Below are 49,218 nucleotides of genomic sequence, written 5' to 3'. Positions count from 1 at the left end.
GCGCGTCGGCGCGGCGTTGCCGGTATCGGCGGTCGCGCCGGCGCCGGCCGCCGATACGGACGCGCCGCGCCGCTTCGTGCTGTGGGGCGCGCTGATCGTCGCGGTCGGTGTGCTCGGCACGATTGCATGGCGCCTCGCGAAAGGCGGCGGCGATACGCACGGCCGCGACGAGTGACGCCGCGCGGCCATGCACACCGCCCGCTGCCCGTCTTTACGCGCCGTTTATCTCGCGTGCCGGTTTCTTTCGACGGTCGCAATGCATAACTGCGTACAGTCGTCGCATCGGAACCACGATGCGACGACATGCAGGAAACCTATCCATCGTATGACCGGCCGGCGCCACGCCTGCGCGTGCACCCGGCCCTACGGCTGAAGCGGCTGCTGCTGCCAATCACGATCGCGCTGCCGCTGTCGATCGCATTGCCCGCGCATGCCGACGACACGCCCGCCGCGCCGGTCGCCGCCGCCAGCACGCCCGAAGCCTCGCCGCCCCCCACCCTCGACACGATCGTCACCGCGCTGCGCAACCGCTTTCACATCGCGTATGCCGATGCGCGCACGATCGCGCGCGCGGTGCAGACCGAATCGGATCGCTACGGGCTTGCCCCGGCGCTGCTGCTCGCGATCATCGCGGTCGAGTCGGGCTTCGATCGCCATGCGGTCAGTGTCGCCGGTGCGCGCGGATTGATGCAGGTGCTGCCCACCGCCCATCGCGATCTCGTCGCGCATGTGAAGGACCTCTCTGATCCGGCCACCAACGTGCGGATCGGCGCGGCCATCTTCCGCGGCTATCTCGACGACGCGGACGGTGACGTCGAAACCGCGCTCGTGCGCTACAACGGCGGCACGAAGCGCTATGCGCAGCGGGTTGCGCTGCGCGTGCAGCAATTCGATGCGCAGCTGCGCCGTTCGAACGACGCGGCGAGCGACGCACTGCGCACGGCCGCGAACCCCTGAGCGCGTCGCTACTGCGCGCCGGCGAGCCGGTAGCCGACGCCCATCTCCGTCACGATGTATGCGGGCCGCCGCGGATCGCACTCCAGCTTGCGCCGCAGGTGGCCGACATACACGCGCAGGTAGTGCGCATCCTTGCCGTGCGCCGTGCCCCACACTTCGCTCAGAAGACGATCGTGCGTAAGCAGCCGCCCCGCGTGATGCGCGAGCACGGCCAGCAGCCGGAATTCGATCGGGCTCAGATGCACGCGTGTGCCGCCGCGCAACACCTGGCGATCGGCGAGATCGACGGTCACGTCGCCGAAGCGTACGCACACCGCATCGATGCGCCCGCCGCCGGCTTGCCGCCGCAGGTGCGCACGAATCCGCGCGATCAGCTCGGCGGCGCCGAACGGCTTGGTCAGGTAGTCGTCCGCGCCCGCGTCGAGCGCGGCCACCTTGTCGCTTTCCGCGCTCAGCGCCGACAGCACGATCAGCGGCGCGGCCGAGCACGCGCGCAGCGCGCGGATCAGTTCGGTGCCGCCGAGGTCTCGCAGGTTCGTGTCCGCGACGATCAGGTCGGGCCGTCGTGCACCGACGGCCGCCACGCCCGCCGCACCGGTCGCGGCCTCGACGACGTGCATGTGTTCGGCCTTCAGCGCGACACGGACGAAGTGCCGGATGAACCTGTCTTCGTCGACGATCACGATGACGACGGTCGGTTCGCTCATCCGGCTGCGCCTTCGTCCGGTGCGCGATGCGCGCGCATGTTCAAACCCATCCGCATGCCACCAGCACCATGTCGATCAGCTTGATGAACGGGAACGGCAGCAGCACGCCGCCGAGGCCGTACAGCAGCAGGTTGCGGCGCAGCAGCGGCGCCGCGCCGAGCGGACGATAGCGCACGCCCTTCAGCGCGAGCGGGATCAACGCGACGATGATCAGCGCATTGAAGATCACCGCCGACAGGATCGCCGACGCCGGCGACGCGAGATGCATCACGTCGAGCACGCGCAGTTGCGGATACGTCGTCGCGAATGCGGCCGGGATGATCGCGAAATACTTCGCGACGTCGTTCGCGATCGAGAACGTCGTCAGCGAGCCGCGCGTCATCAGCATCTGCTTGCCGATTTCGACGATCTCGATCAGCTTCGTCGGGTTCGAGTCGAGGTCGACCATGTTGCCGGCCTCCTTCGCCGCCTGCGTGCCGGTGTTCATCGCAACCGCCACGTCGGCCTGCGCGAGCGCCGGCGCGTCGTTGGTACCGTCGCCCGTCATCGCGACGAGGCGGCCGACCGCCTGGTGCTCGCGGATCGTCGCGAGCTTGGTTTCCGGCGTCGCTTCCGCGAGGAAATCGTCGACCCCCGCTTCCGCCGCGATCGCCGCGGCCGTCAGCCGGTTGTCGCCCGTCACCATCACGGTCTTGATGCCCATCTTGCGCAGTTCCGCGAAGCGCTCCTTGATGCCGCCCTTCACGATGTCCTTCAGCTCGATCACGCCGAGCACGCGAGCGACACCGTCGACCCGCTCCGCCACCGCGAGCGGCGTGCTGCCGCGGCGCGCGATGTCGGTCACGACCGCTTCGACTTCGCGCGTGACGCGGCCACCGTGGGACTCGACGTAATGCTTGATCGCATCCGCCGCGCCCTTGCGGATCTCGCGGCCGGGCAGATCGACGCCGCTCATCCGCGTCTGCGCGCTGAACGACAGGAACACCGGATGTAGCGCATGCATGTCGCGCTCGCGCAGGTTGAAACGCTGCTTCGCGAGCACGACGATGCTGCGGCCTTCCGGCGTTTCGTCGGCGAGCGACGACAGCTGCGCGGCATCGGCCAGCGCTTCCTCGGTCACGAACGGCGCGGGCACGAACGCCGACGCCTGGCGATTACCGAGCGTGATCGTGCCGGTCTTGTCGAGCAGCAGCACGTCGACGTCGCCGGCGGCTTCCACCGCGCGGCCCGATGTCGCGATCACGTTCGCCTGCATCATCCGGCTCATCCCGGCCACGCCGATCGCGGACAAGAGGCCGCCGATCGTCGTCGGGATCAGGCACACGAGCAGTGCAACCAGTGCGGTGATCGTCACGACATGGCCGGCCTTCATCGCTTCGACCGCGAACGTCGAGAACGGCAGCAGCGTTGCGGTGGCCAGCAGCATCACGATCGTCAGCGCGACGAGCAGGATCGTCAGCGCGATCTCGTTCGGCGTCTTCTTGCGCTTCGCCCCTTCGACCATTGCGATCATCCGGTCGAGGAACGCCTCGCCCGGATTGACGGCGACCCGCACGACGATCCAGTCGGACAGCACGCGCGTGCCGCCCGTCACCGACGAGAAGTCGCCACCCGCCTCGCGGATCACCGGCGCGGATTCGCCGGTGATCGCCGATTCGTCGACCGACGCGACACCTTCGATCACGTCGCCGTCGGCCGGGATCGTGTCACCGGTTTCGACGAGCACGACGTCGCCTTTGCGCAGGTCGGTCGACGCCATCACCTCGACGGGTGCCTTCGCACGCGGCGCCGCGAGCTTTTTCGCGACCACGTTGTGTTTCGCACTGCGCAGCGATGCGGCCTGCGCCTTCGAACGCCCTTCGGCGAGTGCCTCGGCGAAGTTCGCGAACAGCACGGTGAACCACAGCCACAGCGCGATCGCGACGATGAAGCCGGCGGGTGCTTCGGCCTGGCCGAACAGCGCGGCGATCCACAGGATCGTGGTCAGGATGCTGCCGACGTACACGCAGAACATCACCGGATTGCGGAACTGCGTACGCGGCGTGAGTTTCCTGAACGAATCGGCGATCGCCGGGCGCACGAGCGCGGGATCGAACATCGAGCGCACGGCCGTGCGCGGATGGCCGGGCTGCGCAGGGCGCGGGCCTGGCATGGGTGAGAGAGACATGGCGGTTTCCTTGTGCCGGCACGCCCGCGCAACGGCATCCGGCATCGGTCAGAGCCGGCTGCCTTCGCGCGTTTTCGCGTGCGGCTTCCGTTTCCACGAAACCATCTTATGAAGGTTCGCGTGAAGATCGCGGCAAAGGATCGCGTCAAGGTATAAAAAGCGCGTAAACGTCCGTTTCGCCGCGGCGCGGCGGGGGTGTCTCAAGGGCCGTACACGAGCGGGAGCGCCACACTCCGCTCATACGACGTTTACGCGGCAAAGCAGGAAAACGAACCGGCGCGCGGCGTTCAGCCGAACGTGTAGCGCCCGTGCTGACGCGGCCGCCACGGCGACGAGCGGCAGCTCGCGGCACCGGCCGCGCGTCGCGCTGCCCAGCCTGCGCCACGTCGCACATGCAGGTCGCGCCGGGCCACCGCGACCACGCGCGACGGCAACGCATAGGCAAGACGCCGCACGGCCGCCACGCGTACGGCCATGCGCGACGCCGGCGACACGCGACGTGCAACCTGCGCGACGGGCCGCTTGCAGAGGATCGCGCTGTCGTAACGCTTGCCGTCGAAGCGCATCACGTCGACGACGTCGAAACCCTGCGCGCCGTAGAACGCCAGCAAGTGCGAGGCGGGATGCGGCGTATCGAGTGCGAGCAGCGTATAGCCGCGCAACGCCGCCCACTGCTCGGCGAACGACAGCAGCAGCGCACCGATCCCGCGGCTCTGGCAATCGGGGTCCACCGCCACCTGCCGCACGCTCGCGACGCCTTCGCGCCGGTACAGCGAGCACGCCGACGACGGATCGGTCGCATACAGCGTGGCCGTGCCGATCACCCGCCCGCCACACACGGCGACGTAGCACTCGCCCGCTTCCGCGCGACGGCGCGTGACGTCCTCGCTCTGGTCGACGCACGTGCAGTTGAGCCCCATCGCGCCGAGCCGCGCGAACGCGCGATGCAGCATCGGCGTGAGTTGTGCATAACTGTCGAAGGCCGGATCGAAACGCCGCACGATCACCCGATCGGCGCACACCGAAGGCGGCGCGGCAGGCGTGTGTTCGGCGATCGCGTTCCAGGGTATCGACATTGCCTTGCTCCTTGGTTGGGATGCCCGAAGTCTATGAGCGCGCTGGTTGCCCTCGCAAGAAAAAATGTCGTAAAAGTTTGGGGAAATGCGTGTGGAGGGACGGTGACCTCGATGCGTGTCGCGGCTTCGTTTGCGGGGTGAAGGACCCGTGCAGCCGGACCGATCGTTGCGCGCGCAAGCAACGCCATTCACGCCGGCATCGAATGCCGACACGCGCGCCGTTGACACATGCGGCGGCGCCATCCAGACTCGCTGGTTCCTCCCCGCACCGAGCGCGCTCATGGTCACCTGCTACCTTCGCTACGTCATCGATCCGTACAAGCTCGACCAGTTCGAGACCTACGGCAAGATGTGGATTCCGCTCGTCGAAAAATTCGGCGGCACGCATCACGGCTACTTCCTGCCGTCCGAAGGGGCGAACAACATTGCGCTCGCGATGTTCTCGTTCCCGAGCCTCGCCGAATACGAGCGCTACCGCGAACGCTCGATGGACGATCCGGCCTGCCAGGCCGCGTTCCGCTACGCGGAGGACACGCGCTGCATCATCAGCTACGAGCGCAGCTTCTTCCGGCCGGTATTCGAGTAACGGGCAACGACCCCGCATATCGCGCCCCTTTTCCTGACCGGGACGAAAAAAAAGCCCCGCCTGCATCCGCGCGGCGGGGCCAACCCATGTCAGTAGAGACATCAAGGAGGAGACGGGCCCATCTTATCGACCACGGCCCGCCCTCCCAACCAAGCATTTCTGCTATCGATCTGGGCGGCCGCGCACACGATTGCCCCTGCCGCGCGGCATATCGATAGAACGAAAAGTCGTTTTCAGAGTGGCGGCGGGGTCGTTACCATCTGGGTTTTAAGCCTGTGCTTAGCCGGGCAAGCCATCCCCAAGGAGCGCCCCTTGACTGCATTCGATCAACACCGCCGCCCGTTCGTCGTCGGCATTGGCGGTACCACCCGGGCAGCGTCGTCGACCGAACGCGCGCTGTCGTTCGCGTTGCGCGGTGCGCAGGCGGCCGGCGCACGCACGCGCCTGTTCGACGGCCCGTTCCTGCATACGCTGCCGCACTACGCGCCCGAACACAAAACGCTGACCGACGCGCAGCGCGAACTGATCGACGCCGTGCGCCAGGCCGACGCGATCATCATCGCGACGCCCGGCTATCACGGCGGCGTCTCCGGCCTCGTGAAGAACGCGCTCGACACGCTCGAGGAACTGCGCGCGGACGATCGCCCCTATCTCGACGGGCGCGCGGTCGGCCTGATCGTCACCGCCTACGGCTGGCAGGCGGCCGGCACCGTGCTGACGTCGCTGCGTTCGATCGTGCATGCGCTGCGCGGCTGGCCGACGCCGTTCGGCGCGACCGTGAACACGCTCGAAACGCGCTTCGACAGCGCCGACAGTTGCTCCGATCCGAAGGTCGTCGCCCAGCTCGAGACGGTCGGCACGCAGGCGGCCGAGTTCGCGCTCGCGTTCGCATCGCATCGCGCGGCGTCGCATGCGGCATCGGTCGATGCGCTCGCGCCCGTGCTGAAGATCGCCAACCAGTAACTTCCCCGCCTTCCACCGCCCGCGCCCGGCCGACCCGATTCGCCGGCGCGGGCGGCGTGCATTCGGACGAGCGGCCACGCGCCGCGCACGTCGACGCGGCTCCGTGCTGCCCTTGCCCCGCGCCGATAACGATTCGGCCCACCGCGTGATTTGCATTGGCCGAAAGATTGGTTCACGCCACGGGCGGGTTTTCGTACGCTGAACCTCCGAACTCTCTCCGCGCACGCCATGAACCGTACGATCCGCTACAAGGGCTACGAAGTCGCTCCCGCTGCCGCCCGGTTGCCGAACGGGCTGTTCGCCGCCAACCTGACGATCGAGAAGGCGAGCGGCGGCCCGTCGCCGCGCGCCGTGTCGTTCGACGCGATCGATTTCTTCTTCGAGGAAGAGCACGCGCTGGCCTACGCGTCCCGCTGGGGCCGCCTCTGGGTCGACACGCACGCCTGACCGGCGCGCGCATGGCCGCTCGAAAATACGCGTTTACGGAAGCTATGCAAGAATCTTTCGACCCGTAATCGCATAGCAACAGCCATGAGTGACACGCTGCAGGAAGAGCATGCAGCAGCAGATCACGCAATGCGCAACTGGACCTTCGAGAGGCCGGGTCCGGTCCGGATCGGTTCCGATGCGCACATGCAGATGTTCTGCCGCATGCTGCTCGACACACACAACCCGTACAAGCCGGCGGTGATCGACTGGCCCGCGCTCAAGCCCGCCGAGCTCAAACGGCTCACGTCGCTGCCGATCTGGGACATCGCGGTGCAAACCGAAGGCCGCGCATCGATCCGCGTCGCGACCTATGCGGCGACGATCGACAATCCGCTGCTGCGCCGCGCGCTCGAGATGGACGGCGGCGAGGAAGCCCGCCACAAGGTCGTGCTGTCGAAGCTGGTCGAGGCCTACGGCATCCGGCTCGCTCCCGAGCCGTCCTATCCCGCGCCGAAAGATCCCGAGTGGTGGTGGATCGTCACGGGCTTCAGCGAATGCATCGACAGCTTCTTCGCGTTCGGGCTGTTCCGATCCGCGCAGCGCTCCGGCTACTTCCCGCCCGAACTCGTCGACACCTTCGAACCGGTGATCCAGGAAGAAGGCCGCCACATCCTGTTCTTCGTGAACTGGTACGCGTGGTACTGGCGCAGCCTGCCGTGGTGGCGCCGGCCGTGGTTCTTCGCGCGGGTCGCGGCCGTGTGGGTGCATTTGATTCGTGAACGCATCGGCATCGCGCGCGGCATCGATTCCGACGGCGTCGCGCGCGACGCGAACTTCCCGGCGACCGGCACCGCCGACATCGGCGACGCGCTCAACCCGCGCGAGCTGATCGAACTGTGTCTTGCGGAGAACGACCGGCGGATGGCCGGCTACGACACGCGCCTGCTGCGCCCGATGTTCGTGCCGCGCATGGCGCGGTTCGCGTTGCGGCTTCTCAAGAAGTAAGGCAACCGCTCGGGACAGGGCCCGGTTGCCCGGTCGAGCAACCGGGCAACGCCCGTCGACGATCGTCGCGCCGGGACGGCCCGAGTTGCGCCGGGATCCGGCGGCTCGCAGTCGCTTCGTCCGCATCCGGGCGCGCAGCAGACGATCCGCTGCGATCGATGCATCCGTTCTGTTCCGTGCCCTGCGTCCTGTTCGAACCTCGATGCGTGCTCGTCGCACTTGCACGGCGAACCGTATTCCTTGGGCTGCCCGGCCCGCCGACGGCTCGAAATTGCCCCATCGCACGCGTTGCATCCGGCTGCCGGATGTGCCGCGCCCGCCCCATTTGATCCATCCCTTTTTTCTGGAGCTTCGGCGCGCGTGCGCCGCGCCCGGACAAATTGTCACATCCAGGATCTGATGATTCGGCGGCGCCGCCACCCATGCCGGCCAGCGTCATTCACACCCTGTCGCCAGCCGGCCCAAAGCGGAAGCGGGTCACGCCTCCCGGACGGGTTTACCCCCTCTCCGAATCCCGCCCGAATATCAACATAACCGAAACAGTCAATAGGACAAATTCGAAAGACGAATGATGACGGCCCAGCCCACCGCCCTGTAGCACTTTTTTACAAATTCGACGCCCCACCCGGCCCGAAACGCCCGTCGCGCGGGCCACCGTCGCGCCCCAGATGCGCAAATCAGCACAGCCCAATAGTCGAAATTCCAGATTAAATTGATTTATAGATAACACACAAAATCAATAGAAAATCGACACTCAAATCCTGAATTAACAAATTAACAAGATAGTAACCATATTATCCATTCGCACACCCGACAACATTACATTCATGAAAGGATTACCTGATGCGCAAACGTTTGCTATTTCATTTGTCTTACGTTTGAGCTCTTCAGATGTGTACCCTGCCGTACAAAACACACGTAACACGTTGATTTTCATGCGAAAAATAGAATTCCAAGCGCACCAACCGAACGCTACAACGAGCATTCTTACACCCTTCAAATGCATTCCGCAGCAATGTATCAAAACGCGATGTATTGACCATCCTTTAACTTTCAAAACCCTCCATTTATCACTCTTTGTCAATTTAAAAAATCCCGATCCAATAAACTCCGCCCATCAATTTTGAGATTCGCGCGAGCGCACGGAGTAATCCTCTAACGAAAGAGACCGGTGTGTGGCGTGCACATTTGGAGGTAGCAGGACATGAACCGCACATACCGCTCGATCTGGAACGAAGCTCTTGGCGCCTGGGTCGCGGCATCGGAAATCGATTCGGCACGGGGCAAGCCGAACAAGTCGGCTGTTGTGGTCGCCGCAGTCGCGGCGCTGGCGATCAGCCTGCCTGGGCTCGCCGAGGCCAATACAATCAACACACAGCAGACCTGCTTCACGGGGAGCAACAGCGCGGTCGGTCGCGTGAACCCGGGTGGCACGCAAAACCAGGCCGGCGACGGCTCCGGTACGTATTCGGTCGTGGCCGGGTGTAACTCCAACGGCAACGGCTTTACCGGCGTCACCGTCTATGGCTCATTCGCACAGGCGAACGGCAACGGCGCCGTTGCCACCGGCATGCAGTCATCGGCCGGGCTGTGGGGCGTCGCAGCCGGCCTCGAAACCACCGCCAGCGGCGCCGGTGCAACCGCCCTCGGCTTCGGCTCGACGGCGAGCGCACTGAACTCGGTCGCAATCGGCGGCGCGGGCGGAAACGGCACGACGCCGCTGTCGCAGGCAAACTCGACCCTCGCATCGGGCGCGGGCTCGATCGCAATCGGTAGCAACGCCACGAAGGGCGCTCAGTCGGCCGCTTCGGACGGCATCGCGATCGGCGGGCAGTCGTCGGTCGCCTCGACCGCCACATCGGGTATCGCGGTCGGCCGCGGTGCAACCGTCAATGGCGCGTACGGCATCGCACAAGGTGACGGTGTCACCTCCGGCGCGACGGGCCAGAACGTCGCCATCGGCTCGTCGGGCACGACCGCCAACAGCGGTACCGCGAACGGCGGCGCCGTGGCGATCGGTCGCGCGCAGACGGCCAGCGGCGACGGCGCTGTCGCGCTCGGCACCAGCAACTCGGCCAGCGGCACGGGTGCGGTCACGCTCGGCAACGGCAACTCGGCGAACGGCACCGGCGCGGTTGCGTTGGGCAGTGCCAACAGCGTGACGGGTCAGGGTTCGGTCGGTATCGGCAGCAGCGCGACCGCGGCTTCCGCGGGTTCGACCGCGATCGGCGCGTCGTCGTATGCGGGTGGCCCTTCGGCAGCGGCTTCCGCTTACGGCAACGGCAGTTCCGCGACGGCGAACTATGCGACCGCGATCGGTGTCAATGCCAACGCTGCCGGCGGGGGCAGCGTGGCGCTTGGCGTCGCCACAGCAAGTGCGCTCCAGAGCGTTGCGATCGGCCAGACAACCACGGCGTCCCAAGCCGGCAATATTGCGATCGGGTCTTTCGCGACCGCAAGCGGCAACGGTAATGCAGTCGCGATGGGCTACCAGTCGACCGCTTCGGCCGGCAACGCGCTGGCGCTCGGCTACCTGTCGGTGGCCAACGTGGCCAACTCCGTTGCCCTTGGCAACAACTCGGCGACGACGGGTGGTGCAGCGACCCCGGTGACCGGCGGTACGGGTACGGTCAGCTCCGCGACGATCGGTGGCCAGACGTTCAGCAACTTTGCCGGCTCAAACGGCGCCAACGGCGTCGTCAGCGTCGGTACGGCAGGCAACGAGCGCCGCATCCAGAACGTTGCCGCTGGTGTCGTCACCTCGGCCAGCACCGACGCGATCAACGGCAGCCAGCTCTACTCGGTCGCGAGCACGACGACGTCGAGCATCGTGAGCCTGTCGACGTCGGCTTCGACCGGTTTGTCGTCGGCTAACAGCTCGATCGGTTCGCTCTCGACCTCCACGTCGACGGGTCTCTCGTCGGCCAACAGCTCGATCGGTTCGCTGTCCACCGGCATCACGTCGCTGTCGACTTCTGCGTCGACCGGTCTGTCGTCGGCGAATAGCTCGATTGGTTCGTTGTCGACCTCCACGTCGACGGGTCTGTCGTCGGCTAACAGCTCGATTGGCTCGCTGTCCACTGGCGTCACGTCGCTGTCGACTTCCGCATCGACGGGTCTCTCGTCGGCTAACAGCTCGATCGGTTCGCTCTCGACCTCTACGTCGACTGGCCTGTCGTCCGCCAACAGCTCGATCGGTTCGCTGTCCACCGGCGTCACGTCGCTGTCGACCTCCGCGTCGACCGGCCTCTCGTCGGCCAATAGCTCGATCGGTTCGCTGTCGACCTCGACCTCGACGGGCCTCTCGTCGGCCAACAGCTCGATCGGCTCGCTGTCCACCGGCGTCACGTCGCTGTCGACTTCCGCGTCGACTGGTCTCTCGTCGGCGAATAGCTCGATTGGTTCGTTGTCGACCTCCACGTCGACGGGTCTGTCGTCGGCCAACAGCTCGATTGGTTCGCTGTCCACCGGCGTCACGTCGCTGTCGACTTCCGCGTCGACCGGCCTCTCGTCGGCCAATAGCTCGATCGGCTCGCTGTCGACCTCTACGTCAACGGGTCTGTCGTCGGCCAACAGCTCGATCGGTTCGCTGTCCACCGGCGTTACGTCGCTGTCGACTTCCGCGTCGACTGGTCTCTCGTCGGCTAACAGCTCGATCGGTTCGCTCTCGACCTCGACGTCGACGGGTCTGTCGTCGGCCAACAGCTCGATCGGTTCGCTGTCCACCGGCGTCACGTCGCTGTCGACTTCCGCATCGACCGGCCTCTCGTCGGCCAACAGCTCGATTGGTTCGCTGTCCACCGGCGTTACGTCGCTGTCGACTTCCGCGTCGACTGGTCTCTCGTCGGCTAACAGCTCGATCGGCTCGCTGTCGACCTCTACGTCGACTGGCCTGTCGTCCGCCAACAGCTCGATCGGTTCGCTGTCCACCGGCGTTACGTCGCTGTCGACCTCCGCGTCGACCGGCCTCTCGTCGGCTAACAGCTCGATCGGTTCGCTGTCCACTGGCGTCACGTCGCTGTCGACTTCCGCGTCGACCGGTCTCTCGTCGGCCAACAGCTCGATCTCTTCGCTGTCCACCGGCGTCACGTCGCTCTCGACCTCCGCGTCGACCGGCCTGTCGTCGGCTAACAGCTCGATTGGTTCGCTGTCCACCGGCGTCACGTCGCTGTCGACCTCCGCGTCGACCGGCCTCTCGTCGGCCAACAGCTCGATCTCTTCGCTGTCCACCGGCGTCACGTCGCTGTCGACTTCCGCGTCGACCGGTCTCTCGTCGGCCACCAGCTCGATCGGTTCGCTGTCGACCGGCTTGAGCTCGGTCACGGTCAAGACGGACAACCTCGGCAACAGCACGGCATCGGCACTCGGCGGCGGGTCCAAGTACGATCCGACGACCGGAACGGTCTCCGCTCCGGCGTACACGACCTACAACGCGAACGGCACGACGACGACCGCCAACAGCGTCGGCTCGGCGATCAACAACATCAACAGCCAGGGCATCAAGTACTTCCACGCGAATTCGACCGGCGCCGACAGCACCGCGACCGGCACCGACGCCGTCGCCATCGGCACCGGCGCCGTCGCCGGCACCAACAATTCCGTTGCGCTCGGCGCCAACTCGCAGACCAACACGGCGTCTGCCACGAGCAGCGCGACCGTTGGTGGCGTCACGTTCGACGGCTTTGCAGGCACTTCGCCGGTCGGCACAGTCAGCGTCGGCAGCGCCAAAAACGAGCGGCAAATCACCAACGTCGCCGCCGGCCAGGTAACGTCGAGCAGCACCGACGCGGTCAACGGCAGCCAGCTCTATTCGGTCGCCGCACAGGTTGGTAGCGCGACCAGCGCCATTTCGTCGCTGTCCACTTCGACGTCGACGGGTCTGTCGTCGGCCAATAGCTCGATTGGTTCGCTGTCGACTTCGACGTCGACCGGCCTCTCGTCGGCCAACAGCTCGATCGGTTCGCTGTCGACCTCGACCTCCACGGGTCTGTCGTCGGCGAATAGCTCGATCGGTTCGCTGTCGACTTCCACGTCGACCGGCCTCTCGTCGGCGAACAGCTCGATTGGTTCGCTGTCGACTTCCACGTCGACCGGCCTCTCGTCGGCGAACAGCTCGATTGGTTCGCTGTCGACTTCCACCTCGACGGGTCTGTCGTCGGCCAATAGCTCGATTGGTTCGCTGTCGACGTCCACCTCGACCGGTCTGTCGTCGGCGAATAGCTCGATCGGCTCGCTGTCGACCTCCACGTCGACCGGCCTGTCGTCGGCCAACAGCTCGATTGGCTCGCTGTCGACCTCCACCTCGACCGGTCTCTCGTCGGCGAACAGCTCGATTGGTTCGCTGTCGACCTCCACGTCGACGGGCCTCTCGTCGGCCAATAGCTCGATCGGTTCGCTGTCGACTTCCACCTCGACGGGTCTGTCGTCGGCCAACAGCTCGATTGGTTCGTTGTCGACTTCCACGTCGACCGGCCTGTCGTCGGCCAACAGCTCGATTGGCTCGCTGTCGACCTCGACCTCGACGGGCCTCTCGTCGGCTAACAGCTCGATTGGTTCGCTCTCGACGTCCACGTCGACCGGCCTGTCGTCGGCGAATAGCTCGATCGGCTCGCTCTCGACCTCCACGTCGACCGGCCTGTCGTCGGCGAATAGCTCGATTGGTTCGCTGTCGACTTCCACCTCGACGGGTCTGTCGTCGGCCAACAGCTCGATCGGATCGTTGTCCACGTCGACCTCGACCGGCCTGTCGTCGGCCAATAGCTCGATCGATTCGCTGTCGACTTCGACGTCGACCGGTCTCTCGACGGCTAACAGCTCGATCGGTTCGTTGTCGACCTCCACGTCGACCGGTCTCTCCTCGGCCAACAGCTCGATTGGTTCGCTGTCGACCTCCACGTCGACCGGCCTGTCGTCGGCTAACAGCTCGATCGGCTCGCTCTCGACCTCCACGTCGACCGGCCTCTCGTCGGCCAACAGCTCGATTGGTTCGCTGTCGACCTCGACGTCGACGGGTCTGTCGTCGGCGAACAGCTCGATCGGCTCGCTGTCGACTTCCACGTCGACGGGTCTGTCGTCGGCCAACAGCTCGATTGGCTCGCTGTCGACCTCCACGTCGACCGGCCTGTCGTCGGCTAACAGCTCGATTGGCTCGTTGTCCACGTCGACCTCGACCGGTCTGTCGTCGGCCAATAGCTCGATTGGTTCGCTGTCGACCTCCACGTCGACGGGTCTGTCGTCGGCCAACAGCTCGATTGGTTCGCTGTCGACCTCCACGTCGACCGGCCTCTCCTCGGCCAATAGCTCGATCGGTTCGCTGTCGACCTCCACGTCGACGGGTCTGTCGTCGGCTAACAGCTCGATCGGTTCGCTGTCGACCTCCACGTCGACCGGCCTGTCGTCGGCGAATAGCTCGATCGGCTCGCTGTCGACTTCCACCTCGACGGGTCTGTCGTCGGCGAATAGCTCGATCGGATCGTTGTCCACGTCGACCTCGACCGGCCTGTCGTCGGCGAATAGCTCGATCGATTCGCTGTCGACTTCGACGTCGACCGGTCTCTCGACCGCGAACAGCTCGATCGGCTCGCTGTCGACCTCGACGTCGACCGGCCTGTCGTCGGCTAACAGCTCGATTGGCTCGCTGTCGACCTCGACGTCGACCGGCCTCTCCTCGGCCAACAGCTCGATTGGTTCGCTCTCGACCTCGACCTCGACGGGTCTCTCGTCGGCCAATAGCTCGATTGGTTCGCTCTCGACCTCGACGTCGACCGGCCTCTCCTCGGCCAACAGCTCGATTGGTTCGCTGTCGACCTCGACATCGACGGGTCTCTCGTCGGCCAATAGCTCGATTGGTTCGCTGTCGACCTCCACGTCGACCGGCCTGTCGTCGGCTAACAGCTCGATTGGCTCGTTGTCCACGTCGACCTCGACCGGTCTGTCGTCGGCCAATAGCTCGATTGGTTCGCTGTCGACCTCCACGTCGACGGGTCTGTCGTCGGCCAACAGCTCGATTGGTTCGCTGTCGACCTCCACGTCGACGGGTCTGTCGTCGGCTAACAGCTCGATCGGTTCGCTGTCGACCTCCACGTCGACCGGCCTGTCGTCGGCGAATAGCTCGATCGGCTCGCTGTCGACTTCCACCTCGACGGGTCTGTCGTCGGCGAATAGCTCGATCGGATCGTTGTCCACGTCGACCTCGACCGGCCTGTCGTCGGCGAATAGCTCGATCGATTCGCTGTCGACTTCGACGTCGACCGGTCTCTCGACCGCGAACAGCTCGATCGGCTCGCTGTCGACCTCGACGTCGACCGGCCTGTCGTCGGCTAACAGCTCGATTGGCTCGCTGTCGACCTCGACGTCGACCGGCCTCTCCTCGGCCAACAGCTCGATTGGTTCGCTCTCGACCTCGACCTCGACGGGTCTCTCGTCGGCCAATAGCTCGATTGGTTCGCTCTCGACCTCGACGTCGACCGGCCTCTCCTCGGCCAACAGCTCGATTGGTTCGCTGTCGACCTCGACATCGACGGGTCTCTCGTCGGCCAATAGCTCGATTGGTTCGCTGTCGACCTCGACCTCGACGGGTCTCTCGTCAGCGAATAGCTCGATTGGTTCGCTGTCGACGTCCACGTCGACCGGCCTCTCCTCGGCTAACAGCTCGATCGGCTCGCTCTCGACGTCCACGTCGACCGGCCTGTCGTCGGCCAACAGCTCGATTGGTTCGCTCTCGACCTCGACGTCGACCGGCCTGTCGTCGGCTAACAGCTCGATTGGCTCGCTGTCGACGTCCACCTCGACGGGTCTGTCGTCGGCCAATAGCTCGATCGGTTCGCTCTCGACCTCGACGTCGACCGGCCTGTCGTCGGCCAATAGCTCGATCGGTTCGCTGTCGACTTCGACGTCGACCGGCCTGTCGTCGGCCAATAGCTCGATCGGCTCGTTGTCGACCTCGACCTCGACCGGTCTCTCGACGGCTAACAGCTCGATTGGTTCGCTGTCGACGTCCACGTCGACGGGCCTGTCGTCGGCCAACAGCTCGATCGGCTCGTTGTCGACCTCGACCTCGACGGGTCTCTCGTCGGCTAACAGCTCGATCGGCTCGCTCTCGACCTCCACGTCGACCGGCCTGTCGTCGGCTAACAGCTCGATCGGCTCGCTGTCGACTTCCACGTCGACCGGTCTGTCGTCGGCCAATAGCTCGATCGGCTCGCTGTCGACCTCGACCTCGACCGGCCTCTCGTCGGCCAACAGCTCGATTGGTTCGCTGTCGACTTCCACGTCGACGGGTCTGTCGTCGGCCAATAGCTCGATCGGCTCGCTGTCGACTTCGACCTCGACGGGTCTGTCGTCGGCCAATAGCTCGATTGGTTCGCTGTCGACTTCCACGTCGACGGGTCTGTCGTCGGCCAACAGCTCGATCGGTTCGCTGTCGACCTCGACGTCGACGGGTCTGTCCTCGGCCAACAGCTCGATCGGTTCGCTGTCGACGTCCACGTCGACGGGTCTCTCGTCGGCCAACAGCTCGATCGGCTCGCTCTCGACCTCGACCTCGACGGGTCTGTCGTCGGCCAATAGCTCGATCGGCTCGCTGTCGACCTCGACCTCGACGGGTCTGTCGTCGGCCAACAGCTCGATTGGTTCGCTGTCGACCTCGACCTCGACGGGCCTGTCGTCGGCCAACAGCTCGATTGGTTCGCTGTCGACGTCGACCTCCACGGGTCTCTCGTCGGCGAATAGCTCGATTGGCTCGCTGTCGACCTCGACCTCGACCGGTCTGTCGTCGGCCAATAGCTCGATCGGCTCGCTGTCGACCTCGACCTCGACCGGCCTCTCGTCGGCCAACAGCTCGATCGGCTCGCTGTCGACCTCGACCTCGACCGGCCTCTCGTCGGCCAACAGCTCGATTGGTTCGCTGTCGACTTCCACGTCGACGGGTCTGTCGTCGGCCAATAGCTCGATCGGCTCGCTGTCGACTTCGACCTCGACGGGTCTGTCGTCGGCCAATAGCTCGATTGGTTCGCTGTCGACTTCCACGTCGACGGGTCTGTCGTCGGCCAACAGCTCGATCGGTTCGCTGTCGACCTCGACGTCGACGGGTCTGTCCTCGGCCAACAGCTCGATCGGTTCGCTGTCGACGTCGACCTCGACCGGCATCAACTCGCTGTCCACCGGCCTGAGCAGCACGAACAGCTCGGTGTCGTCGCTGTCGACTTCGACGTCGACGGGCCTGTCCTCGGCCAACAGCTCGATCGGTTCGCTGTCGACTTCGACCTCGACGGGCCTGTCATCGGCCAACAGCTCGATCGGCTCGCTGTCGACCTCGACCTCGACCGGCATCAACTCGTTGTCCACCGGCCTGAGCAGCACGAACAGCACGATCCTGTCGCTGTCCACGTCGACGTCGACCGGCATCGGCTCGCTGTCCACCGGCCTGAGCAGCACCAACAGCTCGGTGTCGTCGCTGTCGACCTCGACCTCGACCGCGATCAATGACGCGAAGACGCACTACTACAGCGTCAACGACAACGGCGTGCAGCAAGGCAACTACGACAACAAGGGCGCGACGGGCATCAACGCCATCGCAGCCGGCGTGAACGCCAGCGCAGCAGGCAACAGCAGCGTCGCGGTCGGCGACGGCTCGAACGCGCAGTCGGCAGGCGCGGTCGCGATCGGCCAGAACGCATCGGCAACGGGCGGCAAGGCCGTGTCGATCGGCTCCGGCAACACGGCAAGCGGCGACGGCGCGGTGGCAATCGGCGACCCGAGCATCGCAACGGGTACCGGCGCGGTGGCGATGGGCGCGAACGACACGGCGACCGGCGACGGCGCAGTGGCGCTCGGCAACGCGAACACGGCCAACGGCGCCAGCGCGCTCGCACTCGGCAGCTCGAACCAGGCCACCGCGGACAACACGATCGCGCTGGGCAACAATGCCACGGCAAGCGCCGCCGGCGCACAAGCCTACGGCTCGGCGGCCAAGGCCACGGCCGCTGATGCGCTCGCCTTCGGCACGAACGCACAGGCCAACGTCGCCAACTCGATCGCACTCGGCGCGAACTCGGTCACGAGTGCCCCGAACCCGACGTCGAGCGCCACGATCGGCGGTGTCACGTACTTCTTCGCGGGCACCTCGCCGGTTGGCGTGTTGAACATCGGTGGACAGGACCAGGAACGCCAGATCACCGGCGTCGCCGCCGGCCGGATCTCGGCCAGCAGCACGGACGCGATCAACGGCAGCCAGCTCAACGCGACGAACAACGCGGTGAATGCACTGTCGACCTCGACCGCGTCGAACGTCGCGTCGCTGTCGACCGGCATCAACTCGCTGTCCACCGGTCTGAGCGCGACGAACAGCAACGTGGCGTCGCTGTCCACGTCGACCTCGACCGCGATCAACTCGCTGTCGACGGGCCTGAGCGCGACGAACAGCAACGTCAACTCGCTGTCGACGTCGACTTCGACCGGCATCGGCTCGCTGTCCACCGGCCTGAGCACGACGAACAGCAACGTGGCGTCGCTGTCGACCGGCGTGAGTGACATCAACAACACGCTGAACCAGCTGTCGACGACAGTCAACAACAACACGATCCGTTCCAACAACAACAACGGTGTCGCCGCCGACATGAACGGCAAGGGCAACGACCTTCCGGTCGTCACCGCAGGTTCGAACTCGGTGGCGATCGGCGCCGGCTCCAACGACGGCGGCCGCTCGAACGTGGTGTCGGTCGGCAGCGACCAGCAGCAGCGCCAGATCACGAACGTCGCGCCGGGTACGCAAGGCACCGACGCTGTGAACGTGAACCAGCTGACGCAGGTGCAGACGACGCTGTCGACGGCACTGTCGGGCCAGCAGGCGCAGATCAACTCGCTGGGTTCGCAACTGCAGCAGACCGACCAGATGGCGAAGCAGGGTATCGCGGCCGTCGGCGCGATGGCGTCGATCCCGCAGCTCGATCGCGACGCCAACTTCGGGATGGGCGTGGGTACGTCGACCTTCCTCGGCCAGAAGGCGATGGCGGTCAACATGCAGGCCCGTATCACGGAGAACCTGAAGGCGTCGATCAACGGCGGCTTCAGCGGCGGTCAGAAGGTGATCGGCGCCGGCATGCTGTACCAGTGGAAGTAACGCGTCGCGCCGCCAGGCCGCCCGGCTCGCCAGCCGGACGGCCCGCGGCGGCCCCGACGGCCAGACGAGCCCGCCGCGCAAGCCGTGGCGGGCTTCAGTCAACCCAAGCATTGAGGATGTAACCGTGAACAAACTCGCTCTTGCGCTCGCGCTTTCCGCAACGGCCCTCGCCGCGTGCTCGACCGCATCCGGCCCGACCTTCAGCGCCTCCGAACTGCAGCCGCGCGACGGCATGCGCACCTTCCAGGTGGACTGCCACGGCCTGCTGTCGGGCCCGCAGACCTGCATGAAGGCCGCCCGCAAGATTTGCGGCGAAGAACCCGTGCGCGCCCTCGACTCGGCCCGCGCGCTGCGCGACAAATCCGATCCCGCGACGCTCGTGTTCCAGTGCGGCGCCGCGCCGGCCGAAGCGGCGTCGGCCGCCACGCCGGCGGCTGCCGTCGTCGAACAGGTGAACCTGTCGGGCGACGCGCTGTTCGCGACCGACCACGCGACGCTCGCCCCGACCGCGCGCGAATCGCTCGACCGTTTGCTGAGCGAGCGCGCAGACCACACGTACTCGCAGGTGAACGTCACCGGCTTTACGGATTCGGTAGGCAGCGACGACTACAACCTCGCGCTGTCGAAGCGCCGCGCCGAATCCGTCGCGGCCTACCTGAAGGCGCACGGCCTGAAGACCGACTCGCTGACGGTCTCGGGCCGCGGCAAGGCCGATCCGGTGGCGTCCAACGCGACGCCGGAAGGCCGCGCCAGCAACCGCCGCGTCGAAATCCGCCTGCAGCACTGAGCGTAGCGCCGCCGCGCGCGGCGCCCCGCTCCGGCAAGCCGCCAGCGCCGCGCCGGACCGGCACCCGACCGCCGCCGGACCACCCGGGCGCCGCTTCGCCGGCGCCCCGCTCCCGTGGGCCGGCGGCTATGTCAAAGTTCGTCATGTCCCTCCACAAACCGGCGGTTTCCATGCCACAATCGCCGCAGACAGTCGCCGGGGCAGCCTGCCCGAATCGCGCGCCGTGCCAGGCGTGCCCGACGACACGCCGGAATCCGGCTGCCGCCCCCGCGATCCACGTCACACGATTCGCCTGCTGCGGCGCACCGGCGCGAATCCAATCATGACAATCCACGGCGCGCCGCTTCCCGGCCCGGCGCTCGACGCCACGCCCGGACGCACGACGCCGCAGAGGAAACCAACCGGTGACGGACATCAATGAAGCCGCCTCGGGCGGCACTCGCAAGCAACGGCCGGCCGTCGGCATCTCGCTGTTTGCGCGCGACGGCCAGGCGATCTGGGAAAACGGCATACACCAGAACATCGCGTTCCTCGCGATGATGCTCAAGCGCTCGGATCGCGTCGGCCCCGTCTACTTCCTGAACGGCGGCGACGCCAACGCACTGCCCGCCGGCCTCGAACTCGACGGCCTCGACATCCCGCTCGTCAAGCCCACCGACGTCACGCACGAACTCGACGTCGTGATCGAAATGGGCGCGCAGCTGCCGGTCGAATGGCTCAGGCACATGAAGGCGCTCGGCAAGAAAATCGCCGCGTTCTTCTGCGGGCACGTGTACGCCGGCCTGTGCGAAACCCCGATCTTCGGCAAACCGTCGGGACACGTCTTCAACGGCGCGCCGTTCGACGAAGTGTGGCTGCTGCCGCAATACGACAAGACCGCCGCGCCAATGCTGCAGACCATCCTGCGTGCGCCGGTCCACCTGATGCCGCACATCTGGTCGCCGTACTTCCTCGAGCGCCGCGTCGCCGCGCTCGCCGCGGAAGGCGCGACGTTCGGCTATCGGCCGGGCCGCCGCCCGTGGCAACTGGCCATGCTCGAACCGAACATCTCGGTCGCGAAGTCCTGTCACTACCCGATGCTTGCGTGCGATGAGTTCTACCGCGCGCGTCCGGACGCGGTTCAACACATGTTCGTCGTGAACGCGTTGCACATGAAGGAGCATCCGACCTTCGTGCACTTCGCGAACAGCCTCGATCTCGTGCGCCAGCACAAGGCCACCTTCGAGCCGCGCCTCGACCTGCCGGGCTTCATGGCGCGCCATGCGGATGCGGTCGTGTCGCACCACTGGGAAAACGGGCAGAACTATCTGTATTACGACGTGCTGTACGGCGGCTATCCGCTGATCCACAACTCGACGCTGATCGGCGACGCCGGCTATTACTACCCGGACTTCGATGCCGCCGCAGGCGGCCGTGCGCTGCTCGATGCGTGGCTGCATCACGACGAACGCCTCGACGACTACCGTGCGAAGGCCGGCCGGCTGCTGCAGTCGGTCTCGATCGACAACCCCGCGAACCTCGACGCGTTCGTCTCGCGTCTGGTCGCCTGAACCGGAGAATACGCATGTCGGACTCCAATGCCCGTCAAGCGCCCGGCGAGGGCAAGCGTCTCGTCGTCGGCGTGTCGCTGTTCGTGCGCGGCGCCGGCCAGTCGCTGTGGGAAAACGGCATCTTCCAGAACTGCCTGCTGCTGATCCTGCTGCTGCGCCAGTCGCCGCTCGTCGCGGAAGCGGTGATGGTGAACGGCGGCGAACAGATCGCCGATCCGCAGATGATGCTCGGCGAATGGGACGTGCCGCTGCTGTCGATGGACGAAGCGCTGCAGCGCTGCGACGTGCTGATCGAAATGAGCGCGCAGTTCGGCGCGGACTACCTGCGCGCGTTCCGCGAGCGCGGCGGCAAGGTCGTCACGATGCGGGTCGGCAACGACTACGTGATCGACATCGAACGCGCGATGTTCGACAAGCCGTCGGGCTTCCTGTTCTCGGGCGCGCCATACGATGCGGTGTGGACGATTCCCGAGTTCGAGCGCTCGTGCCTGCACTATTACCAGACGGGCCTGCGCGCGCCCGTCACGATCGTCCCGCACATCTGGCACCCGATGCTGTTCGACAAGGCGCGCGCGACACTCGGCGCCGGGCTGTCGTTCGGCTATGAGCCCGGCAAGCCGCGCTGGCGCGTGACGATGTTCGAGCCGAACATCTGCATGGTGAAGACCAGCATCATCCCGATGCTCGTGACCGAGGAAGCGTATCGCGCCAAGCCTGATTTCCTCGAGTTCGTGCGCGTGTGCAACACGCTGCACCTGAAGGAACATGCGACGTTCGTTCACTTCGCGAAGAGCCTCGACATCGTGAACCACGGGATCACGACGTTCGAGAGCCGCTACGCGGTGTACGAATTCATGGCCGCGTACGGCGATGCGGTGGTGTCGCACACGTGGGAAAACGCGCAGAACTACCTGTACTACGAGCTGCTGTACGGCGACTACCCGCTGATCCACAACTCGCCGTTCCTCGGCAAGGCCGGGTATTTCTATCCGGACTTCGACTGCCAGGCCGGCGGCCGCGCGCTGCTGCAGGCGTTCGCCGAACACGACGCGAACCTCGAAGCGTACCGCGAGCAATCGAAGCACGTGCTCAGCTCGGTCAGTATCTACAACCCCGAGAACGTCGCCGCTTATACGGATGCGATCGCCACCCTCTATCGCGACGCCTGACGCGGCCGCCCTTGGCGGACGCCGACACAACCGCACGCCTGCCCCTCGCTCGCGCGACATGGCTGATCGGCTGCGCCGTCGCGCCGATCTCGATCGGCGCGCATGCGCAATCCATCGGCACGCCGTCATCCGCGCATCGTCCGCACCACGGAGCAACTGATGAAACTCAATGTCGCGATTACGATGAACGTGCAGCGCGATGCGACGCAGTCGATCTGGTACAACGGCGCGAACCAGCATTGCGTGTACCTGTACATGCTGCTGAAGCAGTCGCCGCTGATCGGCGAGGTCTGGCTCACGCACGACAACGGCATCACCGAGTATCCGCAAGCGCTGATGATGGACGCGTTCGGCGACGCGCTGCGGCCGCTGTCGGCCGTCGTCCACCAGACCGACCTGCTGATCGAGATGAATGCGTTCATCGATCCGACCCACACGGACGTCGTGCGCCAGCGCGGCGGCAAGTGCGTGTCGTACCGCTTCGGCAACGACTACGTGATCGCCGTCGAGACGATCAACTTCGAGAAGAACGACTGGCGGCCGAACCCGCACCGCGTGCAGTTCGACGAGATCTGGACCAACCCGCAGCACATGCATACGTGCGCGGCCTACTTCCAGGCCGTCTATCGCGCGCCGGTGATCGAGCTGCCGCATATCTGGTCGCCGTATTTCATCGAGCGCAGCCTCGACGCCGATCCTGAACTGAAAGCGCGCTTCGGCTATCGCAACCACGGCACCGCGAAACGCATCGCGTTCTTCGAGCCGAACCTGAACGTCGTGAAGAGTTCGATCGTGCCGATGCTCGCCGCGAACGCGTGCTACGTCGAGCACCCGGAGCTCGTCGAACACGTGTACATGACCAACACGTTCGACAAGAAGGAAAACGTCGCCTTCAAGCATCTCGCGCTCGGGCTCGAAATGGTGCGCGACGGCAAGGCGACCGCCGACGTGCGTGCGCCGTTCGTCGCGTGGGCCGCGCATCACACCGACATCGTCGTGTCCCACCACTGGGAAAACGGCCTCAACTACCTGCTGTACGACGCGCTGTACGGCAACTACCCGCTCGTGCACAACTCGCCGTTCCTGCGCGACGTCGGCTACTACTATCCGGATTTCGAGATCTTCGATGCGGCGCGTGCGATCGCGACCGCCGCGCAGACCCACGACGCGCGGCTCGACGACTACGCGGCGGCGGCCCGCCGCTGCCTGCACCAGGTCGACACGCTCGCCGAGCACAACGTCCGCGCGTATTCCGAGCAGATCCAGCGGCTGTTCGCCGGCCGCGCGCTCGGCTGACCGCTGTTGTCCGCGCAGCCGACCACGAATCAGGCCGTCCGCGATTTCGTCGCGATCGAGTCGATCCACAGTCGTTCGTCATCAACCGGCACCGTGGATGTCCGGCCGAGGCGCTGATCACGACCGGCCGCCGCCTCATCCAGCGCGAACTCGACGCGAGCCCGCGGGTGATCGACCGCGCGACGACGCAGCCGACCACGCAACGGCGTGCGTGCTCGGCAGATTCAGGAAGGATCCGATCGATTGGCCGGAAGTCCGGGCCGCCATGCGAGGAAGATGCCGATGCGGGCCGCGCCCATCGCGCCGTGCCAGCGCCCGTGACCGGCGTGAACAGGCGCTAGACCAGCACCCGATCGCCGCTCTGCGCGGCGAACACACGGCCGTGCCGCCGCCCCGTCCGCGCGAGCACGGCGAAGCAATGTGCCGCCGGCCGGCTGGCGCCGCCGGATTGCTTGACGAGGCTGTCGGCTACGCCACGCGCGATCGCCGACTCTTCACCGCACGCGCCTGCGATGACGCCCGCGTAATAGTGCCGCGCCGCCAGTTCGCGGCCACCGGCGTCGAGCGGCTTCATGCGCTGAATGCGACGCGCAATGGCCTTCAGGCCGTCGAGATACGGCGCGACGTCGATCGGCACATCGGTCGCTTCGGCGCCCAGTTGCCACAGCATGTCGGCCAGCTCGGCGATCGCGACGAGGTCGCGCGCACCGGCAGCCTGCGTGCCCGTTCCGCCTCCGGCCTTCGTCCCCGCCATGCCCACGCCCCTTTGCGATTCGTCCCGGCGACACGCCGGCCATCTCGACACCGGCATGCATCATGCACGCCACCCCGCCCGTTCCCGCGCCGTCACGCCGCGGCAGGCGACCGCCATGAAAACCGGATGCCCTGCGCCCAGGCGACGCCGGCATCCACGATGATCTGCCGGTCGATCTCGCTCTCCACGCCTTCGACGACGACGTGCCGCGCGCCTTCATGCGCGAACGCGATCAGCCTGCGGAACTGGTAACGCCCGATCGCGTTGCGCTTGATCATCGACAGGATCGACCGGTCGAGCTTCACGATGTCGGGATTGCCGACCACCAGGTTGTTCAATGCACTGAAACCGACGCCGAAATCGTCGATCGCGATACGGCACCCGGCCTGCCGGAAGCGGTTCACGAACGAACGACCCGCGACGGGATTCAGCGGCCCCGTCTCGGTGATCTCGACCACCAGCCGCGCCGCGACCGACGGCTCGCGCTCGAGCCGCCTGAAGATGGCCAGCCACGCGTCATCGACGACCGCGCTCGCCGCCGCCACATTGCAACCGTAGACGGCAGCCGGATCGGCGCGCAGCGCGTCGATCGTCCGGCCGACCACCAGCCGGTCGAACCACCGCATCAGCCCGAGCGCCTCGAGGCGCGGCAGGAACGCGATCGGCGGCAGCGCCTCGCGCTCGCCCCACCGCAATCGCGCCAGGCATTCCTGATACAGCACACCACCCGACAGGTCGGCCCGGCACACGGGCTCTCGCGCGAACCCGAGCCGGCTTTCCACAAAACTGCGTACCGACGCGAGGTCGGGATGATCGTCGGGAGCGCCGAAGACGAGATCGATTTCGTCACGATTCGCTTCCCGATTCGCCACCAGGCGAGCTTCGACCGCATTCATCCGGCGCTCCGGCAAATGGCGAGCCGCCGCGAGCGGCTCGACCTCAAGAAACATGCGAAGCAAGCCGATCATGACGCGCTCCGCCGCCTACCCGGCCCATCCTGTTATGTCGATCTTTTCCGGGAGCGTACTTTTCGCTTCGGCGCGCCGTCAAATTCGATATTTTCAACGATATTCAGTTACTGGAAATACACCATGCCCGCGGGATCCCGACTGTGCGACAGATCACACTAACGCGAATTACCGAACCCCGATCCCGATGTCGTTTATTTGCCCGATCCAAACAACCTTGCCCGAATCGATTCTCCCGCGATTTGCATGCCTTGCAAATCAGGAAATTTCCAATTAATCCGATAAATACCGACCCGGGATGCACCGCTCTCGCGCGCTGCCAAGCCCAACGTGACGGCCAGCCGCACGGCCTGCCCAGCGCCAAAAATCGGCCGCCGCACGTCATTCGATCATCGCAGCATTCAATTTTCTCGTTTCAAACGGATTATTAAATTTCTAAACTGAATCGATCCGCCATGAATCAATAATATCAATTTAAATCATATGATGATTATCGATCGAAACATTTTTAACAATCTTAAAGACTTGTTAACCTCTAAAATGATTTCTGACGGACTTCCCTCGGAGCCGTCAAATTCGTGCCTTCAAAAACCGTCGAACCGATCGGGTTCGGCGGTTTCTTTTTTAACGGCATTATTTCGTCAGACATTAGGGCGGGACAATCCCGATAGCGGGCCGCGGCGCAACAGTGTGCGCCGCGCGAAAAATCGGGCCTTATGCGGCCGATGCGCCGATCAGGTTCGCGAGCAGCGCGTCGTATTCGGCGACGAGTGCCGGATTCGCCGACGTATAGCGGCCGAGGATCTCGCGTTGGCGCCGCGTGTACGCTTCCCAGTCGTCATCGTGCGTATGCAGCGCGCGCAGCAGCGCATCGGCGCCCTGCTGCACGTCGTTGTCCGGATAGTAGTAGCCGAGATCGGGCGCGAGGCTCGCGTTGTGCACGAGCGGATAACCCTGCCAGCACACGTCGAAATAGAAATAGTTGAGCGGGTTCGACCACTGATGCGACACGACGATATCGGTCAGGTCGGCCAGGAACAGCGGCGTATCGAAGCGCCCGACGAAGCTCGCCTTGCCCGCGCGCACGATGTCCAGGTAGTTCATCAGCATCACGAACTCGGGGCTGTCGTGCGCGAGGCGGTCGGCGTTCGTGACGTGCGTGAAGCAGATCGCGTCGGGATCGCGGCGATACGCTTCGTCGATGATCAGCATCGGATACACGCAGAACTTCACGACGTTGTGGTTCGGCTCCATCACCGTCAGCCGCTTGCCCGGCTCGCTGCGCCGCGGCCGGTATTCGCCGCGCTCGGGCAGCGACTGCGCGCGCGCGCTCAGGAACATCGGATCCCACACGAACGGCACGACGCGCCCCGGGCAGCGGCGCAGCGACTGCAGGAACGGCAGCGACGACGGTGCGATCTGCGGAATCGCCCACACCTCGTCATAACCGCGGTTGATGAACAGCGAATCCCACAGCCGGCGGCCGAACAGCATCGATTCCATCGCGTTGATGTACTCGACGCCGCAGCAGTAGCTGACGAGCTTCGCACCGCGCGACTTCAGGTAGGCCGTCTGCTCGCCGTCGATCTGCCCGCCGAGCTCGATCACCACGTCGAGCGCATCCTTCATGTCGGCGAACGCGCGCGTGTCGTACACGCTGCGATCCCATGGCAGCGCATCGGTGAGCGGCACGTCGGTGGTGTTGACCAACGTCACGCGGTAACCGTGCGGCGATGCCATCAGCAGCTTCGCGAGAAACAGCGCGTTCTGCTTGATGCCGTTGATCCACAGGCTTTCGTCAGGGGCACGCAGTCCGATCGTGATACCGATGCGCAGGCCGTTCAGGACAGGGGACGTCATCGTCGGCGGGATGGAAAGGTTGGATGGGGATGGAATGGACGCAGTGTAGCGCGCGAAACGCCGCCCGCGTCAAGCGGTGCACGCCGGCGGCAACCCGGCATTCTAGCGGAGCGCCGGCCGCATACTGTCAGGGATGGTCAGCGCGCGGCCGGCGCACGCAAATCCGCGAGACGGTTGTGCGATACTCCGGCGACCGGCCGCGCTACCGGGTTGCCGGGCGGTATCGGCATCCCGGGCGGGCAGAAAACGACCTTGCAGCAACGCTGCTGAAACAATGGCTGACAGAATGGAACGCGACGCCGCGCAAGTCTTCCGGGCAATCCATCATGAACAGGGGCGGCACGCGCAGGCATGCGTGCCGGGCCGCGATGCCGCGCGGAACCTCACCGCGCCCGGCGCCTGCCGTCATCCGCTGCGCGGCCTTCGGAGCGCGCGATGATCGTCCTCAGCCATTTGAGTCACGACGCACCCGCCAGCCTCGAGAATCACCGGCAGTACGCGCACGCGCACGGCTATCGCCACGCGTTCGTCGATGCGTCCGCGATGCCGCAGGCGCTGCCGTTGCGCCCGCTCTATCGTTACGAATCGCTGCTCCATGTGCTGCGCGGCGCGCAGCCCGACGAACTCGTGCTGCTGCTCAGCGAAGACGCGGCCATCATCGAGCCCGTCGCGCTCGATCGCCTGATGAGCGGCCGCGACATGCTGTTCGTCGACGCGTTCGCGTCCCCGCTGCCGCAGGTCGACGTGCAGATCTGGCGCAATACGGCGGCCGTTCGGGCGATCGTGATGCGGCTCGTACAGCGCTGCAGGCTCGGCGGCGAACCGCGGCTGACCTCGGAAGCGGCATTGTTCGCGGAGCTCGACACGCATCGCTACATGACGCCGATCGACGGGCTGTATCCGGTCATGCCGACCAACCCCGACCTCGATCCGATGTGGAGCCGCGAACCGACGTTCGCGATCAGCATCGACGACACGCCGCACGATCCCGAACGGAAAGGCACGACGGCCCGGTTCCGCGACACGCTCGTGGCGTACGTCAATCGATGCCGCGCCGCCGGCCGGCCGCTGTTCTCGTTCGATCACGACGCCGCCGACACGCCCGACGAAGCCGCCGAGCGCAGCACCTTCAATCCGGGCCGCCCGATCGCGTTGATGATGCTCTACACGCCGAACATCGGCAGCTATGCACGCATCGCCGAACGGAATGTCCGGCGCTACTGCGACGCACACGGCTACACGCTCTACGTGCATCGCGACATTCCCGCCGAGATCGGCCTGAACGCGACCGGCAACTGGTTCAAGCCGTGGCTGCTCCATGCGTACCTGCAGCACCACGAATGGGTCGTGTGGCTCGACGCCGACGTGCTGATCGCGGACCAGCAGCAAGCGCTGGAGCCGCTGCTCGAAGGACGCGACTGGCTGCTCGCGCACGACATCGGCCAGTGGGCGTTCAACTCGGGGGTGATGGCGTTCCGGCGCACCGCGCGCAACGATGCGATGCTGCGCGACATGATGACGACGATCGCCGCGCTGCACGACCGGTCGAGCGTCTATGCGAGCGACGGCGACCAGGTGCAATTCATTCGCGCGATGGAGCGCGACGGGCAATTGGAAGGCGAAGGCGTGGCCGATCTCGTCCGCGTCAACACGCCCTGGCTGTTTCGCCGCCCGGACAGCTATATCGTGCATTACTACGGGATGTGGTCCGCGATGCGGGCGCTGATGATGGCGCATGACGACGGGCTGCTGCGCTAGCGCCCTCGACCGGCGCGGCGAACGCCGACTGGACGTGGGTTCCGTCCGGCTGTGCGATCCGTTACACGACTGCGATTCATTTCTCAAACCAGCCTCAACGGGAGATCAGCTTGGAACAGATCGGATATTCATGGCCGACCTTCGATCAGCTCACTCAGCATCTGGTCAAGTCAATCAACCCGAACAAGATTCTGGACATCGGGGCTGGTGGCGGGAAATACGGGCGCTTGCTCAAAAAGGTCGTGCCGGATTGTCACTTCACAGCGCTGGAATGCGATGAGGAGACCCATCCGTTCCTGATCGAGAACGGCTACGACGACATCATCTCCGGCGTCAGCGACACGCTTTATGAACGATCCGGCGACTCGTACGATACGGTCATCCTGGGCGATGTCATCGAACACATGCGTCACTCGCACGGTCGCGATTTACTGGAGTTTCTGAACTATCGATCGCGATACATCCTCATCTCGACCCCCGAGTGCATGCCGATGAGCGGGGCCTCGTATTTCGAGAGCCACAACTCCGTGTGGCGGCCCGATTCGTTCATGTGGCACGATTTCTGGGCGCATCAGCAATGCGGGATCATGCACTTCTACTTGCTCAGAGGGCACCTCGACTGGAACGCGAAGGGTCTCGATTCCCTGGTGAACGCCGCAAACGCGTCGAACCTGTTCAATACGCGCGCCAACAACGAACAGGAGGCCGCCAATGAAAAATTCCTCCAGCCAGTCAACCTGACGCTCCATGACTACCGGTACATGGAAAAACTCGATGGCGACCAATATGCAATATTTCGCCCGATTTGATTGCGCGACGGTGATTCAGTCCGGGATCACTGCGTCTTGCTTGCCCGATGAATGAAAAAGGCGCCTCACGGCGCCTTTTTCACGATTGACGAAACGCTCGCGGCGTCGGAAGCCGGGCGCCTTCATGCCCGCCTCGCGTGCCGGCAAGCGGCCGGCCCGCGCGAAGGGGCGGTCAGATCGCCGCGATCGTCGGCGCGACCGCGGCCGGGTCGGTAACGCTGGCCTTGCCGGTTTCGACGTGCCCCGCGATACGACGCGTCCAGCCCGCGTTCCCCGCCACCACGAACTGCAGGTCGTACCAGTGGCTGCTGCACGACAGGTCCCAGTGCGCTTCGACGCGCTGCCCGGCCGGCACCGTCAGCGTGCGCGCTGCCCCGCCGTACGCGACATCGGTCGCCGTGACCGTGAGCGTGCCGGTGCCCGCGTTGGCGATCGTCACGTACACGTCGCCGTTGGCGGTGTCGTAGCACGGCGTGATTTCAGGCTTCGCGCCGGCATCCGCGGCGGCCGATCCCGCGAAGCGCCGGAAATAGCCGTTCGGCCCCCACACGCTCACCAGGTAGTTGCCGTTCGCGTCGAGCGCCCACGTATCGGTCAGCTGCTTGCCCGCTTCGACCGTATAGCGGCGCGGCATCGCGGTCGGGTCGCCCGTGTAGACCCAGAAGTGCGCGCCCTGCGTGCCGGTGTTCGCGAACGTCAGCGCGTAGCCCTGCGACTGGAGCTGGCCCGTCACATGCAGTTCGTACGGCAGCGCGCGCGCCGGCCGCGTACCGGGCTCCTGCGCCGTCACGACCTGCTGCGCGGTGCTGGCCGGCGCGGTCTGCGACGACGCGCGCGAGCACTGCAGGTCCGCCTGCGCGACATACGCCTGCGTGTTCGGCAGGGTCGGCAGCGTGGCATCCGATTTCGAGAAGTCGAGCGCCGACGTCAGGTCGCCGCAGATCGCGCGACGCCACGGCGAGATGTTCGTTTCCATCACGCCGAAACGCTTCTCGATGAATTGCAGCACCGACGTGTGATCGAAAACCTGCGAGCAGACGAAGCCGCCCTTCGACCACGGCGACACCACGAACATCGGCACGCGCGGGCCGAGGCCGTACGGCAGGTTGTCGGCCGTGTACGTGCCCGTCTGCGTCGAGGTCACGACGTTGTGCCGCTCGAGCGACACATCCACGGTGCTCATGCCGGAGCCCGGCAGCGTCGGTGCCGACGGCGGCACGACGTGATCGAAGAAGCCGTCGTTCTCGTCGTACATGACGAGCAGGACGGTCTTGCTCCATACGTCCGGATTCGACGTCAGCGCATCGAGAATCGTCGACAGGTAGTACGCGCCGTAGAGCGGCGTGAACTTCGGATGCTCCGAATACGCGGCGGGCGGCAGCAGCCACGATACCTGCGGCAGCGCGTTCGCCTGCACGTCGGCCTTCAACTGCGTGATCGGGCGCGTGCTCATCCCGCGCGTCTGCAGCGACGAGCCGGCCGGCGCATTCACGAAATTGTTGAAGCACGCGAGCATGTTCGTGCCGTAGTTGCCGGTGAAGTTGTCGAACCCGGTGCCCTGCTGGTAGATCTGCCACGAGATGCCCGCTTTCTCGAGGCGCTCCGGATACGTCGTCCAGCTGAAGGGTGGCAACTGGATCTTGTCGAACTGGTTGTCGATGTAGTCGGTGTTGTCGAGCAGCGGGCCGCCGCCCGTGCCGAGCGGGTCGACCATGCCCGTCATCAGGTACATGCGGTTCGGGTGCGTGTTGCCCGGGATCGAGCAGAAGTAGTTGTCGCACACCGTGAACGCATCCGCGAGCGCGTAGTGGAACGGGATGTCGTCGCGGACGTGGTAGCCCATCGTCATGTTCGACTTCTGCACCGCCCATTGATCCGCGCGGCCGTTGTCGATCGCACCGTGCGTCGTCGCCCACGTATGCGGCAGGCCGCCGATGCACTGCGCGTTGACGCCCGGGTTGGTCGTGTCGTAGCGGAACGGCGCGATCACGCTCGTCTTGTCTTCCTGACGCGGCTGGAACCACACCGGCTTGCCGTTCGGCAGCGTGACCGGGAAGCGGTCGTTGTAGCCGCGCACGCCGCTCAGGTGACCGAGGTAGTGGTCGAACGAGCGGTTTTCCTGCATGAACACGACGATGTGCTGGACATCCTGGATCGTGCCCGTCACCGTGTTCGGCTCGATCGCCAGCGCCTTGCGGATCGATTCGGGCAGCAGTGCGGTGGCGGCGGTCGCACCGGCGAGGCCGGCGGAGAACTTCAGAAAATCGCGTCGCGAATGGGTGGCCATGCTGGTTGCTCTTGATTGGATTTCTGGTGGAAACGGCCGGGATCAGGAAGCGGGCGAGGAAGCAGGTGTGGTGAATCCGGGCGGGCAGTGCATCTGCGCGGTGGCGACCACGCCGCCGCCGCAGGCGGCCTTCTGCTGCGCGACGGGGGCGGCGGGTGCCGTCACGTCGTCGTTGCAGGCACCGAGGAGTGCTGTCAGCGCGATCAGACCAACGACCGCGAAAGGCCGCAGGGCCGAGTTTCGCATAACGTCTCTCCGTAGATGTGATGACGTGACACAGGCGCGGCTGCGCACCGGTCATATCGACGGCGAGATGCTAATTACCACGTGTTACACAATGGTGTCGTGCGGCGGCGAAGAGCGGTGTGCACGCGGGAGACACGCGTGGTGCGATGGAATGGGTGGCGCCCCGGACCATCAGCGCCAGCGAATGCGTAATTCAATCGAAAGCTTCGCACTGCTGCGGCTTGTCGAGGGGGTCGATGCGGTGCTGTCGCAACCGCATCGTGCCTGCGATGAATAGCGAGGCGGTTTGAACGGGCCGGCAGCCGCAGCAGCCGGCCCGCATACAGCGAAACAGGCGGCGCTCAGCCTTCCGCCATCATCAGCAACTGCGCGCCATCCGACACCTGGTCGCCGACGCCGTACAGCACTTCCGCGACCACGCCCGCGCTCGGTGCGCCGATCGTGTGCTCCATCTTCATCGCTTCCATCACGATCAGCGGCGTGCCCGCTTCGACCTTCTGGCCAGGCTCGACCAGCACCGCGATCACCTTGCCGGGCATCGGCGCAGTCAGGCGGCCACCGCCCTGCTCCGCGTCACCCGCATGCGCGATCAGGTTGCGCCATTCGAACGTCTCGGCCGTGCCCTGCGTGAACACGTGGAAGCTGTCGCCGTCCGCATACACGCGGCCGCTGCTGCGCACGCCGCCGAGCGTCACGTCGAAATCGAGCGGCGTGGCGCCGTGCGCCCACGCGAACGGTTGCGCGGCTGCGTCGCCGGTCGCGAGGCGCGCAACCGCGCCGTCGTCCTCGTACGTGACCGTCACGTCCGCTTCGCGCTCGGCCGCATGCCATTCCAGCGTGCGGCGATAGCCGCCGTTCAGTCGCCAGTCCGGCAGCGCGCCCCACGGCGACGCACCCTGCGCGGCCGCGCCGCGTTCGCGTGCGAAGAGCGCCGCGCATGCGAGCGCCAGCATCGCACGCGGCGGCTGTTGCGGCGCGAACAGTGCGGCGTGGTTGCGCTCGATCAGGCCCGTGTCGAGATCGGCCGTCGCGAACGGTTCGCACGCAACGATCCGCTGCAGGAACGCGGCGTTCGTGTGCAGGCCGACCACTTCACATGCACGCAGTGCGCGCAGCATCAGGCTCAGCGCTTCCGCACGATCCGCGCCGTGGACGATCAGCTTTGCGATCATCGGATCGTAGAACGGCGTGATCGAATCGCCTTCGCGCACGCCACTGTCGACGCGCACCGACGCGCCGATCGCGAACTCGACGCCTGCCGGCAGCCGCAGGTGCTTCAGCGTGCCCGTCGACGGCAGGAAGCCGCGCGCCGGGTTCTCCGCATACAGGCGCGCCTCGAGCGCATGGCCCTGCATGCGCAGTTCGTCCTGCTTCAGCGGCAGCGGCTCGCCGGAGGCGACGCGCAGCTGCCATTCGACCAGATCGAGCCCCGTGACCATCTCGGTGACCGGATGCTCGACCTGCAGGCGCGTGTTCATTTCCATGAAGTAGAACGCGTCGCCCGTCATGATGAATTCGACGGTGCCCGCGCCGACATAGCCGACCGCGCGCGCGGCCGCGACGGCCGCTTCGCCCATCGCGCGTCGCACGTCGTCCGGCAGCCCCGGCGCCGGCGCTTCTTCCAGCACCTTCTGGTGACGGCGCTGCACCGAGCAGTCGCGGTCGAACAGGTACACGGTATTGCCGTGCGTGTCGCCGAACACCTGCACCTCGACGTGACGCGGGCGCGTCAGGTATTTCTCGATCAGCACGCGGTCGTTGCCGAAGCTGCTCGCGGCTTCGCGCTGGCACGACGCGAGCGCCGCCGGGAAATCGCCGGAGCGCTCGACCACGCGCATCCCCTTGCCGCCGCCGCCCGCGCTGGCCTTCAGCAGCACCGGATAGCCGATCGCATCGGCTTCGCGATGCAGGTTGGCCGCGTCCTGGTCGTCGCCGTGATAGCCCGGCACGAGCGGCACGGCGGCCGCATGCATCAGCGCCTTCGCGGCGGCCTTCGAACCCATCGCCGCGATCGCGTCGACCGGCGGCCCGATGAAGACGATGCCGGCCGCTTCGCACGCATGCGCGAAATCTTCGTTCTCCGACAGAAAGCCGTAGCCGGGGTGGATCGCCTGCGCGCCGGTGGCGCGCGCGGCTTCGATGATGCGCTCGATGCGCAGGTAGCTGTCTGCGGCGGCCGAGCCGCCGATATGCACGGCCTCGTCGCACGCGGCCACGTGCTTCGCGTTCGCGTCCGCGTCGGAATAGACGGCGACGCTCGCGATCCCGAGACGTTTGCACGTCGCGGCGACGCGGCACGCGATTTCGCCACGGTTGGCGATCAGAATCTTGTCGAACATGGCTTCGATGTCGTCCGGAAAGAGTGGGTCACGCGCGCTGCGCGATCATTCACGCCACGACGGCGTGCGCTTTTCGAGGAAGGACGCAATCCCTTCGCGCGCTTCCGCGCCGGCGCGGGTGCGCGCGATCCAGTCGGCGGTCTGCTCGATCAGCGTCGCGTCGAGCGGCCGGCCGGCCACGTCGGCGACGAGCCGCTTGCACGCCTTCACCGCGTCGGGGCCGTTCGCGACGAGCGTCGCGGCCAGCTTCGCGACGGTTTCGTCGAGCGCATCGGCCGGCACCGCGTCGTGAATGAAGCCGAGCGACGCCGCGCGCGCGCTGTCGAACACCTCGGCCGTCGTGAAGTAGCGGCGCGCCGCGCGCTCGCCCATCGCACGCACCACGTACGGTGCGATCGTTGCGGGGATCAGCCCGAGCCGCGCTTCCGACAGGCAGAACTTCACGCCGTCGACGGCGATCGCGATGTCGGCCGCCGCCACCAGGCCCACGCCGCCCGCATACGCGTCGCCATGCACGCGGGCGATCACCGGCTTGCCGCAGCGATGGATCGCCTCGAGCATCCGCGCGAGCTTGCGCGCATCGGCACGGTTCTCGTCGTCCGAGTAACCGGCCATCTTCTTCATCCAGTTCAGATCCGCGCCCGCGCAGAACGCCGCGCCTTCCGCGGCGAGCACGATCGCGCGCACGCCTTCATGCGCATCGAGCCATTCGAACGCGGTGGTCAGCTCCGCGATCGTCGTCTCGTTGAACGCGTTGCGCACGTCGGGACGCGCGAGCGTGACGGTCGCCACGCGACCGGCTTCGCTTACCTTGATCGTTTCGTATCGCATCGTTCAGCCCTCCCGGCCGTTACATGCGGAACACGCCGAAGCGTGTGTCTTCGATCGGCGCGTTCATCGACGCGGCGAGCCCGAGCCCGAGCACGTCGCGCGTCTGCGCGGGGTCGATCACGCCGTCGTCCCACAGCCGCGCGCTCGCGTAATACGGATGGCCCTGGCGCTCGTACTGGTCGCGGATCGGCTGCTTGAACGCATCCTCTTCCTCGGCGGACCACGAGCCGCCCTTCGCCTCGATGCCGTCGCGACGCACCGTCGCGAGCACCGATGCGGCCTGCTCGCCGCCCATCACCGAGATGCGCGCGTTGGGCCACATCCACAGGAAGCGCGGGCCGAACGCGCGGCCGCACATCCCGTAGTTGCCGGCGCCGAACGAGCCGCCGATGATCACCGTGAACTTCGGCACCTTCGCGTTCGACACGGCCGTTACCATCTTCGCGCCGTGCCGCGCGATGCCTTCGTTCTCGTACTTGCGCCCGACCATGAAGCCCGTGATGTTCTGCAGGAACACGAGCGGAATCTTGCGCTGGCAGCACAGCTCGATGAAATGCGCGCCCTTCACCGCCGATTCGGAGAACAGGATGCCGTTGTTCGCGACGATCCCGACCGGATGGCCCCAGATATGCGCGAAGCCCGTGACGAGCGTCGTGCCGTAGCGCGCCTTGAATTCGTCGAACTCGGAATCGTCGACGATGCGCGCGATCACCTCACGCACGTCGAACGGCTTGCGCGTATCGACCGGAATCACGCCGTACAGGCTCTTTGCGTCGTAGCGCGGCGGCTTCGGCTCGCGCAGCGCCACCGGCGACGCGATCTTCGGCGCGAGGTGATCGACGATGTTGCGCGCGATCGACAGCGCATGCGCGTCGTTCTGCGCGAGATGATCGGCCACGCCCGACAGGCGCGTATGCACGTCGCCACCGCCGAGATCCTCGGCGCTCACTTCCTCGCCGGTCGCGGCCTTCACGAGCGGCGGGCCGCCCAGGAAAATCGTGCCCTGCTCCTTCACGATGATCGACTCGTCGCTCATCGCCGGCACGTACGCGCCGCCCGCCGTGCACGAGCCCATCACCACGGCGATCTGCGCGATCCCCGCGGCCGACATCGTCGCCTGGTTGAAGAAGATGCGGCCGAAGTGGTCGCGATCGGGAAACACGTCGTCCTGGTTCGGCAGGTTCGCGCCGCCCGAATCGACGAGGTACACGCACGGCAGGCGGTTTTCCGCGGCGATTTCCTGCGCGCGCACGTGCTTCTTCACGGTGACCGGGTAGTAGGTGCCGCCCTTGACCGTCGCGTCGTTGCACACGATCACGCACTCGCGGCCGGCGATGCGGCCAATCCCGGTGATGACGCCCGCGCCCGGGGCGTCGTCGTTGTACATGCCGTTCGCCGCGAGCTGCGAGAACTCGAGGAACGGCGCGCCCGGATCGAGCAGTTGCGCGATCCGATCGCGCGGCAGCAGCTTGCCGCGCGACAGGTGCTTGTCGCGCGCGGCCTGGCCGCCGCCTTGCGCGAGCTGTTCGATCTTCGCGCGCAGGTCGGCGACGACCGCCTCGAGCGCGGCGGCATTCGCGCGGAAGTCTTCCGAGCGCGGGTTCAGTTTCGATTCGATGATCGGCATCGACGGGGCTCCGTTCGCGTGACGTGGGGCGTTACAGCGTTTCCGCGAACAGCTCGCGGCCGATCAGCATCCGGCGGATCTCGCTCGTGCCGGCGCCGATCTCGTACAGCTTCGCATCGCGCCACAGGCGCCCGACCGGGTATTCGTTGATGTAGCCGTTGCCGCCGAGGATCTGGATCGCCTCGCCGGCCATCCACGTCGCCTTCTCGGCCGTGTAGAGGATCACCCCTGCGCAGTCCTTGCGCACCTGGCGGATGTGGTCGCTGCCCGCCGAATCGAGGTGGCGGCCGACCGCGTACAGGTACGCGCGGCACGCCTGGAACGTGGTGTACATGTCGGCAATCTTGCCCTGGATCAGCTGGAATTCGCCGATCGCCTGGCCGAACTGCTTGCGGTCGTGGATATACGGCACCACCGCGTCGAGGCACGCGGCCATGATGCCCGTCGGGCCGCCCGACAGCACCGCGCGTTCGTAGTCGAGGCCGCTCATCAGCACCTTCACGCCGCCGTTGAGCTGGCCGAGGATGTTCTCCTCCGGCACCTCGACGTCCTGGAACACCAGCTCGCCCGTGTGCGAGCCGCGCATGCCGAGCTTGTCGAGCTTCTGCGCGACCGAGAAGCCCTTCATGCCCTTCTCGACGATGAACGCGGTCATGCCGCGCGGGCCGGCTTCGAGGTCGGTCTTCGCGTAGACCACCAGCGTGTCGCAATCGGGGCCGTTGGTGATCCACATCTTCGTGCCGTTCAGCACGTAGCGATCACCGCGCTTGTCGGCGCGCAGCTTCATGCTGACGACGTCGGAGCCGGCATTCGGCTCGCTCATCGCGAGCGCGCCGATGTGTTCGCCCGACACGAGCTTCGGCAGGTATTTCTGTTTCTGCGCAGCGGTGCCGTTGCGGTGGATCTGGTTCACGCACAGGTTCGAGTGCGCGCCGTACGACAGGCCGATCGACGCCGATGCGCGCGAGATCTCTTCCATCGCGACCATGTGCGCGGTGTAGCCCATGTTCGCGCCGCCGTATTCCTCGGCGACCGTCATGCCGAGCACGCCGAGATCGCCGAACTTCTTCCAAAGATCCATCGGAAACTGGTCGGTGCGGTCGACCTCAGCCGCGCGCGGCGCGATTTCCTTCGCCGCGAACGTCGCGACGGCGTCGCGCAGCATCTCGATGTCTTCACCGAGCATGAATTGCACACCGGGCAGGTTGATCATGTCTCCTCCGTCTCCAGAAAGTGTGTGGCACTCACCGATTTCTGAGTTTCGCTCAAATCGAATGAATGCACCGATTCATTGACCAATACAGCGTAAATTTTGCACAGTTTCGCGCCTCGTCGGGTTCGGCGTCAATAGTTTTTTGAGTGACACTCAGATATCATGCCGAGATGACAGCCGCTACCGCCGACACCATGACCGCCACCGCCAAAGCCGACCGCGCCGACACGCCGCGCGCGCCCGCCGGGCGCAAATCCCAGCAACGCGTGCAGGACATTCTGCGCGCCGGCCGGGAAGTGTTCGCCGAAAAAGGTTACGAGCATGCGACGGCCGCCGAGATCGCGCAGCGCGTGGGCGTCTCGGAGGCGACGGTGTTCAGCTACTTCCGCGGCAAGCGGGAGCTGTGCGCGCGGGTCATCGCGGATTGGTACGACGAAAACATCGCCGCGTTCGAGGAGGGGATGCCGCAGGACGCGTCGGTCCAGCAGCAGTTCGCGTTCATCGTGCGCACCCACCTGCGGCTGATGCTGGTGAACGGCACGGGCCTGTGCGCGCTGGTGCTGTCGGAAGGCCGCGCGAAGCAGCATGCGCTGAGTGACGAGCTCACCGCGCTGCAGCGCCGCTACACCGCGCCGCTGATGGATGTGCTCGCGCGCGGCCAGGCGGCCGGCCAGGTGCGCACCGACCTGCCGCTGAGCCTGCTGCGCTCGATGGTGTTCGGGCCGATCGAGCACGTGCTGTGGGATGCGATCCTCGGGCACCGCAAGCTCGATACGGAAACGACGGCCACGCAGCTCGTCGACATGCTGTGGACGGCCGTGCAGCCGCCGGCGCCGGAACAGGCGGCGCTCGTGCGCTTCAGGAACGAAGTGGCGGAAGCCGTGCGGCGGCTGGAAGGCGAAGGCCCACGCGGGTGACGCGCGGCGGGCAGCGCGCCCGCCGCCTCATCGCCGCTGCCCCACCGTCGTGGGGTTCGGGGCGCTATGACTCGTCGCCGACGCGCAGCGGCGCGCGGCTCTGCTCGTTGTTCAAATGGACGAACTTGCGCAACAGGCGCACCAATTCCTGCGAATCGTCCTCGCCCATTCCGTCGAACAGGCCGGCCCGCAGCTCCTTCACCGACGGAATCAGATGCGTGAGCAGTTCGACGCCCGCCGGCGTCAGCAGCAAGCGGCGCTGACGCCGCGGCAGCACTTCGCGCACGATCAATCCTTTCGCTTCGAGCCGGACCGCGAGATCCGCGGTCGTCGACGTGTCGAGCGCGACCCGCTGCGCGAGCGTCACCTGATCGAGCCCCGGGCACTCGTAGAGCATCCGCAGGACCGCGTACTGCACCGGCGTCACGTCCCGGCCCAGCTTCTCGTAGAACATCGCCACCGCGATCTGGTGTGCGCGCCGGATCAGGTGCCCGGGTTCGTCGTACAGATCGAGCGGGAAAACCGGCGCGTTGTCGGGATTCGTTTTTTCCATGAATAGTCGATGACATAAGCGGCGCGTGCCGGTTGCGCGCGCCGACGGCATGGCGCTGCCTCGCGCCACTTCCCGGGAAAACCAGTATACCGCCCGCCTTGCCCCAGCCAATCTCAATGAGTACACTGAATCTCATTCAGTACACGGAATGAAGAGATGCCGCGTACCGGCGGTATCGACCTGAAGGAGACGACGAACGTGTTTCTCAAGAACGCTTGGTACGTGGCATGCACGCCCGATGAAATCGACGGCAAGCCGCTGGGCCGCAAGATCTGCAACGAGTCGATGGTGTTTTACCGCGCCGCGGACGGCCAGGTCGCGGCGCTCGAGGACTTCTGCCCGCACCGTGGCGCACCGCTGTCGCTGGGATTCGTGCGCGACGGCGTACTCGTGTGCGGCTATCACGGGCTGGAAATGGGCTGCAACGGCAAGGCGGCCGGCATGCCGGGCCAGCGTGTCGGCGGCTTCCCGCCGATTCGCAGCTTCCCGGCGATCGAGCGGTACGGATTCATCTGGGTCTGGCCGGGCGACGCGTCGGCAGCCGATCCGGCCAAACTGCCCGCGCTGGCGTGGGCCGAGGATCCGGCCTGGGCCCACGGCGGCGGCCTGTATCACATCCGTTGCGACTACCGGCTGATGATCGACAACCTGATGGACCTCACGCACGAAACCTACGTGCATGCGACGAGCATCGGCCAGAAGGAAATCGACGAAGCGCCGCCGAAGACGGTGAGCCACGGCGACGAAGTCGTCACGAGCCGCTTCATGGACAACGTCATGCCGCCGCCGTTCTGGCAGATGGGGTTGCGCGGCAACGGGCTGGCCGACGACGTGCCGGTCGATCGCTGGCAGATCTGCCGCTTCACGCCGCCGAGCCACGTGATGATCGAAGTCGGTGTCGCGCATGCGGGCCAAGGCGGCTACGACGCGCCGGCCGAACTGAAGGCGTCGTCGATCGTGGTCGATTTCATCACGCCCGAGACGGACACCTCGATCTGGTACTTCTGGGGGATGGCGCGCAACTTCCGGCCCGACGATCACGCACTGACCGCCGAGATCCGCGAAGGCCAGGGCAAGATCTTCGCCGAGGATCTCGAGATGCTCGAGCGCCAGCAGCTCAACCTGCAGAAGTGGCCCGATCGCAAGCTGCTCAAGCTCAACATCGACGCCGGCGGCGTACTCTCGCGCAAGGTGATCGAGCGGCTGCTCGCCGACGAGAACGCGTCGAGCCCGTCGCGGCCCGTGATTCCGGTCGCGCAGATCAAGGAGGCGTCATGAGCGCCGCGACGCTGACGGTCCGGGTGGCCCGCAAGTGGCAGGAAGCACGCGACATCTGCGGCTTCGAATTCGTCAGCGATGACGGTTCGCCGCTGCCGCGCTTCGACGCCGGCGCCCATATCGACGTACATCTGCCGGGTGGCCTCGTGCGCCAGTATTCGCTGTGCAACCACCCGGAGCACGCTGACCGCTATCAGATCGCCGTGCTGCGCGATGCCGACGGCCGCGGCGGGTCGCGCGCGATTCACGACGAAGTCCGGCAAGGCGATACCGTGCGGATCGGCGTGCCGCGCAATCAGTTTCCGCTCGCCCCCGACGCACCGCATCACCTGCTGCTCGCAGGCGGGATCGGTGTCACGCCGATCCTCAGCATGGCGGAACGGCTGTTCTCGTCGGGCATGCCGTTCGACCTGCACTACTGCGCGCGCTCGACCGACCGCATGGCGTTCGTCGAGCGGATCAACGCAGCCGGGTTCCATGACCGCGCCCGCTTCCACGTCGACGACGGCGACCCGGCGCAACGCTTCGACCTGGCCGCCGTGCTCGCCGCCGCGCCCGCAGGCACGCACCTGTACGTATGCGGCCCGCGCGGCTTCATGGATGCGGTGCTGAACGCCGCGCGCGCGCGCAACTGGGCGGAAGCGCAACTGCACTACGAGTTCTTCGGCGGCGCGGTTGCGTCGACCGGCTCGGACCGTGCGTTCCAGATCCGGATCGCGAGCAGCGGCCAGGTGATCGACGTGCCGGCCGAATGCACGGTCATCGCGGCGCTGGCCGCGAACGGCGTCGACGTGCTGACGTCGTGCGAGCAAGGCGTATGCGGAACCTGCATGACGCGCGTACTGCAAGGCGAGCCCGATCATCGCGATTCGTATCTGACCGAAGCGGAACAGGCGGCCGGCGACCAGTTCATGCCGTGCTGTTCGCGATCGCGAAGCGACCTGCTGGTACTCGATCTGTAAACGGACCGCCCGACCCGAGGCGGCCAACCCCAATACTGGAGACGATCAATGGAGCAACATGCCCGACCACCGATCAGTACAACTCAATTCCCGGTCGACCGATGGTGGGTCGCCGCGCTGTCATCCGAACTGACGGACCAACCCGTCGCCCGCACGCTGCTCGGCCATCCGGTCGTGCTGTTCCGGTTGCCGTCCGGGGAAGTCGGTGCGCTGGAGGATCGCTGCTGCCACAAGTCGCTGCCGCTTTCGTGCGGCTCGCTCGAAGCGCGCGGCCTGCGCTGTGGCTATCACGGCCTGCTGTTCGACCGCGGCGGTACGTGCGTGGAGATTCCTGGCCAGGAGCGAATTCCGGCAAAGGCGTGCGTGCCGTCGTATCCGGTGCAGGAGCAGGACGCGATCGTGTGGATCTGGATCGGCGCCGACGCGCACGCTCAACCGACCTGCGCGCCGCCGCGCTACGCGTTCCACGGGGATCCGCAATACCGGTTCGGCGGCGGCAACTACCATTACGACGCGCCGTATCAACTGATTCACGACAACCTGATGGACCTGAGCCACCTCGGCTATGTCCATCTGAAAACGATCGGCGGCAACGCGCCGCTGCACATGGGCGCGGAAACCCGCGTCAGCAGCGACGGCGACACGGTGACGCTGGTTCGCCGGATGCCGGATTCCGTCCCGCCGCCGACCTACACCGCCGCATGGCCGTTCGCGGGCCGCGTCGATCGCTGGCAGGAAATCGAGTTCCACGTGTCGCACATCCGGATCTGGACCGGCGCGATGGACGCCGGCACCGGCGACCTGCACGATCCGGAACGCGGCGGCCTTCACATGCGCGGCTTCCACGGCATCACGCCCGAGACGGAAACGACGACGCACTACTTCTGGACCATGGCGACCAATCCGCAACACGACGTCGAGCGCGTCGCGCAAACGGTCATCGAGCAATCCGCGGCGACGTTCGATGAAGACAAGACCGTCATCGAAGCGCAATACCGGAATCAGCTGCGGTTTCCGGACAGTCGCCAGATCGACATTCACGTCGATGCAGGCCCCAATCGCGCGCGGCGCGTGATCGAACGACTGCTGCTGCAACCCGAACCCGCGTAAGCATCGTGCCGGCGCGCTAGCGACACCTGGCGGCCGCGACGGGCATTCCACGGGATGCCCGTCAGCCCGCGCATGCGCTTTCGTCCCATTCGCTACCGCCGGCTTCGATGCCATCCCATTTGATTAGTCATACTATTTGATTAAGGATCTTTGACGTGAGCGCAAATATCCGCAATACGATCGACGAATCCCCGATGAGCGCGTTCCAGACGATGGCCGTTACGGCCTGCGTCGTGCTGAACATGCTCGATGGCTTCGACGTGCTGGCCGTCGCGTTTGCCGCGCCGCACCTGGCGGCCGAATGGAAACTGAGCGGCAAGGAAATCGGCCTGCTGTTGAGTGCCGGACTGGCCGGCATGGGCATCGGCTCGGTGCTGATCGCGCCGCTGGCCGACCGCGTCGGCCGCCGCCGCATCATCCTGCTCTGCCTGGCCGTGATCTCGACCGGGATGCTCGCCTGCGCGGCCACGCACAGCACGCTGCAACTCGCCATCGCGCGTGCGTACACGGGGCTCGGCATCGGCGGCATGCTGGCGAGCCTGACCGTGATCAGCGGCGAGTATGCATCGAACAAATGGCGCAGCGCCGCGATCGGCATGCAGTCGACCGGCTACGCGATCGGCGCCACCGCCGGCGGCGTCATCGCCGGCTACCTGCTGTCGACCTGGGGATGGCGCAGCGTGTTCGCGTTCGGCGGCATCCTGACCTTGCTGTCGATCCCGATGGTACTCGCGCTTTTGCCGGAATCGCTCGACTTCCTGCTGGCGAGGCGTCCGGACAACGCGCTGCAGAAAATCAACCGCATCCTCGCGAGAATGAAGCGCGCACCGATCGACACGCTGCCGACCGCGGCTTCGTCCGTCGGCACGGCGAGCCCGGCATCGAGCTGGACAGCCGTGCTGCGCGCACCGCTCGCGCGCCGCACGATCGCGTTGTGGATCGCGTTCTTCCTCGTGATGGGCAGCTTCTACTTCGTCGTGAGCTGGACGCCGAAGCTGCTGGTCCAGGCCGGGCTGTCGGCATCGCAGGGCGTCACCGGCGGCGTACTGCTCAACCTCGGCGGCATTGCGGGCGCGTCACTCTTCAGCCTGCTGTCGACGCGCTTCGGCCTGCGCAAGCTCTTGGGCGCGACACTGCTGCTCGGCGGTGCGCTGATGGTCTTGTTCGGCGCGAACTCGGGCTCGCTCGGCGTCGGGATGACCGTCGCGGTGTTCCTCGGCGCCGTGATCAATGCGTGCGTCGCCGGCATGTATGCGCTGTCGCCGACGCCGTACCCGGCCGAAATCCGTACGACCGGCATCGGCCTCGCGGTCGGCATCGGCCGCCTCGGCGCGATCCTGTCACCCATGACAGTCGGGGCGCTGCTGGACGACGGCTGGTCCGTGTCCCATCTCTATCTTGCGTTCCTCGTGCCGATGGCCGGCGCGGCAATCGCCGTCGTCATGGTGGGCGCGCGTGCCGCGGCACCGCGCCGGCAACGCGACCCGGCGATGTCGTAACACGCGACACCCGCAGTCTTGCCGATACCCGTCGGCACCCCGGATACGTCCGGCTCACTATAAGAATCGATAAGCATATCTACATACTGTTTGGAGACAGCCATGAAAACGAAACTGGGCGTCGCATTCGCGACAGCGATGGCGCTGGCCGGACCGGCCTGCGCGCAAAGCAGCGTCACGCTGTACGGGATCATCGATACCGGCGTGTCCTACTACAACAATGCCGCGCACGGCGGATCGTTCACGGGCATGCCGACGCTGACCGGCGAGGTGCCGTCACGGTGGGGGCTGAGAGGCACGGAGGATCTCGGCGGCGGCTACCAGGCCTTCTTCGTGCTCGAAAACGGCTTCCAGCCCGGCACCGGCGCACTGAACTACGGCGGACGCCTGTTCGGGCGACAGGCAAACGTCGGCGTGAACAGTCCGTTCGGCACGCTGACCCTCGGCCGCCAGATGAACATGTCGATGATCGTGCTGACCAATGCCGACGTGATCGGCCCGTCGATTCACTCGATGGCGGATTTCGATTCCTATCTGCCGAACGCGCGCAGCGACAATGCGATCGGCTACAAGGGCACGTTCCACGGCGTGACGCTCGGCGCCACCTACAGCTTCGGCCGCGACGCGGCCGGGCCGGCAGGGCCGTCGGCGACGGGCTGCGCCGGACAGGTGCCCGGCGACATCGTCGCCTGCCGCCAGTACACGGCGATGCTCGCGTACGACGCGAGCAATTTCGGGCTCGCCGCGTCGCACGACGTGATGCGCGGCGGCGGCGGCGCGCTCGCGCCGTTGAACAATCCGGCGTACACCGACACGCGCGACATCGTCGCCGGCTACGTGAAGATCGGCCCCGCGAAACTGGGCGCCGGGTGGATCCGGCGCAACCTCGCGGCGGCCGAACACCTGCAGGCCGATATCGTGTTCGCCGGCGGCACGTACTATGCGACGCCCTACCTCGCGCTCGACCTGCAGGGCGTACGCTACCTGCAGCGCCGCGAAAACAGCGAAGGCGGCACGAATGCCACGCTGCTCGTCGGCCGCGCGAACTATTTCCTGTCGAAGCGGACGACCGTCTATACGTCGGTGGGCTACATGTTCAACAGCACGCTGGCTGAGAACGCTGTCGCTGCCGGCGGGACGGTCGGGACCGGGATGAACCAGCTCGGCGTGATGGCCGGCATTCAGCAGAAGTTCTGAACGCCGGACACCGCGCCAGCGCAAGGTCAATTGACGAGCCGGCAGTGCGAGAGCTTCAACCCCGGCAGCACGGGCGCATCGATATAGCCTTCGTTCACGCAGCTGAAGCGGAACGCCGACGACGTGACGAACGGCTTGATCTCGCCGCCGGGGAATTTCGGCTTCAGCGCATCCTGGTCGGCCACGTCGAAATGCGTGTCGAACTGCTCGCCGTCGGCCGTCAGCGCACCGAAATAGGTGCCGCCCGGGTCGCCGCCCATCCGGATCACGGCGCCGACGAACACGAGGCGCTTGCCGTCGTACTTCGTCTTCGCGGCGGCCATGTCCTGCGTATAGGCCTCGATCACGGCGCCGTAATGCGCGTCGATCGCAGGTTCGGTGTCCGACGCGGCGCGGGCGGTCTGGTGAACGCCCGCCAGCATCGTGCAGGCCGCAAGCGCGGCCGCCGCGAACGGCGCGGAAATTTTTCTCATGGGTGGTCTCCCGTCTAGCGTGGTGGTTGAAGTGATTGAATACGGCGCTTCGCCGGCTGCCCGGCACAACGCCCGATGAATTCGCTTCCGTTGCTTTAATCGTTCGAATGGCGGTACACGGCTGCGATCACTTCACCACCCGCATGGTCGTGTGCGGTGCGCAGCGTCGCGCTGAACGCGACGTGACAGGAAGATGACATGGTGCGGCCCCCGGCTCTCTCGTTGAATTTCACTGCGTCTGATTTTGGTCGCTACGGTAGCAGACGGCCGACGGCCCGGCAACCAAGGCCCGCATGATGCCGATCGCCTCATTACAATTGCAAATGATTCTCATTACATATATGATCCGCACCCTGGCCGCTGCGAAACGCTGCGGCCCGCGACCCGATCCTTAGCACTCCGTCCTGCATCGATTCATGCCCTCCCGTCGAACACCCCGCCGCGCCCGGACCCTGCGTCCGTGGCGCACGAGCCTGCCCGCCCTGATCGCCCTGTGCGTCGCGAGCGGCACGCATGCGTCCGCCGCCGAACGCGCCGACGCCGAGCCCGCCGCCTCTGCTTCCGCCACCACGCCCGCGCCGCCGGCCGCGCGCGAACTCCCGGTCATCAGCATCAGCGCATCGGCAACCGCCGATCCGACGATCGGCTATCAGCCGCGCTCCACGAGCATCGCGGGCGGCGACAACCGTTCGATCAAGGAGATTCCGCAATCGGTCGCGGTGGTCAGCAGCAGCGTGATGCAGGATCAGCAGGCCCGCTCGCTCGACGACGTGCTCGGCAACATCAGCGGCGTCACCCAGACCAACACGCTCGGCGGCACGCGTGATGCGTTCATCAAGCGCGGCTTCGGGTCGAACAACGACGGCTCCGTGCTCGTCGACGGCGTGCGCACGCCGGTGCTGCACAGCTATCTCGCGACGATCGACCGGGTCGAAGTGCTGAAGGGCCCGGCGTCGCTGCTCTACGGGATGCAGGACCCGGGCGGCGTGATCAACCTCGTCACGCGCAAGCCGGAAGACACGTTCGGCGGCTCGATTTCCGCGTCGCGCACGAGCCACGGCGGCAGCAGCGCGACGTTCGATCTCACGGGCCCGCTCGGCAAGCCGGGCCAGGTCGCGGGCGGCACGCTCGCGTTCCGGCTGACCGGCCAATACGACACGAGCCGCTACTGGCGCAGCTTCGGCCGCCAGCGCGATGCATTGATCGCACCCGCGCTGTCGTGGCACGACGCGAACACGTCGATCGACGTCAGCTATCAGTACGTCGACTACACGACGCCGTTCGATCGCGGCACCGTGCTCGTGAACGGCCAGCTCGACGATGCGCTGCGCTATCGCCGTTACGAGGAAGCGTGGTCGCAGAGCAGCGGCATCCAGGAGACGCTGCGCGCGCGTATCGAGCACCGCTTCTCCGATGCGTGGCGCGTGCGCGCGACCTACGGCTGGGGCCGCGACCGCTATGACCAATACATCACCCGCGCCACCGCATTCAACAGCACGACCGGCGCACTGACGCGCTCGTCCGATGCGAACCTCGGGCGCAACGATTCCGACCAGATCGCGACGCTCGGCCTGCTTGGCAACGTGACGCTCGCCGGGATGAATCACGCGATCTACATCGGCGGCGAATACGAGCGGCAGCGCAGCTTCCGCGGCGACACGATCCGCGGCAAGGCAACCAAGGGCTTCAATCTTTACGATCCCGTGTACGACCTGCTCGCACCGGGCGGCGTACCCAACCCGAAGCAAAGCGACTCGCGCTCGGTCGTGCATGCGTATTCGACGATCGTGCAGGACTCGGTGAAGCTCACCGACCGGCTCACCGCGGTGGGCGGGCTGCGCTGGGAAAACTGGCAGCAGGAATCGGGGATGGGCCGGCCGTTCGTGTTCGCCGACCGCTCGCGCGGCAACGTATGGCTGCCGCAGTTCGGGCTCGCGTATGCGCTCACGCCGGCGCTGACCGCCTACGCGAACGTGAGCCGCTCGTTCAAGCCGAACGTCGCCACGAACGTCGCCGCGCCGCTCGCACCGGAATACGGCCGCGTGCTCGAAGCCGGGCTGAAGTTCAGCCTGAAGCCGGCGATCACCGGCACGCTCGCGGTCTACCAGATCGACAAGCGCAACGTCGCGGTCACGGTCGGCGACCTGACGTCGACGATCGGCACCGCGCGCTCGCGCGGGATCGAACTCGACGTCGCGGGGCAGATCACGCGCCATCTGAGCGTGATCGGCAGCTACGCGTATACGAATGCGACCGATCGCGACAGCAACACGCCGCTCGTCAACGTCGCGCGCCACACGGGCAGCCTGTTCGCGGTGTACGACACGGCGATCGCGAACCTGCCCGGCCGCTGGCGCTTCGGCGGCGGCGCACGTCTTGTCGGCGCACGCTCCGGCGACACCGCGAACAGCTTCACGCTGCCCGGCTACGTGACCGTCGACGCGTTCGCGGCCTACGAAACGACGATCGGCAAGTTCCCGACACGCGTCCAGCTCAACGTGAAGAACCTGCTCGACAAGACCTACTACCCGTCGAGCAACAACACCCTGATCGTCGCGGTCGGCGAACCGCGGCTCGTCACGCTGACGACGACGGTGTCGTTCTGAGGTTCTGAGGTTCTGAGGTTCTGAGGTTCTGAGGTTCTGAGGTTCTGAGGTTCTGAGGTTCTGAGGTTCTGAGGTTCTGAGGTTCTGAGGTTCTGAGGTTCTGAGGTTCTGAGGTTCTGA

The 49,218-nt window shown here is 66.0% G+C and carries 34 protein-coding genes; 20 read left to right on the top strand and 14 right to left on the bottom strand.

Annotated elements, in window-relative coordinates; all coding sequences use genetic code 11:
* Both G3N61_RS19765 and G3N61_RS19760 read left to right on the top strand, forming a co-directional pair.
* Positions 1–175: DUF3999 family protein (locus G3N61_RS19765; protein WP_205823383.1), on the top strand; the 175-nt coding region annotated here is incomplete at its 5' end.
* A 128-nt stretch (positions 176–303) separates the two neighbouring features.
* Complete coding sequence (locus G3N61_RS19760) at positions 304–957, top strand: transglycosylase SLT domain-containing protein (protein WP_205823379.1); 654 nt, start codon at positions 304–306, stop codon at positions 955–957.
* A gap of 8 nt (positions 958–965) precedes the next feature.
* Here the strand turns inward: G3N61_RS19760 and G3N61_RS19755 are convergent, their stop codons facing one another.
* From G3N61_RS19755 to G3N61_RS19745, 3 genes are all read right to left on the bottom strand, one after another.
* Complete coding sequence (locus G3N61_RS19755) at positions 966–1,664, bottom strand: response regulator (RefSeq protein ID WP_205823378.1); 699 nt, start codon at positions 1,662–1,664, stop codon at positions 966–968.
* 40 nt (positions 1,665–1,704) lie between these two features.
* Positions 1,705–3,762 carry a potassium-transporting ATPase subunit KdpB gene (gene kdpB, locus G3N61_RS19750; protein ID WP_205823382.1) on the bottom strand — a complete coding sequence of 686 codons (2,058 nt, stop codon included), beginning with the start codon at positions 3,760–3,762 and terminating at the stop codon, positions 1,705–1,707.
* Positions 3,763–4,118: 356 nt separating this feature from the next.
* A complete protein-coding gene (locus tag G3N61_RS19745; RefSeq protein WP_205823377.1) occupies positions 4,119–4,907 on the bottom strand; it encodes a GNAT family N-acetyltransferase in 789 nt (262 codons plus the stop codon).
* A gap of 280 nt (positions 4,908–5,187) precedes the next feature.
* On the opposite strand from G3N61_RS19745, the gene G3N61_RS19740 reads away from it, so the two are divergent.
* The 9 genes from G3N61_RS19740 (at position 5,188) to G3N61_RS19700 (ending at position 23,811) form a co-directional block, all read left to right on the top strand.
* Complete coding sequence (locus G3N61_RS19740) at positions 5,188–5,493, top strand: NIPSNAP family protein (RefSeq protein ID WP_205823376.1); 306 nt, start codon at positions 5,188–5,190, stop codon at positions 5,491–5,493.
* A 312-nt stretch (positions 5,494–5,805) separates the two neighbouring features.
* Positions 5,806–6,456 (top strand): NAD(P)H-dependent oxidoreductase, encoded by a 651-nt coding sequence (locus G3N61_RS19735; RefSeq protein WP_027790596.1) that lies wholly within the window; start codon positions 5,806–5,808, stop codon positions 6,454–6,456.
* 228 nt (positions 6,457–6,684) lie between these two features.
* On the top strand, positions 6,685–6,903 hold the full coding sequence (locus tag G3N61_RS19730) for a hypothetical protein (protein ID WP_043180681.1): 219 nt from the start codon (positions 6,685–6,687) through the stop codon (positions 6,901–6,903).
* 84 nt (positions 6,904–6,987) lie between these two features.
* Positions 6,988–7,890, top strand: a complete 903-nt coding sequence (locus tag G3N61_RS19725; RefSeq protein ID WP_205823375.1) for a ferritin-like domain-containing protein — start codon at positions 6,988–6,990, stop codon at positions 7,888–7,890.
* 1,204 nt (positions 7,891–9,094) lie between these two features.
* Positions 9,095–19,009 (top strand): ESPR-type extended signal peptide-containing protein, encoded by a 9,915-nt coding sequence (locus tag G3N61_RS19720; RefSeq protein ID WP_205823381.1) that lies wholly within the window; start codon positions 9,095–9,097, stop codon positions 19,007–19,009.
* A 124-nt stretch (positions 19,010–19,133) separates the two neighbouring features.
* Positions 19,134–19,796 (top strand): OmpA family protein, encoded by a 663-nt coding sequence (locus G3N61_RS19715; RefSeq protein WP_089451914.1) that lies wholly within the window; start codon positions 19,134–19,136, stop codon positions 19,794–19,796.
* Between the two features lie 404 nt (positions 19,797–20,200).
* Positions 20,201–21,346, top strand: coding sequence for a DUF2827 domain-containing protein (locus G3N61_RS19710; RefSeq protein WP_043180693.1), 1,146 nt, complete (start codon positions 20,201–20,203; stop codon positions 21,344–21,346).
* Positions 21,347–21,360: 14 nt separating this feature from the next.
* Positions 21,361–22,515 (top strand): DUF2827 domain-containing protein, encoded by a 1,155-nt coding sequence (locus G3N61_RS19705; RefSeq protein WP_043180694.1) that lies wholly within the window; start codon positions 21,361–21,363, stop codon positions 22,513–22,515.
* Between the two features lie 159 nt (positions 22,516–22,674).
* Entirely contained in the window at positions 22,675–23,811 is a 1,137-nt protein-coding gene (locus G3N61_RS19700; RefSeq protein ID WP_089451913.1) for a DUF2827 family protein, read from the top strand.
* Between the two features lie 337 nt (positions 23,812–24,148).
* Here G3N61_RS19700 and G3N61_RS19695 read toward each other — a convergent pair whose 3' ends face one another.
* The 3 genes from G3N61_RS19695 to G3N61_RS19685 form a co-directional block, all read right to left on the bottom strand.
* A complete protein-coding gene (locus G3N61_RS19695) occupies positions 24,149–24,565 on the bottom strand; it encodes a hypothetical protein (protein WP_205823374.1) in 417 nt (138 codons plus the stop codon).
* A 92-nt stretch (positions 24,566–24,657) separates the two neighbouring features.
* The gene (locus G3N61_RS19690) at positions 24,658–25,461 is read right to left on the bottom strand and encodes an EAL domain-containing protein (RefSeq protein ID WP_043181439.1); all 804 of its coding nucleotides are present in this window, start codon (positions 25,459–25,461) and stop codon (positions 24,658–24,660) included.
* Between the two features lie 786 nt (positions 25,462–26,247).
* The gene (locus tag G3N61_RS19685; RefSeq protein WP_089451911.1) at positions 26,248–27,393 is read right to left on the bottom strand and encodes a DUF2827 domain-containing protein; all 1,146 of its coding nucleotides are present in this window, start codon (positions 27,391–27,393) and stop codon (positions 26,248–26,250) included.
* 435 nt (positions 27,394–27,828) lie between these two features.
* On the opposite strand from G3N61_RS19685, the gene G3N61_RS19680 reads away from it, so the two are divergent.
* Positions 27,829–29,151 (top strand): galactosyl transferase GMA12/MNN10 domain protein, encoded by a 1,323-nt coding sequence (locus tag G3N61_RS19680; RefSeq protein WP_205823373.1) that lies wholly within the window; start codon positions 27,829–27,831, stop codon positions 29,149–29,151.
* Positions 29,152–29,261: 110 nt separating this feature from the next.
* Entirely contained in the window at positions 29,262–29,960 is a 699-nt protein-coding gene (locus tag G3N61_RS19675; protein WP_043180704.1) for a class I SAM-dependent methyltransferase, read from the top strand.
* A gap of 172 nt (positions 29,961–30,132) precedes the next feature.
* On the opposite strand, the gene G3N61_RS19670 is transcribed toward G3N61_RS19675, so the two are convergent.
* From G3N61_RS19670 to G3N61_RS19645, 6 genes are all read right to left on the bottom strand, one after another.
* A complete protein-coding gene (locus G3N61_RS19670) occupies positions 30,133–32,247 on the bottom strand; it encodes a phospholipase C, phosphocholine-specific (RefSeq protein WP_205823372.1) in 2,115 nt (704 codons plus the stop codon).
* A gap of 42 nt (positions 32,248–32,289) precedes the next feature.
* Positions 32,290–32,493, bottom strand: coding sequence for a hypothetical protein (locus G3N61_RS19665; RefSeq protein WP_205823371.1), 204 nt, complete (start codon positions 32,491–32,493; stop codon positions 32,290–32,292).
* A gap of 341 nt (positions 32,494–32,834) precedes the next feature.
* Positions 32,835–34,832 (bottom strand): acetyl/propionyl/methylcrotonyl-CoA carboxylase subunit alpha, encoded by a 1,998-nt coding sequence (locus tag G3N61_RS19660; protein ID WP_205823370.1) that lies wholly within the window; start codon positions 34,830–34,832, stop codon positions 32,835–32,837.
* A 45-nt stretch (positions 34,833–34,877) separates the two neighbouring features.
* Positions 34,878–35,663, bottom strand: coding sequence for an enoyl-CoA hydratase/isomerase family protein (locus G3N61_RS19655; protein ID WP_089451907.1), 786 nt, complete (start codon positions 35,661–35,663; stop codon positions 34,878–34,880).
* Positions 35,664–35,682: 19 nt separating this feature from the next.
* On the bottom strand, positions 35,683–37,290 hold the full coding sequence (locus tag G3N61_RS19650) for a carboxyl transferase domain-containing protein (RefSeq protein WP_043180715.1): 1,608 nt from the start codon (positions 37,288–37,290) through the stop codon (positions 35,683–35,685).
* 31 nt (positions 37,291–37,321) lie between these two features.
* Entirely contained in the window at positions 37,322–38,503 is a 1,182-nt protein-coding gene (locus G3N61_RS19645; RefSeq protein WP_043180716.1) for an isovaleryl-CoA dehydrogenase, read from the bottom strand.
* 170 nt (positions 38,504–38,673) lie between these two features.
* Here G3N61_RS19645 and G3N61_RS19640 point away from each other — a divergent pair, with 170 nt between their 5' ends.
* A complete protein-coding gene (locus G3N61_RS19640) occupies positions 38,674–39,420 on the top strand; it encodes a TetR/AcrR family transcriptional regulator (RefSeq protein ID WP_043180717.1) in 747 nt (248 codons plus the stop codon).
* A gap of 64 nt (positions 39,421–39,484) precedes the next feature.
* On the opposite strand, the gene G3N61_RS19635 is transcribed toward G3N61_RS19640, so the two are convergent.
* Entirely contained in the window at positions 39,485–39,973 is a 489-nt protein-coding gene (locus G3N61_RS19635; RefSeq protein ID WP_043180718.1) for a MarR family winged helix-turn-helix transcriptional regulator, read from the bottom strand.
* A gap of 198 nt (positions 39,974–40,171) precedes the next feature.
* Here G3N61_RS19635 and G3N61_RS19630 point away from each other — a divergent pair, with 198 nt between their 5' ends.
* The 5 genes from G3N61_RS19630 (at position 40,172) to G3N61_RS19610 (ending at position 46,019) form a co-directional block, all read left to right on the top strand.
* Entirely contained in the window at positions 40,172–41,251 is a 1,080-nt protein-coding gene (locus G3N61_RS19630) for an aromatic ring-hydroxylating dioxygenase subunit alpha (RefSeq protein WP_205823380.1), read from the top strand.
* The gene (locus G3N61_RS19625) at positions 41,248–42,213 is read left to right on the top strand and encodes a PDR/VanB family oxidoreductase (RefSeq protein WP_205823369.1); all 966 of its coding nucleotides are present in this window, start codon (positions 41,248–41,250) and stop codon (positions 42,211–42,213) included. Before G3N61_RS19630 ends, G3N61_RS19625 begins: the two co-directional genes overlap by 4 nt.
* Before the next feature lie 48 nt (positions 42,214–42,261).
* On the top strand, positions 42,262–43,323 hold the full coding sequence (locus G3N61_RS19620; protein WP_205823368.1) for a Rieske 2Fe-2S domain-containing protein: 1,062 nt from the start codon (positions 42,262–42,264) through the stop codon (positions 43,321–43,323).
* 155 nt (positions 43,324–43,478) lie between these two features.
* Positions 43,479–44,822 (top strand): MFS transporter, encoded by a 1,344-nt coding sequence (locus tag G3N61_RS19615; protein ID WP_205823367.1) that lies wholly within the window; start codon positions 43,479–43,481, stop codon positions 44,820–44,822.
* Positions 44,823–44,924: 102 nt separating this feature from the next.
* Positions 44,925–46,019 (top strand): porin, encoded by a 1,095-nt coding sequence (locus tag G3N61_RS19610; protein ID WP_205823366.1) that lies wholly within the window; start codon positions 44,925–44,927, stop codon positions 46,017–46,019.
* A 26-nt stretch (positions 46,020–46,045) separates the two neighbouring features.
* Here the strand turns inward: G3N61_RS19610 and G3N61_RS19605 are convergent, their stop codons facing one another.
* Positions 46,046–46,492 (bottom strand): hypothetical protein, encoded by a 447-nt coding sequence (locus tag G3N61_RS19605; protein WP_043180723.1) that lies wholly within the window; start codon positions 46,490–46,492, stop codon positions 46,046–46,048.
* A 416-nt stretch (positions 46,493–46,908) separates the two neighbouring features.
* Between G3N61_RS19605 and G3N61_RS19600 the strand changes: the two genes are divergently transcribed.
* The gene (locus G3N61_RS19600; RefSeq protein WP_205823365.1) at positions 46,909–49,098 is read left to right on the top strand and encodes a TonB-dependent siderophore receptor; all 2,190 of its coding nucleotides are present in this window, start codon (positions 46,909–46,911) and stop codon (positions 49,096–49,098) included.
* Positions 49,099–49,218 lie beyond the last annotated feature (120 nt).

Source organism: Burkholderia sp. Ac-20349 (genome assembly GCF_017104865.1).
Lineage (GTDB): Bacteria > Pseudomonadota > Gammaproteobacteria > Burkholderiales > Burkholderiaceae > Burkholderia > Burkholderia aenigmatica.
This window is presented reverse-complemented; position numbering and strand designations above follow the sequence as displayed.

Excerpts from the sequence above, each read along its gene's own strand:
- kdpB (WP_205823382.1), bottom strand. The coding sequence starts at position 3,762 with ATGTTCGATCCCGCGCTCGTGCGCCCGGCGATCGCCGATTCGTTCAGG.
- G3N61_RS19680 (WP_205823373.1), top strand. The coding sequence starts at position 27,829 with ATGATCGTCCTCAGCCATTTGAGTCACGACGCACCCGCCAGCCTCGAG.
- G3N61_RS19655 (WP_089451907.1), bottom strand. The coding sequence starts at position 35,663 with ATGCGATACGAAACGATCAAGGTAAGCGAAGCCGGTCGCGTGGCGACC.
- G3N61_RS19685 (WP_089451911.1), bottom strand. The coding sequence starts at position 27,393 with ATGACGTCCCCTGTCCTGAACGGCCTGCGCATCGGTATCACGATCGGA.
- G3N61_RS19690 (WP_043181439.1), bottom strand. The coding sequence starts at position 25,461 with ATGAATGCGGTCGAAGCTCGCCTGGTGGCGAATCGGGAAGCGAATCGT.
- G3N61_RS19650 (WP_043180715.1), bottom strand. The coding sequence starts at position 37,290 with ATGCCGATCATCGAATCGAAACTGAACCCGCGCTCGGAAGACTTCCGC.
- G3N61_RS19645 (WP_043180716.1), bottom strand. The coding sequence starts at position 38,503 with ATGATCAACCTGCCCGGTGTGCAATTCATGCTCGGTGAAGACATCGAG.
- G3N61_RS19665 (WP_205823371.1), bottom strand. The coding sequence starts at position 32,493 with ATGCGAAACTCGGCCCTGCGGCCTTTCGCGGTCGTTGGTCTGATCGCG.
- G3N61_RS19720 (WP_205823381.1), top strand. The coding sequence starts at position 9,095 with ATGAACCGCACATACCGCTCGATCTGGAACGAAGCTCTTGGCGCCTGG.
- G3N61_RS19620 (WP_205823368.1), top strand. The coding sequence starts at position 42,262 with ATGGAGCAACATGCCCGACCACCGATCAGTACAACTCAATTCCCGGTC.
- G3N61_RS19700 (WP_089451913.1), top strand. The coding sequence starts at position 22,675 with ATGAAACTCAATGTCGCGATTACGATGAACGTGCAGCGCGATGCGACG.
- G3N61_RS19730 (WP_043180681.1), top strand. The coding sequence starts at position 6,685 with ATGAACCGTACGATCCGCTACAAGGGCTACGAAGTCGCTCCCGCTGCC.
- G3N61_RS19610 (WP_205823366.1), top strand. The coding sequence starts at position 44,925 with ATGAAAACGAAACTGGGCGTCGCATTCGCGACAGCGATGGCGCTGGCC.
- G3N61_RS19740 (WP_205823376.1), top strand. The coding sequence starts at position 5,188 with ATGGTCACCTGCTACCTTCGCTACGTCATCGATCCGTACAAGCTCGAC.
- G3N61_RS19635 (WP_043180718.1), bottom strand. The coding sequence starts at position 39,973 with ATGGAAAAAACGAATCCCGACAACGCGCCGGTTTTCCCGCTCGATCTG.
- G3N61_RS19745 (WP_205823377.1), bottom strand. The coding sequence starts at position 4,907 with ATGTCGATACCCTGGAACGCGATCGCCGAACACACGCCTGCCGCGCCG.
- G3N61_RS19705 (WP_043180694.1), top strand. The coding sequence starts at position 21,361 with ATGTCGGACTCCAATGCCCGTCAAGCGCCCGGCGAGGGCAAGCGTCTC.
- G3N61_RS19760 (WP_205823379.1), top strand. The coding sequence starts at position 304 with ATGCAGGAAACCTATCCATCGTATGACCGGCCGGCGCCACGCCTGCGC.
- G3N61_RS19660 (WP_205823370.1), bottom strand. The coding sequence starts at position 34,832 with ATGTTCGACAAGATTCTGATCGCCAACCGTGGCGAAATCGCGTGCCGC.
- G3N61_RS19725 (WP_205823375.1), top strand. The coding sequence starts at position 6,988 with ATGAGTGACACGCTGCAGGAAGAGCATGCAGCAGCAGATCACGCAATG.
- G3N61_RS19600 (WP_205823365.1), top strand. The coding sequence starts at position 46,909 with ATGCCCTCCCGTCGAACACCCCGCCGCGCCCGGACCCTGCGTCCGTGG.
- G3N61_RS19695 (WP_205823374.1), bottom strand. The coding sequence starts at position 24,565 with ATGGCGGGGACGAAGGCCGGAGGCGGAACGGGCACGCAGGCTGCCGGT.
- G3N61_RS19605 (WP_043180723.1), bottom strand. The coding sequence starts at position 46,492 with ATGAGAAAAATTTCCGCGCCGTTCGCGGCGGCCGCGCTTGCGGCCTGC.
- G3N61_RS19670 (WP_205823372.1), bottom strand. The coding sequence starts at position 32,247 with ATGGCCACCCATTCGCGACGCGATTTTCTGAAGTTCTCCGCCGGCCTC.
- G3N61_RS19625 (WP_205823369.1), top strand. The coding sequence starts at position 41,248 with ATGAGCGCCGCGACGCTGACGGTCCGGGTGGCCCGCAAGTGGCAGGAA.
- G3N61_RS19755 (WP_205823378.1), bottom strand. The coding sequence starts at position 1,664 with ATGAGCGAACCGACCGTCGTCATCGTGATCGTCGACGAAGACAGGTTC.
- G3N61_RS19640 (WP_043180717.1), top strand. The coding sequence starts at position 38,674 with ATGACAGCCGCTACCGCCGACACCATGACCGCCACCGCCAAAGCCGAC.